Raw genomic sequence first — 57,671 nt, 5'->3', positions numbered from 1 at the left:
GTAGCGTCTGCCTGGCCGAGGGCGGGCGTTATGTGGGTTCCATGGCTGCACGCTATGGTGCAAAAGAAATGGTTTATCGCGCGCCGGCTGACGCTTTGCTGGCTTTGCGCATAGGTGAGTGCGATGCCGCGGTACACGATGAAACCATGCTCAAATCTTTGCTCAAGTTGCCCGAATGGAAGAAATTTTCGGCTCAGCTCGTGCAAAAGGACAAAGAACCGCTGGTGTTCCTGGCCGATGCCGGCGACGAGCAAATGGTGAGTGCGCTCAGGCAACTGACCAAAGAATGGAAGTCCAGTCGCCATCTGGCCGCGTTAACCAAGTCGCGGGCCAACGATATTGCCTTCGAGGTTTACCTCGACCAGACGGTTGCAGACTGCCACTGACAGCTATTCGGATTCGGCAGCACCCTCGACAGCCGGGTCGCAGGTGCGGGTATCTTGAAAGCTGGCCTGGGTAACGTGGCTGCCGGCGGGTACATCGTTGATCAGCCAGACGTTGCCGCCTATGGTGCAGCCACGTCCGAGAGTGACCCGACCCAATATGGTGGCACCGGCGTAAATCACCACATCGTCCTCGACGATAGGGTGACGCGGCAGGCCTTTTTCGATTTTGCCGTTGGCGTCAGTGGGGAAGCGTTTGGCGCCCAGCGTGACGGCCTGATAGATACGCACGCCTTTGCCTATGATGGCGGTTTCGCCTATAACGACGCCCGTACCATGGTCAATAAAGAAGCAGGGGCCAATTTGGGCGCCGGGATGAATATCAATACCGGTTGCAGAATGGGCCAGCTCTGATGACATGCGTGCCAGTAAAGGGAGGTCTTGTTTGTAGAACTGATGGGCAATGCGGTGGTGGATCATGGCCAGCACACCCGGATAGCACAACAAGACTTCATCGACGCTGCGTGCGGCCGGATCACCCTGATAGGCGGCCAGGACGTCGGAGTCGAGCAAGCGGCGCATTTCGGGCAGAGACGAAGCAAAGGCCTGTACCAACTCGACGGCGCGGGCTTCGATCACGTCCTGACTGCAATTTTTGTGCCGTACCTGATAGCGTAGTTCCAGCCTGACTTGGCCCAGCAGCGCATGCAGCGCCGAATCGAGTGTATGGCCTATGTAGAAGTCTTCGCTTTCCTGGCGCAAGTCGAGTGGCCCAAGGCGCATGGGAAATAGAACGCCTTTCAGGTCGTCAAGGATACGACTGATCGCCTGGGGGGAGGGGAACTCACGGCCACCGGGCTCGCGCGAGCGATGCTGGGATTGGCGCCAATCTTGTCGGACGGCATTTAATGAAGTGACGATGGGATTGATGTCGAAAACAGCCATAAAACAATTTCTCCGGCCTGGATCGGCGTTTCGGGCCGCGCGCGGGTATGAGCCGTGTACGTAAAACGTTAAGATCGCAGTATGCGTAAGGGGGGCAAACAAATATGATACCAATCTATTCGCCAAAATCAGAGTCCGAGGCCGCAGTCATTGTTTCATTAATGCAGGCCTACGAAATTCCATATCTGATGCAAGGTGGCGCTTTCAGCACCATGTATCCGGGGCCGGTAGCCAACAGCCTGAACGAGCAGATTCTGCTGGTCGATGAGGCACATGCCGAGATGGCCCGGCAATTGTTGCAACCATTCCTGACTGTCTAGGCGCGATAACCGGGTCAGGCCAGCCAGGCTTGCGGATGAGTGTCATCGGTGCTGTCCATTACTGGGTCAGGCAGGCTAAAGACCGAGAAAAATGTTTGGAGCGCCGAGCGCTCGCCAGAATAACGGGCAATGCCCGCCGCCACGGCCGCATCAATATCGGACTTGCCATAGGTCAGACCGAGCATGCCTTGGGGGCTGGTTGATAGAATGGCGGCAGGTTGCGCAGCGTGGCCGCGACTGACGTGCAGCCGGCCATCCTCCACGTTGACGCTGAATATATCTTCCTCGAAGTGCAGTTCGACAGTGAGCTTCACGCCGTTGGCGGCACTGGGGTCGAACATGGCCTTGAACGACAGCACGAGTGCATCGACCCCTAGCGGAGCGCCACGTAAAAATAGCGGAGATTGCACTCCCCAGTACACCAGTTGCAGCATGATGGGTTCCAGCGCCTTGCCCCAGTCGGTCAGTTCGTATACCCAGGCACTGATTGGGGGTGGCAGCTTGCGGCGGCGTAATACTCCGGTTGCCTCCAGATCGTTCAGGCGTTGGGTCAGGACGTTGGGGCTGATCGTGGGCAGGCCACTACGCAAGCCGGTGAACCGTTTGGGGCCCAGCAATAACTCACGCACAATCAGCAAGGCCCAGCGGTCACCCACCAAATCGAGCGCATGCGCGGCAGCGCAGCCATCGTCATAAGTTCTTTTTGTTGTTTGCATTGCTTTCTGCTTTGGGGCTGTCTGCTGTGCAGCCTCTGTTTTTCGTCTTCATGAGCACGAGTTTACACTGTTAATCCTGATTACATTTTATTTAGTTGTTTTTTAGGACTAAATAGTGATAAATTGCCAGTCTCGCCTGTGCAGATGAAACCGTTGTTTCGCAAACCCAGGCATTAAATTATTCGGGAGACCAACTATGGATGCAGCAGGAAGCAATACGGGGCAGGCTGAGGTCAAGGAGGCCATGGCAAGTTGGCTGAAGGCTGTACACATGCGGGACGCCGATGCCATCATCGAGCACTACACGGCCGATGTGGTGGCCTATGACGCTGTGCTACGACTGCAGTTCGAGGGTAAGCAGGCTTATAGGGATCACTGGAAGGCCTGCTTTGACATGTGCGGCGGGCCCATGGTGTTTGAACCAGGAAAAATGGATATGCAGGTTTCCGGTGATCTGGCCAGCGTACATGGCCTGATACGCTGCGGCGGCAGCGATGAAAGCGGCGAAGTCCACTCGTCGTGGATGCGCATGACCAGCAGCTACCGCAAGATAGACGGAAACTGGCTGATTGCCCACGAGCATTTTTCCGCACCCTTCGATATGCTGAGCTGGAAAGCCTTGTTTGACCTGGATCCCGATAATCCGGACAAAATCAAGGCCATTCCTTCAGGCATGAGTTCGATAACCCCGCATCTGGTATGCGCCAACGCGGCCGAGGCCATCGATTTCTATAAGCGCGCCTTCGGCGCCATAGAAATGTCCAGACTGGAAGGCCCTGACGGCAAGATTGCCCACGCCTACTTGCACATAGGCAATTCCGCTATTTTCCTGTTCGATGAAAATCCTCAATGGGGCGCTCAGGGTCCCTTGGCGCTCAAGGGCACGCCCGTCAGTCTGCACCTGTATGTAGAAAATGCCGACGAGGCAGCAAAAAAGGCAGTGGCTGCGGGTGCAAAGCAGATCATGGAAGTCCAGGACATGTTCTGGGGCGATCGCTATGGCCTGCTGGAAGATCCCTATGGCCATCGTTGGTCGGTCGCGACGCATATCCAAGATCTAAGCCCCGAACAGATCAAGAAGGCATCCGAAACCATGTTTGCCCAAGGGGGCTGCGGGAGTGAAGCTCAGCAGGGTGCCTGAACCCCATCGTTCAGCCTACCAATAAGCAAAAAGGCCTGGCGCAATCTCTTGCGCCAGGCCTTTTGATATTTAATGCCGGCTTGGTTCAGAACCCGGCGCCTGCTCTGTCTTGATATTTATTGTGCTGCTTTTACAGAACTCACAGCGGGGCTGGCAAGCCTTTCGTCAGATCCGTCGTCCTTGAAACGCTGATACAGCGTTGCAATGAGCGGACCTGAGATGTTGTGCCACACGCTGAAAATAGCGCTGGGCACGGCAGCCAACGGCGAGAAATGAGCAGAGGCCAGAGCAGCGCCCAAGCCAGAGTTCTGCATGCCGACTTCAATCGAGAGCGACTTGCGTTGGGCCACAGACAGGCCTGTCAGTTTACCCAGCCAGTAGCCCAACAACAGGCCCAGGCTGTTATGCAGAATCACGACGGCGAAGATCACCAGGCCGGTCGTCGCAATTTTTTCCTGGCTGACGGCAACGACGGCGGCAACGATGGCCACAATGGACACCACCGACACCAGGGGCAGCAAGGCAACGCAAGCCTTGACCTTTTCACGCAACAGCGATTGCGCCACGATGCCCAGGATGATGGGCAGGATCACGACCTGCACGATAGACCAGAACATGGCTGCCGCGCTGACTTCCAGCCATTGGCTGGCCAGCAGGTAGATGAGTGCTGGCGTCACCACTGGAGCCAGTAATGTGGTTACCGAGGTGATGGCGACTGAAAGCGCTACATCGCCGCGGGCCAGGAAGGCCATGACGTTGGATGCGGTCCCGCCGGGGCAGCAACCCACCAGTATCACGCCGACTGCGATTTCTGGTGGAAGCTGCAGGGCTGTGCTGAGCACCCAGGCCAGGGCCGGCATGATAATGAACTGGCCTAGTACGCCTATGGCGACGGTGCCTGGGCGCTTGAAGACCTCGGCAAAGTCGTTTTTGGACAAGGTCAGACCCATGCCGAACATAATAATACCCAGCAGCGGGACGATATACCGAGCAATCCAGGTGAATTGCTCGGGGGCAAAGAAGGCGAGTATGGCAAAAAGCAATACCCAGATGGCAAATGTTTTGCCAACAAAAGCGCTCAGGCGGGCGATAGCCTGCATGGTTGGTATCCTTAATGGGTTTAGGCAGCCGTGCTGAATACCCTGCGGCAAGCGCGGGGCATCACAAGCTGAGGCAGCCTGACTGTATGAATGGATGACACCGCTGTCGGGGTTTGCGGGCTGAGCGCGGGGTGGGGCGTGCCGGCAGATGCCGCGCAGATCATGCGCTGGGCAGAAAAAAAGAAGGCCGGCGGGGTGCGCCGGCGTATCGCGGTAAACCCTTATTGTACTCCTCTTTTTATGCTGCTAGCCGAGCATGTTTTTGTTTTTTGCTGCAATGGGATCAATAGGTCTCGTAGGTGATAATACGAGGCTGCTCCTTCTTGGGTTTTCCATGAGTTTTTCCTCGAACCAGCTCAAAGCCTACGGTTGCCTGGCGCTGTCCATGTCGCTGGTGGGTGCGTATGTGGCCTTGACCAAGCCGCTGGCACTGGTGCTGCCCGTCTTTCTGCTGGGCTGGATGCGTTTTGGCATAGGTGCAGTGGCCATGCTGCGCTGGACTCGGAAACCCGCCACAGAACCCGTCCTGTCGGTTCAGACCCGCTGGCTGATTTTTCTTGAGTCTTTTCTGGGTAATTTCTTGTTTACCTTGTGCATGATCGTCGGTGTCAGTATGACCAGTGCGGTATCGGCTGGCGTGATCATGTCATGCATTCCTGCCACGGTAGCGGTATTGAGCCGGGTGTTTCTGAAAGAGGCCATCAGTGTCCGGGTATGGGCGGCCATTGCCTGTGGAGTGTTGGGGATAGGCCTTTTGTCTTTGACGCAGGCGTCAGCTGCCAGCGCCGTGAATATACCGGACGGACAACATGGCAGGCAGTGGCTGGGTAATTTACTGATTTTTGGCGCTGTGCTGTGTGAAGGCTCTTATGCCGTTATTGGCAAGAAACTGACGGCCGTGCTCAGCCCCAAGCGCATCAGTGCAGTCATCAATTTATGGGGTTTTGTGCTGATGACGCCTATGGGGCTATATACAGCGCTGCAATTCGACTTCACAAGCGTCGAACTGAATATGTGGGTGCTTTTGTTGTTTTATGGGCTTGCCGCCAGTGTATGGACGGTCTGGCTATGGATGGTAGGGCTGAAGTCGGTGCCTGCTTCGCAGGCGGGTGTCTTTACCGTGATGCTTCCGATCAGTGCGGCGTTGGTGGGCGTGATGGTCTTGGGTGAGCACCTGGGTGGGGTGCAGTTGCTGGCGTTTGCTATAGCGCTGGCGGGGTTGTTGTTGGCTACTTTGCCGTCTCGTAGCTGATGTGCAGGACTTCCTGCGGCTGACGCGCAAGAAATTTTAGTCTTGCGGCGCGCAGGCGTATTCCACGATCAGCTGGGCAGAGGTTATGCCGTTCCATACATTCAGGTCCAGCCTGTAGGCAATGTCGGCATGTTCGGGCAGCATGTCGGCATGGTTGAACCAGATGGCGTCAAAGCGCTGGTGGCCGCGCTCCAGGCTCAGTTTCAGGTGTTTTTCCTTGAGCAGCCGTTGTTGACGCACGTGAAAGATGTCACGAAAGATGGGTGCTGGGAAGCCAGCGCCCCAGACTTGCTGCTGCAGCAAGCTGGCAACTTCGGCATTGGCGTAGCCTGTTTCCAGTGAGCCGTCGGTTTCTATGACGGGGTCGAAGCTGGCCTTGCCGCTCATTTCCCTTACTGCATCATCGAATGCCTTGATGAACATTTCATACGCGTCTTCGCGTAGCGTGAGGCCGGCAGCCATGGCATGGCCGCCAAATTTGAGGATGACGCCGGGGTGGCGTTTTGACACCAGATCGAGTACGTCGCGCAGGTGGACATCGGGAATGGATCGGCCCGAGCCGCGCAGTTCGCCGTCATCAGAGCGCGCAAAAGCCAGGGTGGGGCGCCAATAGGTTTCTTTCAATCGTGATGCCACAAGGCCGACCACGCCCTGATGCCACTCCGGGTGATACACGCAAACGCTTGCGGCGATCGATGGCTGGGACGTCTGGATGGCGGCCAGCGCCTCTTCGCGCATGGTCGCCTCAATACCGCGCCTTTCCTGATTCATGGTTTCGAGCTGGCGGGCCAAATCGAGTGCTATTCCTTCATCGTCGGTAGTCAGGCAATTGATGCCCAGGCTCATGTCGGCCAGGCGTCCGGCGGCGTTGATGCGCGGACCCAGGGCAAAACCCAGGTCGAAGCAGCTGGCTTGGCGCGGCTCGCGTCCAGCCACTGCAAAGAGGGCGCGTACGCCAGCCTGCATGCGGCCAGTGCGCATTTTTTGCAGGCCCTGGGTCACCAGCAGCCGGTTGTTGGCATCCAGCTTGACCACGTCGGCGACTGTGCCCAAGGCCACCAGATCGGCCAGGTTGTCGAGGCGCGGTCCGCCGTCGGCCGCGTACACGCCGCGCTGCCTGAGTTCGGCGCGCAAGGCCAGCATGAGATAGAAAATCACGCCCACACCCGCCAGATTTTTGGAAGGGAAGCCACAGCCTGGCTGGTTGGGGTTCACGATGGCCAGTGCCCGCGGCAAGGTATCGCCGGGCAGGTGGTGATCAGTAATGACGACGTCCATGCCAGCCTGTAAGGCCGCTTCCACGCCGTCCACGCTGGCAATGCCGTTGTCGACGGTGATCAGCATGTCGGGTTTGCCTGTGGTGTGCTGTACGGCCAGCTCCACCACAGCTGGCGAGAGTCCGTAGCCGGTTTCGAAGCGGTTGGGCACCAGGAAGTCCACAATGGCACCCATGCTGCGCAAGGCGCGCAGTCCCACGGCGCAGGCGGTTGCGCCGTCGCAGTCGTAGTCGGCCACGATCAAGAGTTTCTTGCGTGCCTGTATGGCGTCGGCCAGTACCTGGGCGGCGTGCTGCACATGGGTCAATTGCCCCGGAGGAATCAGCGCACCCCAGGCCAGGCGGGTTTCGTTGGGATCCGATACGCCGCGTGCCGCCCATAGCCGCGAAAGCAAGGGGTGTATGCCAGCGTCTTGCAAGACTTGGCTGGCCTCAAAGTTATTGGGACGCGTGCTTAGTTTTGGGGTGACCACCAGTGGCTCCATGTGTTGCGGCTGCCAGGCAGCCATTGGGCCCATCGGCCCAGTGTTGTTGCGGGTGTCAGTTCGACGACGCGATCGGCGCCGGTCAGGATCAGTTCGGGCATTTTGCCGCCCGCCAGGGGGGCGAATACACGCGCCTCCAGTTGGGCCAGCGCCGCCAGCCAGCCACCCCAGTCATGTTTGATGCTGTATTCCTGCAGATCCTGGTACACCTGGGTGCCTTGCCCTGCGGGAGTATGGACAAGCTGGTTGGCGCGCGCACCCCCGAACAGCCAAAGACTATTGATGGGGACCAGGCCTTGCCGGTAGCGCGCCTGGTTTACCGGGTGCTCATACCACAGCATTTGCACCTCGTTGACCAAGCGGCGCCAGGGGCGGGATGCCATGTCTTGCGGCCACCAATCATTGACCGAGGTAATGCTGACCAGCGCGGGGCTGGCGCAAACTGGCGCGTAGTCGGCAGGCGGCCTGATCCGCCAATGCTGAGTATTTGATGGGCTCAAGTGAAAGCCGACTTCGGCAAACAGTTCTTGTACGGAATTGAACAAGGCTACACTGTCTTCTGCCGAGATAGCCAGCTCGGCGGCGGGCAGCAATGCTGCGCCGTCGCGCGATGGTGATACATGGACCAGTTCAACCAGCCAGACGGGCTGGTCTTGTTCTGCAACATCTTGAGCCCATAAGGGCCCCAGGCCTGTGGCAAAATTCTGTTCGTCTTCGGCCTGAAAGCCGCGGGCCAGCAATTGCCACAGTTCGTAGGGCGTGCAGCCACTGTGGGCCGGGTCGGCGGGAATCAGCCGCGCGCGGGCCTGTCGCAGCCAGCCCAGCAATGTGGGGGCGCTGGCTTGCAGGTGTTCGGTGAGTTCGCGCGCTTCACGAGGATCGGGCAGCGCGCCAGGTAGTACGATACGCATTCCTGAATTGTAGTGTTTATGGGAAACGGTGGCTTTAACGATGTCTTATGAATTATGGATAGGGGCCCGTTACGCAGGCTTGGTGCGAGCCAGGCGTCGTGGCGGACGTGGCGACCGCTTTGTGTCGTTCATTGCCGCAAGCTCAATGGCCGGCATTGCATTGGGGGTGGCGGCGCTGATCGTGGTCCTGTCCGTCATGAATGGCTTTCAGACTCAGGTCAGGGATCGCATGCTGTCTGTGTTGCCTCATATCGAGCTTTATGTGCCGCGCATGGCGCCTGAACAGGTGTTGTCCCAATGGCGCACGATTGCCGATAACGCAAGACAAAATCCCGAAGTTCAGGGCACGGCGCCTTTTGTGGCGGCCCAGGGCATGATTGTCCGGGGCGAAGCGCTGAGCGGCGTCCAGATACGCGGTATTTCCCCCGATCTTGAAAGCGGCGTGTCCGACCTGGCCGGGCAAATGATTTCCGGCAAGCTCGATACGCTGACGGCCGGCAGCTATTCCGTTGTGCTGGGCAACCAGTTGGCCAATAGCCTTGGGGTAGGCGTGGGTGATACGGTGCTGGTGCTGGCGCCGCAGGGGTCGATTTCCCCGGCGGGCTTCACGCCTCGCATGCGTCAATTCACGGTCAGCGGGCTGTTCTCTTCTGGTTATTACGAATACGACGCTTCGCTCGCCTTCATCAATTACGAGGACGCCGCCAAGGTATTTCGTGATAGCGGTGCCAGTGGCGTGCGCTTGCGTATCGCCGACATGCAGCAGGCTCCGCAGGTGGCGCAAGCTCTGCGTGATGTGTTGCCCTCGTATGTGCATGCGCAAGACTGGACCCAGAACAACCGCACCTGGTTTGCCGCAGTCCAGACCGAAAAACGCATGATGTTCCTGATATTGGCCCTGATTGTGGCAGTGGCCGCGTTCAACTTGCTGTCTTCATTGGTGATGGCGGTAAAAGACAAGCGTTCCGATATTGCGATATTGCGCACGCTGGGGGCAGGTCCCGGTGAAATCGCACGAATTTTTTTGGTGCAAGGCTCGCTGATAGGCATAGTCGGCACTCTACTGGGCGTAGGCTTTGGCACCTTGCTTGCCTACAATATCGACGTCATTGTTCCCTTTATCGAACGCTTGCTGGGTGTCCAGTTTTTGCCGCAGCAAATTTATTTCATCAGCGAACTGCCGTCCAATCCGCAAATGAACGACATCGTCGTCGTGGCCATCACCTCATTGGTGCTGTCTTTGCTGGCCACTCTTTATCCCAGCTGGCGTGCGTCCAGCCTGCAACCAGCACAGGTGTTGCGTCATGACTGATACGGCTTTGTCTCATGCGCTCAGCGCCCGAAATCTGGTGAAAACCTACCAGGAGGGCGGACGGGAAGTGCAGGTGTTGCGCGACGTCAGCCTTCATGTCGATGCGGGTGAAATGGTAGCCATTGTCGGGGCATCGGGTTCCGGTAAAAGCACTTTGCTGCACACGCTGGGCCTGCTCGATGAAGCCACTTCGGGAACGGTTTACATCAATGGCGAATCCTCGGCAGGCTTGAGCGAGGCGCAGCGCAGCAAGTTGCGCAATCGCAGCCTGGGTTTTGTTTATCAGTTCCATCACTTGCTGCCTGAGTTTTCTGCACTTGATAATGTGGCCATGCCATTGATCGTACGTCGTGAAAAACGTGCGGCGGCGCGCGAGCAGGCACAGGTCGTACTGGAGCAGGTAGGCCTGGCAGAGCGTGTCGACCATTACCCAGGACAGCTGTCCGGCGGTGAGCGTCAGCGGGTCGCGCTGGCGCGCGCGCTGGTGACGCGGCCAACTTGTGTACTAGCCGACGAACCCACCGGCAATCTGGATCGCTATACGGCCGAAAGCATGTTCGAGCTGCTGGTTCAGGTCAACCGTGAATTCGGCACTGCCTTTGTCATCGTGACCCACGATCCGGCGTTGGCAGCGCTGGCGCATCGACAGCTGTCCATGGATAAAGGCCGTTTGGTCGATACCGAGACGCCACCCATCACCACGGCTTGATTCCACGAACAAGGGAGCCTCATGCTGATAGACACGCACTGCCATCTGGATGCGGCCGAGTTTGCTGCGGACCGTGCGGCTGTCATCGAACGAGCAGGGGAGCAAGGGGTGGGGGCCATCGTCATACCCGCCGTGTCGCGGGCCAACCTCGATACCGTGCGTGACTTGGCCCACTCTTTTCGTGGTGGATGCTATGCATTGGGCATACATCCCATCTGCGTGCCTGATGCACAAGACTCCGATCTTGATGTGCTGGAGTCATGCATTGTGGCTTCGCTCGATGACTCCCGCTTTGTGGCCATAGGCGAGATAGGGCTGGATTTTTTTCTGCCCCGGCTAAAAGAGCCGGAGATGCGTGCGAAGCAGGAAATGTTCTACAGAGCCCAGCTAGAGCTGGCTCAACGCTACGGCCTGCCGGTCATACTGCATGTCAGGCGTTCGCAGGATATATTGCTCAAGCACTTGCGGGCATGCAAGCCCATAGGCGGCATTGGCCATGCATTCAATGGGAGCTTCCAGCAAGCCCAGCAGTTTATCGAGCATGGTTTTGCTTTGGGCTTTGGTGGTGCCATGACCTTTCCCAGAGCCTTGCAGATCCGGCGCCTGGCGGCGCAGTTGCCCCTGGAAGCGCTGGTACTGGAAACCGATGCACCCGATATTCCACCGGCCTGGCTGGGTGAACCCGGCAAATCCACTGCCAGGAATGAACCCGCGGAAGTGGCGGGCATTGCCACCCATATGGCCCAGTTGCGGGGCCTGACCCGTATGGACATGATTCAGGCTACGGCGGCCAATGCCAGACGCGTAATGCCGCGCCTGAGCGCGGCATTGAAGAGCTGATATGAATCGCTTGGAGACAGGCCTCGCGACGCGTCGCGAGGCCTGTGCTTTAGTTGATCTTGAAGCCGGTTTTCTTGACTACGTCAGACCAGCGTTTTTGCTCGCTGGTCAGCAGATCAGCCAAGGCTTTGCGGTCGGAACCCACAATCACAAAACCGTTGCCTTCCAGCGTCTTGCGCACGCTGTCGGCCTGCAAGGCGGCAACGATTTTTTGGTTGAGGGTATTGAGTGCATCTTCTGGTGTGCCTTTGGGAGCAAAAAAGGCGAACCACGCACCGAAGTCGACGTCAGGCATATTCTGTTCCTTGAAGGTAGGAATATCACCCAGCATTTTGGTGCGTTCCGCGCCGGTAATGGCCAGGGCACGCATTTTCCCGCCCTTCAGTTGCGGTGCGGCCATGGCGGTCGTCACAAAAGCACCTTGTACCTGCCCGCTGATGATGGCTGACACGGCATCGCCAGTGGAGCGGTAATGGACGGGTTCGATTTTGAAACCACCGGCTTCGGCCAGCATTTCGGCCCCGAAGTGGCCCGGCGTGCCGGCACCGAAGGTGGCAATGTTGAAGCGGTCAGTGCTGGTTTTGGCTGCGGCAACAAACTCTTTCAGCGTCTTGTAGGGCGAATTGGCTGGAATGACCAGTACAAAGTTCGCGCGCACAGCCTCTGTGATCGGGTCGAATTCTTTTATGGGCTTATATGCCAGTGTGGCGGTTGTTTCAGGCGCGATGCTTATTGAGCCGACTTCGCCCATCAGGATGTTATAGCCATTGGCGGGGCTGTGTGCCGCGGAGTACGCGGCAATCTGTCCACCCGCACCCGCCTTGTTCTCTACCACTACCGACTGGCCGATTTCCTTGGCCAATTGATCGCCTACGGTGCGCGCAACAATATCGGGTCCTGTGCCGGCAGGGAAACCCACTATCAGCCGTATGGGCTGTTCTGGGTAAGCGGCCGACGCCGTGGCCGACAAGAAAGCCAGGCAGGCCGCCGAGAGTAATTTGCCCAGGGAGGATGGTTTCATGGTGAGTCTCCTGTTGTGTTTGTTTTAGTGCTGGTTAACTAGCGAATAAGATAGAAATTCAGTTCCACACGGTCGGGATAGCGTGCGCCGGTGCCCAGGAAGAGATGTGTATTAAGCCAGTCAAGCCGTGGCGAGGCTGTCTCGAAGCGAGGGTAGCTGCGGAAGTAGATGCGATCCGGATCCACCGGTTTGCCGTGAGCCAGAGACGCAATGTCTTCGGCCGAACCTGTACGTATGCCTGTGTTTTCCACGTAAACCGTTTCGCCCTGATCAGTTTCGATGACGTAGCGGGCGTGAATATCGGTAAATGTGTGCGTTCGTATGACCTGGAAGTCGGCGCCGCCAGGCAGAATGCGCCCTGACAGTTTACCGGTGACTGTGCCGCCGGTGATGGGAATGACGCGACGCTTGCCGCCGGGCGTGTGCCCAATCTCTTGCGGAGCGCCAACGTCAACAATAATCGTGGCCAGATGTTCCAGTTCGGGGGCAGTGGGTAGCGTAGTCATAAGAGTATTCCTTGCAGGCTGGATTGAGGCGGCGTTAGTGCCGGCCTTTCAGTGCGGCTGGATCGAAACCGGCCAGGCGCTTGTAGCGCATGGCGATCTCGTTCAGCTCGGCCTCGGAAACCACATCGTGTATGTGTAGGTAGCCGTCCGGTGCCCGTTCGTGCGCCAATTGCATGACTTGCTCAGGCCCGTTCAGGCGGTTGCGCAAGACGATGCCGGCGGTAAGAGGCAGACGTTCGGCTTCATATTCCTTGAGTGCCAGTTCAATATTAGCCTTGACCGGTTTGTTCATGGCCTGCAGCCGATCCGCCAGATAGCGCGCATCCAGTATGGCTTGGGCCGAGCCGTTGGATCCTATGGGATACATGGGGTGGGCAGCATCGCCCAGCAAGGTGACGCGTTCGTGACTCCAGCGAGGCAGCGGGTCTTTGTCGACCAGAGGGAACTCATAAATGGCTTCGGCGCCGCGGATGACGGCGGGAATGTCGATCCAGTCCCATTGCCACGATGCGAAGCGGTCGGCAAAGACAGATGCATCCACCACACGGTTCCAGTCGGTGTCGGGCAGATCAGGGTTGGGCACGCGCAGCTCTGCGATCCAGTTGATGCGTGAGCGTTTTTGCTGACGCAGCGGCTCGGAGATCGGATAGCAGACGAATTTCTGGTCCTGGTGGCCAGCCATGAACATGGTCTTGCCGTCCAGATAAGGCTCGCCGTCGGTGATGGCGCGCCACAGCATGCGGCCGGAAAAACGCAGGGAGTCTGTCTGGGGATAAAAATGGCGGCGCACGGCTGAATGAATGCCGTCTGCACCGATGAGCAGATCGCCCCGGACTTCAACCATTTCGCCCGTATTGCGATCACGAAACCTGGCGGTAACGCCTTCTGTGTCTTGGGTAAGTGACTCGAAAGCCAGGCCGGTATGGATGCAACCGGCGCCCAGGCGCTCGGTGGCTACCTGCGCCAGCGACAACTGCAACTCACCGCGATGTATGGACAACTGTGGTACAGGATAGCCGGCGGCCAGGCCGCGGGGCTCTTGCCAGATGGGTTGGCCGTGACGGTTGTAATAGTGCAGGGCGGAGGTGGTAATGGCTTGTGCCTTGAGTGTATCCAGGACACCCAGTTGTTCAAGCTCACTCACTGCATGTGGTAACAGGTTGATGCCTACACCTAAGGGTTTCAGACTGCGTACGCTTTCAAAAATGTCGCACTCGATACCGCGTTGCTGCAGCATCAGCCCCAGGCTCAAGCCTCCAATACCTGCGCCGACAATAATGACTTTCAAGTCTGTTCTCCTATATTGTTATGGATCATAACAATGTGACCGGGGTTACTACCTATAAGGATTTACCCGTATTATTGATGCACGTTAAGGCGCATGGCACAGAAACAGGCCGCATGCGCTAAGCTTCAGGCCTTGTCTACCCTACAGGAATCGCTGTGAGCAGAAAGCCGAGTTCGCGTCCCCAACATCGCCGGCCCGCACAGAGGGGAGAGTCCACCGGCGCCCAGGTGCCCGGCGTGGACTACGGCATGCTGGATGCCTTGGTCGGCTACACATTGCGGCGGGCACAAATCCGCATCTACCAGGACTTTCTGGATGCCCTGGATAACTGGTCGATCACGCCACCACGCTTTTCGGCCATGGTCATCATCGCCAATAACGCCGATATGAAACTGACTGAACTGGCCGCAGCCATGGGGATAGCACGCTCAGGTGCGGTCGAAGTGGTCAGCTCACTGGAAAAGCTCGGTTTCGTCAGTCGCACGGATTCCAGCGTAGATAAGCGAGCGCATGCGCTGGCCCTGTCCAACGAAGGAAGAAAGGCATTGCACGGCATTACCGAGGCCATTCAGGCCCATGATGCGCGGATCAGCGCCAGGCTGACGGTGGCTGAGCGTGCTGAACTGCGGCGGTTGCTTGGTCTGCTGGGATAAGGAATGAGCCGTTTCAGGGCCAATAGTGTTGCCAATAACGGGGTGAGGCCAGCCGTTCGCTACGTACACGCAAGCCGGCCTCGCGCGAGTGCAAGCTGATAGCGCCATGGCGATCGGTGCGCCAGAATTGCGCTCCGCTGGCTTCCCAGCGTGTCTGGATGCTTTCGGCCGGGTGACCGTAGCGGTTCCAGGCACCCGCCTGGGCGACCACATGCACCGCCTGAGTCTCGCCAACAAACCCGACACTGGAAGAGGTTTTGGAGCCATGATGCGCGGCCATGACCACATCGGCTTTTCCCAGGCCTCGATCTACCAGGAATGCTTCCTGGCGGCTACCGATGTCGGCAGTCAGCAAGGCCGTATGATGCCGGCCCCGCACGCGTAGCACGCAAGCTTGCGCATTGCGCGCCTTGCCACTCGTGGGTTTGCTAGCCTGGGTGTTGGCCGCCATAGGCCACAGGAATTCAAACGTGACACCGTCTATATGCCAGTTCATCCCGTAGACGCATGAGGACATGGCGTGCGGCAATGGCGGTAATTGATCAGGCACACCCAGCAAGCGCGCCTCGCGTTTCAGGTAGGACAGCAGGTCGAAAGAGCTGTATGTCTGGGCTACCGGCACGGCTTCGAGGACACTTCGTACGCCGCCAATATGATCGATGTCGGCATGAGAAACAATCAGCGCACCCAGTTGCCGGACGCCTTGCGAGCGCAAGAAGGGCCAGATAATGCGTGCGCCGACATCCGATGTGGCACTGCTGCGCAAGCCCGCGTCGAACAGCAGGGCGTGGTGTCGCGTTTGGATGAGGACGGCGCTGCCCTGGCCTACATCCAGCGCATGCAGATCCCAGCTGCCTTCTGGTGGCCTGGCAGGCCACCAGAGCAGGGCGGGCGTGACCAGCAGCCAGGCCAGATATCGGCCGGGAATACCGTAAGGCAGGGTAGCCCATGCCAGGCCCAGCATGGCGATAATGGTGAGCCATAAAGGCGCCGCCGCTACATACAGGCTTGATGCCTTGAACTCCGACAACCAGACGGTGGGGACCATGATGGCGTCCAGCGCGGCATGTCCGAGCCCGGCACAGGCCTGCGCTACGAATGCAAGTCCGGGTACCATGGCAGTACCCGCCAGCAGCAGCGCCAGCGGTGTGACCACCAGACTGATGATCGGGATGGCGTAGGCATTGACCAGCGGCGAGACAATGGATACCTCGTGGAAGATGACCGCCAACAGGGGCATTAGTCCCACCGTAATGGCTAATTGCAAGCGTGTGGCCGTGGCCAGAAACTTCGGTATCCGCTGTTGCCACTTAAGCTCTTTTGGCCCTGGAGCCTGACCATGCCAGCCGCCGCTGCTTACCAGCACATACACCGCGCCAAACGACAGCCAGAAGCCGCTGGCGAGCAAGGCCCAGGGATCAAGCAGGACCACCACGAAGGCGACCAATGTGAGTATCCTGAAAGGTGTAGTGGGTATACGTAATATATACATCAAGGATATGACGGCAAGCATGAAAAAGGTGCGTCGGGCCGGGACGCCCCAGCCTGCAAGCAGGCAGTACAGCCAGGCCACCAGCAAGGCGACCAGCGCTGCGGCGACCTGGGCCGGCAAGCGTTCGGCCCAGGCCTGCCCACGCCACCGCATACGGCGCCACAAGAATAAAGTAAGAAGACCACCCAGCGCTGCAATCATGGTGATGTGCGAGCCGCTGATCGATACCAGGTGGGTGATTCCGCTGCGATTGAACACCAGCCAGTCTGATGCCTCGACACTGGCCTGGTCGCCTATGGCCAGTGCCAGCAAGACCGCTCCGTAGCGTTTGTCTTGCAAATAGGGCTGCATGGCGCTACGCACCGCATGCCGGGCTCGTTGCGCCACTACGGGTAGGCTCGCCCAGGGTTGGTCGTATAGAAATTTAGGCGTGCCCCGCACACTGCCCAGAGCCCGTATGCCGTGAGCAAACGCGTATGATTCGTAGTCGAAGGCCAGTGGGTTGCGGGTGCCATGCGGCGGTTTGAGCGTCAGGGCCATACGCCATACCTGGCCAGGGACCAGTTCCGGAAAAGGTGTTGGAGAGCGGTCGGCCTGGCCATAAGGACCTGCCCATTGCCCGGCCGTCCAGGACACCTGTATGCGTGATGGAACCCCTTCGGGAATGGAAGAGATGACCTCGGCTTCGAACTGACGGTTATCGGACCCAAGCCTGGGCAGGGCGGCAATCCTGAGCACCACGCGCGACACCTTGTTCTCGTTGATGGCGTGCAGCTTGTCGTTCAGACGATGTTCGACACGTGCTACCGTCAACAGGAAACCCGCCATTGCCATCCATAGGGGTGCCAGCACCAGCCAGCGATGCTGGCGCGGCACCCGCCAGGCAACAATGGCGGTGCAGAGTATCGCCACGACGCACAAACCCAGCACAAAAGGCCTTTCGGGCATGTGCGGCAAGCCGTGCACGGCCCCGCTGGCCGCTACAAAAGCCAGCAGACTCATCCTTCCCGTCACTGAAATACGCCTCCAAATTACTTAGCGTAACGGCGGCACGAATGCAAAACATCGGGGGTGGTGCAGACTTGACCACACTGGATACTACCCATTGGATATGGGTCGCTTGGACCCGTCCATCCAGCAGTCACCATCGACGCGGGCAAGTGTCGAGGCTACTTGCGAAATCAGTCCGAATCGGCGAAGATGCTTTTATACGCCCACAAGGCGGTATGAATAAAATTTCACGAAAATTCCACAAGATATTTTCAAAGGCCATGAGACAAAACACACCACTTCGGCTGCATGTGCCCGAGCCTTCCGGGCGTCCTGGGCACGCCACAGATTTCTCTTATTTGCGTCTGGCGCCTGCCGGCGCAGTCCGCAAACCCCCCACTGATACTTCAGCCATCGACACCACCGATCTGGCGGGCAGTCTTATACGTGTGCTCGATGACGATGGCAAGGCGGTAGGGCCGTGGGCCGAGCCCATTGCCTCCGAATTGCTGCGCAAAGGCCTGCAGGCCATGATCAAGACCCGCATCTTTGACGCGCGCATGGTCATTGCGCAGCGCCAGAAAAAAATGTCGTTTTATATGCAGAGCCTGGGCGAAGAAGCCATAGGTGTAGCGCAAATGCTGGCACTGTCGAAAGGCGACATGTGCTTTCCCTCGTATCGCCAGCAAAACCTGCTGATCGCGCAAGACGTGCCTTTGTTCGACATGATGTGCCAGCTGTTCTCCAATGACTGCGATCGTCTGAAGGGCCGGCAACTGCCCGTCATGTATTCCATGCGCGAGCAGGGGTTTTTTTCCATTTCCGGCAATCTGGCCACGCAGTTTGTCCAGGCCGTCGGCTGGGCCATGGCATCGGCCATCAAGGGCGACACAAAAATTGCGTCAGCCTGGATAGGCGATGGCGCCACGGCGGCGGCCGACTTCCAGACAGCACTGACTTTTGCTCATGTGTATCGGGCGCCGGTCATACTGAACGTCATCAACAATCAATGGGCCATTTCCAGCTTTCAGGCCTTGGCAGGCGGCGAAAGCAATACGTTTGCCGAGCGCGGTGTAGGGAGCGGCATTGCTTCCCTAAGAGTTGACGGCAACGATTTCCTGGCGGTGCATGCCGTATCCAAATGGGCGGTTGAAAGGGCTCGCAGCAATCTCGGACCTACCCTGATCGAATGGGTGTCTTACCGCGCCGGCCCGCATTCCACTTCAGACGATCCATCCAAATACCGGCCTGCCGATGACTGGGCGCGTTTCCCGCTGGGCGACCCTATCGATCGCCTGAAGCAGCATCTTATCGGGGTAGGGTCCTGGTCCGAAGAAGAGCACCAGCGCACCCAGAAGGACTACGAAGCCGAAGTGCTTGCTGCCCAGAAAAAGGCGGAAAGCCACGGCACGCTGGCTACGGGCCAGACATCCAGTGTGGCAACCATGTTCGAGGATGTCTACAAAGACATGCCCTGGCATTTGCGCCTTCAGCGTCAAAAACTGGGAGTCTGATCATGGCAAATTCCTCCAGACACGGCAAAACCACCCCGATGACCATGATCCAGGCCCTCCGTTCGGCCATGGATGTCATGCTTGAGCGCGATGGCAACGTCGTCATTTTTGGGCAAGACGTTGGCTATTTCGGCGGCGTGTTCCGTTGTACCGAAGGCCTGCAGGCCAAGCACGGGCGTCATCGCGTTTTTGATGCGCCCATTTCCGAGGGCGGTATCGTGGGTGCGGCAGTCGGCATGGGTGCATATGGCTTGCGCCCTGTAGTTGAAATCCAGTTTGCTGATTATTTTTATCCCGCCACTGACCAGATCGTATCCGAGGCCGCGCGTTTGCGGTATCGCTCAGGAGGCGAATTCATTGCGCCCCTGACCATACGCATGCCTTGTGGCGGCGGCATCTATGGCGGGCAAACCCACAGCCAGAGCCCGGAAGCCATGTTTACTCATGTCAGCGGCTTGCGCACGGTCATGCCTTCTAATCCCTACGATGCCAAAGGCTTGTTGATCTCCGCCATCGAAAGCGATGACCCGGTCATATTTCTCGAGCCCAAGCGCTTGTATAACGGCCCCTTCGACGGTCATCACGACCAGCCAGTGGTGCCCTGGTCCAAGCATCCCTTGGGCAAGGTGCCCGAGGGCTATTACACGGTGCCGCTAGAGTCCGCCTCGGTAGTTCGCACCGGTGCAGATCTTACTGTCATTACTTACGGAACCATGGTGTATGTGGCTGAAGTGGCTGCAAGCGAATCGGGCATCGATGCAGAGGTCATCGATTTGCGTAGCCTCTGGCCGCTCGACCTTGACACCATCACGGCCTCGGTCAAGAAAACCGGACGCTGCGTGATTCTGCACGAAGCCACCCAAACCAGCGGCTTTGGTGCCGAACTGGCCACTCTGGTGCAAGAGCACTGCTTCTATCATCTGGAGGCTCCCATCGAGCGCATAGCCGGCTGGGATACGCCTTACCCGCATGCGCACGAATGGGCATATTTCCCCAGTCCCAAGCGGGTTGCCGATGCCTATCGGCGCGTCATGAATCCGGATGCGGCCCATGTGGCCGGCCAGCAGGGGGAGTAATCATGGGTATACATCTCATTAAAATGCCGGATATCGGCGAGGGCATTGCAGAGGTCGAGCTGGTTGAATGGCATGTTCAGCCTGGCGACACGGTGGTCGAAGATCAAGTGCTGGCCGATGTAATGACCGACAAGGCTACGGTGCAGGTGCCATCGCCTGTCAATGGCACGGTTGAGTCGCTGGGCGGCAAGGTAGGCGAGGTCATGGCGGTGGGTTCGGCGCTCATTCGTCTGCAGGTCGAAGGTGCCGGCAATATGGCGGCGGCCAGTGCCAAACCCGCCAGACAGCCTGAGGCTGCACCGGCCGTCGCGACGCATAGCGATCAGGCGCAGGCTGTGGCTGCGGTTCAACCAGCCCATGCCGCCGAAGCAAAGCCGCATGCGCCTACTGATAAGCCCGGTGCTGCTCCCCGCGCTTCGGCAAGCTCAGGCACCACAGTTGTACCGGCTGCAGCCCGTGTCCAGGGAGAAAAGCCGCTGGCATCACCTGCGGTGCGTAAGCGCGCCTGGGACCTGGGCATCGAACTGCAATACGTGCCCGCTACCGGATCCGGCGGGCAAATTACGCATCATGACCTGGACGGCTATCTGGCACGCGGCGCCAAGGGCACTACAGCCGGCAGCCATATTGCGGCCTATGCACCACGAGAAGACGAGCAGCAGGTTGCGGTCATCGGCCTGCGACGCAAGATTGCCGAGAAAATGCAGGAATCCAAGCGTCGTATTCCGCATTTCACCTATGTCGAGGAAGTCGATGTAACCGAACTCGAAGCCTTGCGCCAGCGCCTGAACGCGCAGTGGGGCGCCGAGCGCGGCAAGCTGACCATCTTGCCCTTGCTGGCGCGTGCCATGGTGCTGGCACTACGCGATTTTCCGCAAATCAATGCCCGCTACGATGACGAAGCGGGTGTGGTCACCCGTTATGGCGCAGTTCATCTGGGTATCGCAGCGCAAACTGAGTCGGGCCTGATGGTACCTGTTTTGCGGCATGCCGAAACGCTGGACCTGTGGGCTTGCTCGGCCGAAATCGCCAGGCTGGCCGAGGCAGCCCGTACAGGCCGGGCGGTGCGCGACGAACTATCGGGGTCCACTATTACCCTGACCAGTCTTGGCGCTCTGGGCGGCGTGGTTTCAACGCCCGTCATCAATCATCCCGAAGTGGCGATTGTGGGTGTCAACCGTATGGTCGAGCGTCCAGTCATCCTGGGCGGGGCGGTGGTGGCGCGCAAGATGATGAATCTTTCATCGTCTTTCGATCATCGCGTGGTCGACGGCATGCATGCCGCCGAGTTTATACAAAAAATACGCGGATATCTCGAATGTCCGGCCATGTTGTTCGTGGAGTAAGACATCAGCATGCAAACAACGACTTTATTAATTATTGGCGGCGGTCCGGGCGGTTATGTGGCGGCCATACGCGCAGCGCAACTGGGTGTGCAAACCACCCTGATAGAAGCCGGCAATGTGGGTGGAACTTGCCTGAATATAGGCTGCATACCGTCCAAGGCCCTCATTCACGCCGCCGAAGAGTTCCACAAGCTCACACACTACACAGATGAGTCCGCCCTGGGGCTAAGCGTGCAGGCGCCTGGCCTGAACGTACAAAAAACAGTGGCCTGGAAGGATGGCATTGTTACCAGACTGACGAGTGGGGTTGGCGCCTTGCTAAAGAAAAACGGTGTACAGGTCGTGAAGGGCTGGGCCCGCATCATCGACGGTAAAACAGTCGAGGTCGAGCCGGCGGGCAAAAATGGCAAGCCGCAGCGCTATAGCTGCGAGCATTTATTGCTGGCCACAGGCTCAGAGCCAGTCGAGCTGCCTTTCATGCCCTTTGGTGGGCCTGTCATCTCTTCCACTGAGGCTTTGTCGCCCACCCAACTGCCCGGCAAGCTGGCCGTGGTTGGTGCAGGCTATATCGGTCTTGAGCTGGGCATGGCCTACGCCAAGCTGGGCGTCGATGTCTGCATCGTCGAAGCGCAGGACCGTATTTTGCCGGCCTACGATGCCGAGCTCGTTAAGCCAGTGCAGGCAGCCCTGAAGAAACTGGGTGTTGCCGTGCACTTGTCGCACCGTGTTCAGGGCCTGACTGAAGCGGGCGATGGCTTGCGCATTGTCTCCGGGCAGGACGACGAAACCGTCATGCCGGTCGACCAAGTTCTGGTGGCCGTCGGGCGTCGCCCGCGCGTCAGCGGCTATGGTCTGGAGTCGCTGCTCCTCGACATGAATGGCGCAGCACTGCGTATAGACGATCAGTGCCGTACGTCCATGCGCAATGTCTGGGCCATAGGCGATGTGGCGGGCGAGCCTATGCTGGCGCACCGGGCCATGGCGCAGGGCGAAATGGTGGCCGAAATCATATCTGGCCGGCAACGTCGCTTCAGTCCAGCGTCGATACCGGCCGTGTGCTTTACCGACCCCGAGATAGTCGTGGCCGGCCTCGCTCCCGATGAAGCAGAGCGTCAGGGCCTGGACGTAATCAGTGCTGTCTTTCCGTTTGCGGCCAATGGGCGCGCCATGACCATAGAATCGACCGACGGTTTCGTCAGGGTGGTGGCGCGGCGCGATAATCATTTGATTGTGGGCTGGCAGGCGGTGGGGCGCGGGGTGTCCGAACTTAGTACGGCGTTTTCTCAGTCGCTGGAAATGAATGCAAGACTCGAGGACGTGGCCGGCACCATTCATGCTCACCCTTCGCTGGGCGAAGCGGTACAAGAGGCTGCCTTGCGTGCGCTGGGTCACGCCCTGCATATTTGATTCCTGCCATGAAGCACAGACGTTACAATTAACGGTTCTGGAGACCAACCACGCCATACAAGCGCACACACTCATGACCGAAGCAATACTACCTTACGGCAGCCCTCAGCCGCGGCTCGATTTCGTTACTTGCGCCAGTCCCGGAGGCACACATCGCATGGCCTACTGGGAGTGGGGTGATCCTGATAACGACAAGGTCTTGCTATGCATGCATGGTCTGACCCGAACCGGGCGTGATTTCGATACTTTCGCTGCACGCCTGGCCGCCGACTATCGGGTGGTGTGCCCTGATGTCGTGGGGCGCGGCAAGTCTGACTGGCTGATCAATCCGGCCTTTTATGTGGTGCCCCAATATGCTGCCGATATGCTGACGCTGATCGCGCGCCTGAATCCCAGGCACCTGGACTGGGTCGGCACTTCCATGGGAGGCCTGATCGGGCTGGCCCTGGCCGGGACGCTGGCCATGTCCGCGCAACTGCGCCCCCCGCGCGCAAACGCAGGTTTGCCCGACAGCCAGGTCTTGCGCCTGGGTAAAGCCATACTGAACGATATCGGGCCCAGCATCAGTCTGTCGGGCCTGGAACGCATTGCCGGTTATGTTGGCCAAGCCATGCAGTTCGACAGCTTCGGCCAGGCCGTCGATTACGTGCGCAGTGTATCGGCTGGTTTCGGCCAGCACGATCAGCAAGGCTGGGAAGCGCTTACCCGGCATGTGTTTTGCGAACATGATGGGCAATGGGTCAGACACTACGATCTTCGTATCGCAGAACCTTTTGCTGGGCAATCCGAAGAAGCTGTCAAAGCCTCCGAGGCGCTATTGTGGGGCGCTTACGAAAGCATTGCCACGCCTATCCTGGTGGTACGCGGTGAGCTCTCCGATCTTTTGACGGCCGAAACCGCCCAGAAAATGCTGGCTCGCAACACACACGCCAAACTGTATGCCGTGCGTAATGTGGGGCATGCGCCCACATTGCGTACCGACGATCAAATTGATCCACTACGAGATTTTCTGCTGGTCTGAACCTCAGAAAATGTATGCGCATAGCGTACACTGCTTGTAAACTTGGTTAAACTTTGGAATATGTATTACTTACATGCCCACAGGTATTAATGTGGGCATAAAACAGACTGGAGCACGCGTATTAACGTCGATTTGCACTGCCACTCAACGATCTCCGACGGTGTCCTGACACCCACCGAGGTGGCTGAGCGCGCCCATGCCAATGGCGTACAGCTATGGGCCCTGACTGACCACGACGAGTTATCAGGCCTTGCGCAGGCGAGTGCCGCGGCAAATGACCTGGGTATGAAGTTTATTCCTGGCGTCGAGATTTCAGTGACCTGGGCTCAGCATACGGTGCATATCGTTGGTCTGGGTGTCGATGAGAACAACGATTTACTGAATGCCGGACTGACCGACATTCGATCTGGCCGTACTGTGCGTGCGCGCGAAATGGCCGACCGTTTCGAGCAAATTGGCATTCCCGATGCGTACGAGGGTGCCTTGCCCTATGCCGCCAATCCGTCCCTCATTAGCCGCACCCATTTTGCCCGCTTCCTGATCGAGCGCGGCTACTGCGACAACATGCAAATGGTGTTCGACAAATACCTGGGTGATGGCAAGCCTGTCAGTGTGCCCATGCATTGGTCCACACTCGAGCAGGCAGTCAGCTGGATTCTGGCTGCAGGCGGGCAGGCTGTGGTGGCCCACCCCGGACGCTATACCTATACCCCAGTGCAATTCGACGCCTTCTTCAGCCAGTTCAAGGATCTTGGCGGCGCCGCCATCGAAGTCGTCACTGGTAGCCATACCCCCGACGAATACGCCATATATGCCAAGGTTGCGCGTCAGTACGGGTTTTTGGCCTCTTGCGGCTCTGACTTCCACAGCCCCAAAGAGGGCAAGCTTGATTTGGGCACCGTGCCCGCGCTGCCTTCGGGTCTTACGCCCATCTGGCACGATTGGGCCTAGGGTATAAATCCCGCGCAGCCATGTATTCATGGCAAGTACTTGAGCGGGTAAGTTGATATGATCAATCCCTATGAATAAAGCATTTGTCAAAGAGTCGGACAACGACGACGAAGACGACGGTCTGGGCCCCGAGGCTGTCGCCTTGCCGGCCGGCACCAAAAATTACATCACTACTGAAGGTTATCGGCGCCTGCGTGCCGAGCTGGCGCACTTGATGAACGAAGAGCGTCCTGAGGTCGTGCAAGTAGTCTCCTGGGCCGCGTCCAACGGCGACCGCTCCGAAAACGGCGATTACCTGTACGGAAAGAAGCGCCTCCGAGAAATCGACCGGCGCATGCGTTTTTTAACCAAACGCCTGGAAGTGGCCGAAGTGGTCAACCCGGCTACACAACCCAACAAGGACCAAGTGTTTTTTGGTGCCACCGTCGAGTATTGCGACAAGGCCGGCGAAACCTTCCGGGTCACTATCGTGGGCGTCGATGAAGCCGAGCCGCTGCAGGGCAGGATCAGCTGGATATCGCCTGTGGCGCGGGCGCTGCTGAAAGCCCACGAGGGCGACACCGTAACCTTGCGGACCCCGGGTGGGGTCGATGAGCTGGATATTCTTGAAATCAGTTACCCCACTGACTAGAGGGCTCACCGAGCCATTCCATCGCACCCCATGCGCTTACGTGACGCTCGAGTTATTCAGGGTGTCCTAAACGGGTAAAATGCCTTATTCCCCATTCTTTCTTGCGTAGCATCGTGACTCCTATCCAGTATTTCCTCGGCTCCCCGGTCTTGTCATCTTTTCGCCGCGAGCGTCTGCTGCAGCGCTTTGCCGATCTGGGCCTGCCTGTGGCCGGCATCAGTGGCCGGTTCGAGCATTACGTCTGGACCGAAACGCCTCTTGACGAGCAGGCGCAGGCCAAGCTGGTTCAGTTGCTCGATTATGGCGTGGTCGCCACTGCCGAAGAAGACAGCAAGAACGCTCTGGTGCTGCGTGTCGTGCCGCGCCTGGGCACCGTGTCGCCATGGGCCAGCAAAGCAACTGACATTGCTCATAACTGCGGCCTGACCGCGGTGCGGCGTATCGAACGCGGCATACGCTACACCATTACGCCGTCGCGCGGACTGCTGGGCAGCAAAAAACTCGACGCCAACGAACTGGCCAGCATCGCCGATTGCCTGCACGATCGTATGACTGAAACCGTGGTCGATGGCGCATTCGACGGCACTGCCTTGTTCACTTCGCTCCCAGGCAAGCCTATACAGACTATTGATGTGCTGGGCAGCGGCCAGCATGCGCTGGGTCAGGCCAACAGCAGTCTGGGCCTGGCTTTGTCCGATGATGAAATCGAATATCTGGAAGCGGCTTTCAAGCAACTGGGCCGCAATCCCACCGATGTTGAGCTGATGATGTTCGCGCAGGCTAATAGCGAGCACTGCCGTCACAAAATCTTCAATGCGCAATGGGTTATCGATGGTCAGGAGCAGCCCAACACGCTCTTTGGCATGATACGCGCGACCCACGCTGCGCAGCCCGAGGGTACCGTGGTGGCTTATTCCGATAACGCCGCCATCATGGCTGGCGGGCAAGCTACCTTGTTCCATGCGGGGCAGGCAGACGCCAACCCCGTCTACAAGCACCATCCGGCTACCGTGCACACCCTGATGAAGGTGGAAACGCATAACCATCCCACGGCGATTGCACCATTCCCGGGCGCCTCGACGGGTGCGGGGGGCGAGATTCGCGACGAAGGCGCTACCGGACGCGGCTCCAAACCCAAGGCCGGCCTGACGGGCTTCACGGTGTCCAACTTGCAGTTCAAAAATGCCATCGAGCCCTGGGAAACCGATGTGCACGGCTTGCCCGACCGCATCGCCAGTCCGCTCGACATCATGCTGGAAGGCCCCATAGGCGGGGCCGCCTTCAATAATGAATTCGGCCGACCTAATCTGCTGGGCTATTTCCGTACATTCGAACAGACATCGGGCGATACACGCTGGGGCTATCACAAGCCCATCATGATCGCCGGTGGCCTGGGCGCCATTGACGCGCGTCTTACCCATAAAGATCCGATCCCTCCCGGTGCGTTGCTGATACAGCTGGGCGGACCGGGCATGCGCATAGGGATGGGTGGCGGTGCGGCCTCCAGCATGAGCGTGGGCACTAACAGCGCCGAACTGGACTTTGATTCCGTACAGCGCGGCAATCCTGAAATCGAGCGGCGGGCCCAGGAGGTCATCGACCGATGCTGGCAGCAGGGCGAACATAACCCCATTATTGCCATCCACGACGTGGGTGCGGGCGGCTTGTCCAACGCTTTCCCTGAACTTGTCAACGATGCGGGGCGGGGCGCTTTGTTCGAACTCGAGCAAGTCCACCTCGAAGAGTCCGGCTTGTCGGCCGCCGAGATCTGGAGCAATGAGTCGCAGGAACGCTATGTTCTGGCCATTTCACCCGGCGATTTGCCGCGTTTCGACTTGATTGCCAAGCGCGAACGCTGTCCTTATGCTGTGGTCGGCGTGGCCACCGAAGAACGCCAATTGCGCGTGACTTTCGGTGAAGGGCTGCCCGCTTATGATGCTGCCGCAGCGTCATCGCCATTCGGTGCTGCGGCACCTACCAGCGAGCCGCGGCCTGTCGATGTGCCCATCGACGTCATCCTGGGCAAGCCCCCGCGCATGACGCGCGATGTCGAGCGCATAAGCGCGACACATACCGAACTCGATCTGACCGGCATTGCGCTGGACGACGCCATCGACCGCGTATTGCGGCATCCTACGGTGGCCAGCAAGAATTTCCTGATCACCATAGGCGACCGCTCGGTAGGCGGGCTGACCAGCCGGGATCAAATGGTTGGCCCCTGGCAGATTCCCGTGGCCGATTGCGCCGTTACCCTGGCAGACTACGAAAGCGTGCGTGGTGAAGCCATGGCCATGGGCGAGCGTACCCCCATTGCCGTCATCGATGCGCCAGCTTCGGGCCGTATGGCCGTCGCCGAGGCTCTGACCAATCTGGTCGCTGCCGATGTGAAGTCCCTTAAAGACATCAAGCTGTCGGCCAACTGGATGGCGGCTTGCGGCGTGCCGGGCCAGGATGCCGCACTGTACGATACCGTGTCGGCCACCAGTGAATGGTGCCAGCAACTGGGCTTGTCCATCCCTGTGGGCAAAGACTCGCTGTCCATGCGCACGGCCTGGGATCTTCAGGACGAACCTCGCCAGGTCATTGCGCCGGTGTCCTTGATTGTGACCGCCTTTGCGCCCGTGACCGATGTGCGCGCCACCCTGACACCGCAGTTGCGCACCGATGTCGGTGATACCGTACTGATACTGCTGGACCTGGGTATGGGTCGGCAGCGGCTGGGTGGCTCGGTACTGGCCCATGCCTATAATCAGACGGGGCAGCATGTGCCCGACATGGACGACGCTGCGGCCCTGGGCGCCTTCTTCAAGACCGTACGTCAGCTGGCCGATCAAGGTTCCATCCTGGCGTACCACGACCGTTCCGATGGCGGCTTGCTGGCCACCGTATGCGAAATGGCTTTTGCCGGTCACGTTGGCGTATCGATCAACCTCGATATGCTCACCATTGATCCCGTGGCGGCAGATTGGGGCGACTATAAAATCCGCCCTGAGCAAGTGTCGGTGCAGCGCGATGAACTCACCCTGAAGGCCTTGTTCGCTGAAGAAATCGGCGCTGTGATCCAGGTGCCTGCGGCGCAGCGCGACAGCATCATGCAGCAGTTGCGCACGGCTGGCCTATCGGCACATGCCCATGTCATTGGCAGTCTGAATACACTGGACGAAATCCAGTTTTATCGCGATGGTCACTGCATTTATCAGAAACCACGTGCCGATCTGGGCCAGCAGTGGGCCGAAGTGACCCGCCGCATCATGGCCCTGCGCGACAATCCCGCTTGCGCACAAGCCGAGTTCGATCTGTGGCAGGACAAAAACGATCAGGGCCTGGCGGCGCAGGTCGATTTTGATCCACAGGAAGATATTGCAGCGCCTTTCATTGCGACGGGCAAGCGGCCCAAAGTGGCCATTCTGCGCGAGCAAGGCTGCAACAGCCAGGTCGAAATGGCCTGGGCTTTCGATAAGGCCGGCTTCGAGGCCCTGGACGTGCACATGACGGATTTGCTTGCAGGGCGTGCCAGGCTCGACGACGTGCAAGGCATGGTGGCCGTAGGCGGGTTCAGCTATGGCGACGTGCTGGGTGCCGGTGAAGGCTGGGCTCGCACCATACGCTTCAACGAGCAATTATCGGATCAGTTTGCCGCTTACTTTGCCCGCCCAGACATTTTTGCCCTGGGTGTGTGCAATGGTTGCCAAATGATGGCGGCGTTGGCCGGCATGATTCCCGGTGCTGAACACTGGCCGCGCTTTACCCGCAACCAGTCCGAAAAGTACGAAGCCCGCCTGTCGCTGGTAAGCATTCCTGATTCGCCCTCGATATTCCTGCAGGGTATGGCGGGTACACGTGTGCCGGTCGCTGTCGCACACGGTGAAGGCTATGCCGATTTCTCTACCCAAGGCAATCAGAGTCTGGTGAATTCCGCCTTGCACTATACCGGCCCCAATGGGCAGTATGCCGAACAGTATCCGCACAACCCTAATGGCAGCCCCAATGGCCTGGCCGGAGTCACCACTGCCGATGGCCGCTTCACCATCATGATGCCGCATCCCGAACGGGTTACGCGCAACGTCATGATGTCGTGGTCGCCCGAACGTTGGGGCAATAACGATAGTGGCGGGCGTGACGCGCCGCACGGCGGCTTCAGCCCCTGGCTGCGTATATTCCGCAATGCAAGGGTGTGGTTAGGCTAAAAAGGCCGGGAAGCGCTGAATGATGGCCGTGTCGTCCGCGTTGATGGCCTTGAATTCAGCGCTTCACTAAGTACAGACCCTAGGTTTAGGCGTATAATCTTGCTTTGCACGGAGCCTAGTTTATGCGTCTCATCAAAAAAGCGCTTACCTTCGACGATGTATTGTTGGTACCGGCGTATTCTGACATCCTGCCCCGCGACACCTCTCTGTCCACCCGTTTCACGCGCGACATCACCCTGAATATCCCGCTGGTTTCAGCAGCCATGGATACCGTGACCGAAGCGCGCCTGGCCATTGCCATGGCTCAGGAAGGCGGTATAGGCATCATTCATAAAAACCTGACTGCTGACGAGCAGGCCCGTGAAGCGGCTCGCGTCAAACGGCATGAGTTCGGCATTGTGATCGATCCGGTCACCGTCACGCCCACCATGAAGGTGCGCGATGCCATCGATCTGCAGCGTCAGCATGGTTTTTCCGGTTTGCCCGTCATTGAGGGCGGCAAGCTGGTCGGTATTGTCACCAATCGCGACTTGCGCTTCGAAGATCGTCTGGATGTCCCGCTGCGCGACATCATGACGCCCCAAGAGCGTCTTATCACCATGGACGAAGGCGCTACGCTGGATGAAGCTCAGGCGCTGATGCACAAGCATCGTCTCGAGCGCGTGCTGATCGTCAACAAAAATTTCCAGTTGCGCGGTCTGGCCACCGTCAAAGACATTGTCAAGAATACCGAACATCCCAATGCCTCGAAAGACAGCCAGGGGCAACTACGTGTTGGCGCCGCAGTCGGTGTGGGCGAAGGCACCGAAGAGCGCGTTGAAAAACTGGCTGCCGCCGGCGTTGATGTCATTGTTGTCGACACCGCTCATGGGCACACTGCCGGTGTGATCGAACGCGTACGCTGGGTCAAGAAAAACTACCCCAAAATCCAGGTCATCGGGGGCAATATTGCTACGGCCGCCGCTGCCAAGGCTTTGGTAGAAGCAGGTGCCGATTGCGTCAAGGTCGGCATAGGCCCTGGCTCAATTTGCACCACCCGCATCGTGGCGGGCGTAGGCGTACCGCAAATTACAGCTATCTCTGATGTGGCCAAGGCCCTCGAGGGCACGGGTGTACCGCTTATCGCCGACGGCGGCATCCGCTATTCAGGCGACGTCTCCAAAGCATTGGCAGCAGGCGCATCCGCATGCATGATGGGTGGCATGTTTGCCGGCACCGAAGAAGCACCCGGCGAAGTCGTGCTGTTCCAGGGACGCTCATACAAGTCTTATCGTGGCATGGGCAGCCTGGGTGCCATGGCCGACGGCTCGGCCGATCGCTACTTCCAGGATCCCGCCAACAATGTCGACAAGCTTGTTCCCGAAGGCATCGAAGGCCGAGTCCCTTACAAGGGCAGCGTCATCGCCATTATTTATCAGCTGGTCGGTGGTATACGCGCATCCATGGGTTACTGTGGGTGTGCCACCATCGAAGATATGCGCACCAAGGCCGAGTTCGTTGAAATCACCTCGGCGGGCGTACGTGAATCGCACGTGCACGACGTGCAAATCACCAAAGAAGCCCCGAACTATCGGGCTGATTAAAACGGTGTTCAGGGCAGCTCTGACTCAGGGCTGCCCAAGCGCAGCAGCGCTTCGCAAACCAAATCAGGATCGGACACCATGGCTGCATGGCAACTGGCCAGTGTGGTCCAGTGCCAGTCAGCCTGGCTCTTTGCCCAATCGCTGCTTGCTGCAACGGCCTGAAAAACAGGCTGATTGCAATGCAGATAGGTACAGGGCAAGCCATTGCCCTGCGGCTGCCGTAGCTGCAAAGCCGTTTTGTAAGCCGCCAAGGGGTGGGGCGTCAGGCGCGATGCTACAAACTCAATGTCTTCAGGAGACGTCAGGCCCAGGCTCTTGGGTTTGGGTGCCGGCAATGCAGGTGTTGCAGTACCTGCCTGCGAGGCCGCGGCTTCCAGTTTTTCCACAACCGGGGCGGGCAGGGTATCGAAAGTGCTGATACCGCTATCCAGGATGAAGGCGTCAAAATAAATCAGCCGTGCCAATCTTTCGGGGATTGCGTCGGCTACGCCGCTAATGACCAGCCCCGCGAAGCTGTGGCCAACCAGCACGACATTGCGCAGGTCTTCCCAGACCAATACATTGACGATGTCATCGACAAAGGTTTGCAGGGTAGTGCTGTCGCTCAGCAAGTGGCTGCGTTCACCCAGGCCCGTGAGGGTGGGGGTGTAGACGGTATGCCCGGCGTCGCGCAGAGGACCAGCCACACGGGACCAGCACCAGCCTCCGTGCCAGGCACCATGAACCAGTACGAAGGTAAGTTTGCTGTTCGGCGAGATTGTCACTGCTTTCTTCCTTTGAGTCATGTGGATATTTTCGAGGTTGATGTATCTGATTCCTGTGTGGAGCGGACATTATGATCGGGCATTAGCAGCCAGATGCTGCTTAGCACCAGACCTACCGTGGCCAGGACCAGGGCAAAATTCAGATCGGCATTGAACCATGCATGGCTCAGGCTGAAGAACATGGGGCCGATAAGCTGGCCGGCGGCGAAGGCTGCGGTAATCGAGGCTATCAGTTTCTTTGCGTGGCGGCCGCCGACGGCCTGGGCTTCTTGCATGCCTAACATGGTAATGACCATGAATGTGCCGCCGACGCAGATGGCTGCGAGGATGATGGCGCCCATGCCTGACCAGATGACCGGTAGCAGTACGCCGGCCGCCATGATGATCTGGCATGCCGCCCAGAGTTTGCGACGCTCCCAGGCCGCAAACAAACGGCTGGCCAGCAGCGTGGACACGGCTGCAGCAACCCCGAACAATGGCCAGGCCAGCCCGAAAACGGCGGGATCGGCTATCAGCATACGAGCCTGAGCGGGCAAGAAAGTGGCTGGCAAGATATAGCCGAAGCCGAATAGCCCATAGCACAACACCAGTTTCCAGTAGGCCGCGCCAGATATACCTTCGTGATGATTGTCAGATGTAGGCGCTGGCGTTGTCGTTGGCGCCAGCCATAACGGCCGGGCTGCGATCATGCCCAGGAGGCTCAGTACCGCCAGCACCAGCCAGGCATGTGCTGAACGGACCGAAGCCAGGTCCAGCGCCATGCACAAAAGGCCGGCCAGGATGACGCCGCTGCCCACCCCGGCGAACACCTGGCCGGCACGTTGCGATTCACCTAACACGGCCAATCGGGACAAGCATAAAGATGCCGCACCGACCAGTACACAAGCGCTTGCCACTCCTGCCATAAACCGCCAGACCAGCCAGCTTGGCCACGTATCGGTCAGGCCCATCAAGGCCGTAGTGACCACCACTAGCAGCAAGCCGCCCCGCAACAGGGTTGCAGGTGCATAAGTGAGCATGCCCGCCGCTAAAGCCCCGACCAAATAACCCAGGTAATTGGCGCTGGCCAGCCACCCGCCTTGCGTCAGCGCCAGCCCTGCATCGTTTTGCATCATGGGCAACAAAGGCGTGAAGGCGAAACGGCCTATGCCCATGGCTATAGCCAGGGCAACAAGACCGGAAAATGATAATGAAGCGGCAGACTGCTTGTACTGCATCGGGCTCCCCTTTGGCCTGAGACTGTAGCCATATTACTGCTGTTACACCAGCGAAAACGGCGCCAATACGTTACATTAACGTCTTGATTTCTTTTTCTTCCACAAGCCATGCATCAGCGTATCTTAATTCTCGACTACGGTTCACAAGTTACTCAACTTATTGCAAGGCGCGTGCGTGAAGCCGGCGTATATTGCGAAATACATCCGGGCGATGTCGACGATGCGTTTATCCAGAGTCAGCAGGGTTTGAAAGGCATCATCCTGTCGGGTAGCCACGCTTCCGCTTATGCAGAAGAATCGCTCAAAGTCCCGGCCCAGGTGTTCCAGGCCGGCGTACCGGTCCTGGGCATTTGCTATGGCATGCAGTCCATGGCTGCGCAACTGGGCGGCAAAGCAGAGTGGTCCGACCACCGTGAGTTCGGTTATGCCGAAGTACGTGCTCACGGCCACACCCGCCTGCTCGATGGCTTGCAAGACTTCATCACCGCCGAAGGCCATGGCATGCTGAAAGTCTGGATGAGCCATGGCGACAAAGTGACTGCCTTGCCTCCCGGGTTCAAACTGATGGCATCCACGCCTTCGTGCCCGATTGCCGGCATGGCTGACGAAGACCGAGGCTTTTACGCACTGCAATTCCATCCTGAGGTCACGCATACCACCCAGGGCGAAGCCATATTGGCTCGTTTCGTTACCGAAATCTGCGGATGCGATCGCGACTGGAATATGCCCGACTACATTGAAGAGGCGGTTGCAGATATACGTGCACAAGTCGGCAACGACGAAGTCATACTGGGCCTGTCGGGTGGTGTTGATTCCTCTGTAGCGGCGGCACTCATTCATAAAGCCATTGGTGACCAGCTCACCTGCGTATTTGTCGATCATGGCTTGCTACGCCTGAACGAAGCCGAGCAAGTCATGTCGACTTTTGCCGATCATTTCGGCATCAAGGTCATACATGTGGATGCGACCGATGCTTTCATGGGCAAGCTGGCTGGTGTGTCCGACCCTGAAGCCAAGCGCAAAATCATAGGCAGGGAATTCGTCGAGGTTTTCCAGACCGAATCCGGCAAATTGCGCAGTGCCCGGTGGCTGGCCCAAGGCACTATCTACCCTGATGTCATCGAATCAGCAGCATCTAAAACCGGTAAGGCCGTGGCCATCAAGTCGCATCACAATGTTGGTGGCTTGCCCGACGACATGAACTTGAAGCTCCTCGAGCCACTCCGGGAGTTATTCAAAGACGAAGTCCGCAAGCTTGGTGTTGCACTGGGGTTGCCGCCAGCCATGGTGTACAGGCACCCATTTCCGGGCCCAGGCCTGGGCGTGCGTATTCTGGGCGAAGTAAAGAAAGAATATGCCGATCTCTTGCGTCGTGCCGACGCCATCTTTATTGAAGAACTACACAAAACCATAGACCATACCAGTGGCAAAAGCTGGTATGACCTGACCTCGCAGGCCTTTGCCGTCTTCCTGCCCGTCAAATCGGTGGGAGTCATGGGCGACGGACGCACCTATGACTATGTTGTGGCACTGCGTGCGGTGCAAACGTCCGACTTCATGACCGCTGATTGGGCCGAATTGCCTTATGCCTTGCTCAAGAAAGTGTCCTCACGCATTATCAACGAAGTGCGCGGTATCAATCGGGTTACGTACGACGTGTCGAGCAAGCCGCCTGCGACGATAGAGTGGGAATGAGTTGCAGCAGTGGGGCGCTCTGATGCCTTGTCTTTACCCCCGAATGGGATATTGGAACCACCAGCGAGTAAGCCGATGAACACCAGCGAAAAGATCTATTCCGGCAAGACCAAGGATCTGTACACCCTGCCGAATGACAACCTTCTCCTCGTCTTCAAGGATGACGTCACCGGCGAGGATGGCGTCATCGACCCGGGTGCGAATACCGTAATCGGTCAGGTCGAAGGTAAGGGCCGAAAGTCTCTCGCCATGACCGACCATTTTTTCAAGTGTCTCCACGCCGCCGGCATCCCTACCCACTTGGTGCGTCTTGACCTCGAGCAGGCCAGCATGGAAGTCCGTCGCGCTGAGCCCCTGGGCAAGGATATCAGCGGCAAGGGTGGCCTCGAGTTCATCTGCCGCACCCGCCCCTGGGGCAGTTTCCAGCGCCGTTACCAGAACTACATTGGCGACACCACGAGTACGCTCGACTACCTCGTCGAGATCACCATCAAGGACGACGAGCGTGGTGATCCTCTCATCAACGACGACACGATTGTTGCCCTCGGCCTCCTTACCCGGCAGCACCTCGAGCAGGCCAAAGACCTCACTCGCCGGGTGTGTCGCATCGTTGAGTCAGACTTGAGTGGCAAGGGGCTCAGTCTGATCGACATGAAGATCGAAATCGGCTTCGTTGACGAAGAGGTCGTGGTCATCGATGAGGTCTCGGCGGATGCGATGCGAGTCATGAACGGCGAGGGCAGGGTGCTGGATCACGGGACGCTGTACGAAAAGCTGGTCCACTACTGATCGTTGATCGGAAGCGGAGCTGTCCAACACTACGGCTTTGAGTCTCTCATGGGTTTGAGCGCCACCGCCCATTTGTGAAGTTCGGCCAGCATGGTTTCAGCAGAATCGTCGATGAGTGCGTTCGAGGTGAAAACCTTGGCTTCGTCCAGCAGCGTTGCAACCATCGGTATGGCAACACCCTCGACCATGGGCATCATCTTCAAGGTAGTGACCAGCTGTTTTTCGACCTGGACCGCACGCATGCCGCCAGAAATGCCGCCGTAGCTGACGAAACCGCAAGGCTTGTAGTTCCATTCGCTATAGACGTAATTCAGTGCATTCACGAATGACGGAGGAGGGCAGTAGTTATATTCCGGCGTGACGAACACATACGCATCGGCGTCGGAAACACTGGCGCTCCATTGTTTCGTATGCTCATGTTGGTATTTTTGCAACCGGGGGTGCTGAGGCTCATTGTAGACAGGCAGATTGAAATCGGCCAGGTCGACCAAAGTCGTGTCGAACCCTTCGTGTTTGGCTGCAAATTCGGTAAACCACTTGGCCACTGAAGGCCCGACCCGGCCCGGACGAGTACTGCAAATGACAACTTGAAGCTTAAGGGACATATATATTTTCCAAGGGTTTGAGTGTGAAAACCGGTTTGGTCATTTCCATTGTGTTGGAGGCCTGCTTATCTTAGCAACTATTTTGAGGGTCAAGCCACCGAAACACTCTCGGTGGCGGCCGTCGCAGGTGTTGGTACAAAAAACCTATCCTTCAATTCCTGCAAGCCAATTCGCTCCAGCATTTCTGTCAATCGTTGTGCAGGTTTTCTTCGGGGCAGGTCCTTGAACTGGGCAATGATCAGTTCGTTCTTCATTGAGTGCTCCCACCCGACCAGTTCCGTTACAGTGACCTGATATCCATGTGCTTCCAGTTGCAAGCAACGCAGCACATTCGTAAGTTGGCTGCCGAACTCCCGGGTATGCAGCGGATGCCGCCAGATTTCTGCAAGGGGGTCAGTCAGCGCCTTGCCCTTATTCTTGCGCAGTACCGAGGCGACTTCCGCCTGACAGCAAGGGACCACCACAATATGCCTGGCTTGTTTCTTCAGAGCAAAGCGGATGGCGTCGTCGGTAGCGGTATTGCATGCGTGCAGGGCGGTGACGACATCGACGGTAGCGGGCAGTTTGTCAGAGGTGATTGAATCCGCCACGGACAAATTCAGGAATGACATGCCGCTAAATCCCAACCGTGCAGCCAGTGCCTCGGAAGTGTTGACCAGCGCTTCCCGTGTCTCGATTCCGTAGATGTGTGAGGCGTCCTTCAAGTCTTTGAAGAACAGGTCGTACAGGATGAATCCCAGGTACGACTTGCCCGCGCCATGGTCTACAAGGGTGACGGTGCCGCGTTCTTCCTTGACGTCTTTCAGTAACGGTTCGATGAACTGGAACAAGTGGTAGACCTGCTTCAACTTGCGGCGGCTGTCCTGGTTCATTTTGCCGTCGCGGGTCAGGATGTGCAGGGCCTTTAGCAGTTCGATCGACTGGCCGTCGCGAATTTCATGGGTATTGGACATAGGAATGGCAGCTTGCCCCACGTGTGGCGGAGCGCATAGGGCGGAGAAAGCGTCAGTTTAACGAAAACGGATTCAATCGTGTGACAGGAACGTTGCGCTTTGATGCTGGTCCGGGCTTATCATTGGCTGACGTTGCAACGTCGAGCGCGATTAATTTGATGATAAAACCCGATCAGCAAGCTCATTGAAATCGCGCACGACGAAATCCCAGTCTTCGCTGGGCTCGAGATCGGTGGTCTGGTGTACGCCATGCTCGGATTTCCGAGCCACGAAGGCAGTGGCCAGGCCGCATTGACGCGCCGCATGCAGGTCGTTGTTGTGCGCCGCCACCATGCATACCTCTTGGGGCTCAAAGCCGAGAATTTCGACCATGCGAGTGTATGCGGGAGGCGAGGGCTTGTAGGCTTGCGTTACTTCGGCGCCCAAGATGGCATCCCAGGGTATACCTGCACGCTTGGCCATGTTCACCATCAATGCAATATTGCCGTTCGAGGCGGGTGCAATGATGTGATTACGCTTCAGTTGTGTGAGCCCTGTCACGACATCGGGCCAGGGGTCCAGCCGGTGCCAGGCTGAATTGAGTTGTGCCAGGGCATCGTCATCCAGTTTGTCTGGGTTCACATCATATTTTCGCAATACGATTTCAAGGTTCTCGCGATGCAGAATATCCAGGCGGGTGAAGGGTCGCTTGCCGCTGCGGCATGCCTCCATTGCTGGTTGATACAAATTGCGCCAAGCGTCTGCGAAATCGTAAGGATCAATTCCTGCAAGCTGATGCCGGGAAAAGAATTCCGACGCTTCCCGGGCCACTCCAGTGCGCCAATCTACGACAGTACCAAATACATCGAAACAAAACGCTTTCATCTTCTTGCTCCGCAAGTGGGCTGGATAATAAATGGATCATACCCGCTGCGCCGCAGTGGTGGGTTTCGCCTCTCGTGCCGATTGAAGATTGGGCTGATTGCCAATCATTGTGGCAAAATCAAATTGCAGTCGTCTCGTCAGGCGACCGACATCAAGGAGGTTTCATGCTTATCCGTACTGTATCGATATTTGCAACGACGTTGGCCCTGTCCGCATGCTCGTCCGTTGATCTGGGCGAACCGGCACAAGACACAAAACCGGGTGCTTGCAACGCTGACCAAGCCTCACATGTCGTTGGAAAGCATATTTCGCCGGAGCAGGAGCAAGAGGCTTTACGTAGCAGTGGTGCCTCCACGCTTCGGGTCATCAAGCCGGGGCAGGCCATTACTCGCGACTATCGTGTAGACCGCTTGAATTTGCAACTGAACGATTACGATACGGTCGTAAGAGCTTATTGCGGTTAATTTCTATCGAGTGCGGGGCGGTAAATATGCCCACCCAGAATATTGCAAGTCGTCAACAATGGTAAAGACTTTGTTTGCCGTCCGAAAAACGTCATCAGCCGGCCGTATACTCCAAGCTCTTAGGCCACACTCTACGGAGAAATACGATGGGATTTTTTAATAAGATTTTAGAGAAACTCGGTATTGGCAGTGCCGAGGCTGCTGAAGCACCTGAAGCAACTGCACCTGCCCAGGCTGATGCCGCTGGCACTGCGGCAGCGCCCACGGCAGCTCCTGCGTCGATAGCTGTAACCGATGTGGTGGCACAGCTAGAGCAAAAGGCCGCTTCCAACCCACAAAAACTGAACTGGCGCACTTCGATCGTCGATTTGCTCAAGTTGCTGGACTTGGACAGCAGTCTGACTGCACGCAAGGAGTTGGCTACCGAATTGGGTTGCCCGGCAGATTTGATGGGCGATTCTGCCCAGATGAATATGTGGCTGCATAAGGCGGTTTTGGCCCGTATTGCACAGAATGGCGGGAATATCCCCCAAGATCTGCTGAACTGAGCAGAACCCGCAGCATCATGATGTAAAAAACCCAGCCACCAGGCTGGGTTTTTTGATTGAAGACTAAGCTTTTTTAACCCGCTGTGACACCTGCTTTTTTCAGCACTTCGGTCCAGCGATCAACTTCGGCGTTCAGGTGTTGGCCTAGCGCTTCTGGTTTCAAGCGATCGTCTTTGGGAATCATCACACCCATACCTTCGAAGCGCTTGATGAGAGCAGGTTCCGACAGCGCGGTTCTTATGCTTTTGTTCAGACGGTCGATGGCCTCGGGGGGCGTACCCTTGGGAGCATAGATGCCGTGCCAGACCGCCAGCTCAAAGTTGTCCACACCCTGTTCTTTAAAGGTCGGGACGTCGGGCATGATGCTCAGGCGTTCCGCCGTTGCCAAAGCGTAAGGCTTGAGCGCACCCGATTTGATGTACGGCCCGGTGGAAACCGGCTGGTCGCATATCAGATCGACGTTTCCGGCAATAAGATCTTGCAAGGCAGGGCCTGTGCCACGATACGGCACCAGGGTGACATCCATTTTGGTAGTTTGCGTAAATAATAGTGCGCACAGATAAGATGTTGCGCCTACACCGGCATTCGAAAAGTTGGTCTTGCCTGGATTCTTCTTGGCGTAGTCAATCAGCTCTGCTACGGTTGATGGCTTGAAGTCTTTGTTGCGCACCAGGATCATAGGCACATCGCCGGCCAATGCCACAGGCTCCAGGTCTTGGCGTGGATCAAAGCTCAAATCCTTGTAGAGTGCCATCGAGGTGGCAAGACCCATGTTGTGAAACAAAATGGTGTGGCCGTCATTCGGCGACCGTACCACTTTGCTGGAGCCTATGGTGCCGCCGGCGCCGCCCGCATTTTCCACTACGACTTGCTTGCCAAGGTCGCGGCTCATGGCTTCGGCCAACAGGCGGGCAAGCACATCAGTAGAGCCGCCGGCAGAGTAGGGAACCACCATAACAACGGGCTTGTCGGGAAAGGCCATGGCGATACTGGAAGCCAGTGCAAATACGGCACCGGCAGTGATTTTGATTAATTTGTTCATTTTGTCTCCTGCACTTCCTGTTTGTGTGGGTTTAGTCGGGTTGAACGTAGCGGTACATCTCGGTGTGGTCAGCCTGTGGCCCAAGGGCATCCGATGCTTCCTGGGTCAAGGCAGCGACGTGCTTGCCCAGCGCCAGGTCTATCTTCAGTGCTTCGGCCAGCGTTGCGGCGATGCCCACATCCTTGGCTTGTAAGGCCAGCGAAAACCCAGAGTTGAAAGCCCCGTTCAGCATGTACTGCTTGGCTTTATTTTCGGTGGTGTTGTTGCGTCCGGTAGATGCCTGGATGACGTCGACAATGACCGTAGGGTCCAGACCAAAGGCTTTTCCAACATGGATGGCTTCTGCTGTGGCAATGAGAGCAGCGGCCGAAACATAGTTGTTCAGTGCTTTCAAGGCATGGCCGGCGGCGACAGGCCCGACCTGTGTGATGTTTTTACCCATAGCCTGCAATACAGGCAGACAGGTATTTACATCAGCTTCTTGGCCGCCCACCATGATGGCCAGGCTGCCGTCGATGGCTTTCTTGACTCCGCCAGACACCGGGGCGTCGATCAGCTTCGCGCCGGTGGCTTCAACCCTGGCAGCCAACTCGCGCGTACGCACGGGGTCGCCAGAACTCATTTCAATAACTGTCGTGCCTGCGCGAAGATGTGGCATTAAGGGGCTGAGGACGGCCTCCACAATGGCGGAGTTGGGCAGTATGGTAATAATGAATTCATTATCGGCAATCTGCTCGGGTGTCGTAGCTGGGACGGCACCATCATGCTGGCTCAGGAATTGATCAAGAGCATCAGATTTGGCATCTTGAACGACAAGACTGTGTCCGGCCTGGTGCAATAGATGAGCCATGGGGGCTCCCATCATGCCCAGTCCGATAAAGGCGATTTTGCTCATGGTGGGCTGCCTTTTCAGATATTCATTTCTTTGAATACTTCACTGGCTACGCGGAATGAGTCGATGGCGGCAGGTACGCCGCAGTAGATGCCGGCCTGCAGGAATACTTCCTTGATTTCTTCTTTGGTCAGACCATTATTGATGGCACCGCGAACGTGCAACTTCAGTTCATGCGGGCGATTCAGGGCGGTGATCATGGCCAGGTTCAGAAAGGAGCGCGTTTTGCGATCAAGGCCCGGACGGTTCCAGACATCGCCCCAGCAGTATTGGGTAACCAACTCCTGCATATCGATATTGAAGTCGGTGGCGTTCTTGATGGAGGCATCGACGTACTCGGTGCCAAGAACAGCTCGACGGGTTTCCAGGCCTTTGGCGAAGAGTTCGGGGTTTTTGGGGGCGTATTCGCGTGTCATGGTCGGGCTCCTGTGAGAATAGGGTTAAGAAGTTTGTGCTTCGTATTATAAAATATTAATGTCAGACAATCATATTGAGTATTAACCCTAAAGAAAAATGAACATATCGTTTTCCGGCATTGCTTCGTATCGTTTATTGTCAGACAATGATCAGCACTACATACAAGAATCGGAGAAATTCATGGCGGCTGTCATGCCTGTATCGCGAAACCAGACATTGCTTAAAGAGCGCGCCGCAGACTCAATGCGCGAGGCCATTCTGAGCGGTGTGTTCGCGCCTGGCCAGAAACTCGTCGAGCGGGAACTATGCGAGCAGCTGGACGTAAGCCGGTCCTGTGTGCGCGAAGCTTTGCAGCATTTGCAAAGCGAAGGTCTGATCAAAATCATTCCGCATAAAGGGCCTGAAGTAGCTGTTATCTCGAAAGATGAGGTGGTGCAGCTTTATGCGGTCAGGAAGAAACTGGAAGGACTGGTTGGCGCCAGCTTTTGTACGAATGCCAGTCCACAAGAGAAGCAAGAGCTAAAAAGCAAGGTCAAAGATCTGGCTCAGTATCTTGATGAGCCCAGCCATCCCGATTTGCTGCGCATGAAGAATGAGTTCTATGCCATTTTGCTGAAGGGGGCGGGCAACGAGTTTGCCAGTGCCATGCTGCGCCAACTGAATAATCGTGTGAGCATATTGCGTCGTATTTCGATGGCGCAGGCCGGCCGCCTTGGCCAAACCATAGACGAACTTGAGGCGATCGTGCAAGCCATCGACGCGGGCAATCCCGATGCGGTCGAGAAACTGTGTGAGCAGCATGTCGAGAATTCCGCGCGCAATCTTTTGCTGACCTTATAGCCAGCAGATTGCCGTTGCGGATTCCGGTTTCATGCCTGAGCTCAGGGGGCTGTGGCTATTTGCAGTGCGCGCTCCAGCGATACGCGACTCATTTCTCCGTGTCCGTATTCAGGAAAGATCTGATAGCTGGCATCAATGCCAGCCTGGCGTAGACCTTCAGCAATCTCTCTGCCTGCATCCCGCACGTAGGCCGACAGCTCGTTTTTTTGACTGGAGCGCGACGGTTTGCGTTTTGTTTTGGCAGATGCGCGTGGCTTGGTACCGATCAGAATGGCGACACGCTTGCCGACCGCACGTTCTGTGTCAAAGCTGCGCCATTCGTCCATTAGTGCGCCGTTGTACCACCAGGCGGACGGGTCCCCTACGATGTATCGGGCAAATGCATTGGGTTGCGTGAAAAGCGTGTGTAATGCGAAAAGGCCGCCATAGGAATGGCCCCACAGATATTCGCGTCTAGAATCGATATTGGCGCGCGCACGTACAAGTGGCTTGATATGAGTGGCGATGAATTGCAGGAAGATGTCGGCGCCGCCTCCGACGCGCCCGCGTACGGTGGGCGCTTGAACTTGCTTGCCGTTTTCAAAGATGGGTGGTGTGTAGTCATATGAACGGGCATTGACATCAAGGCGTCCGGGCGTATCGTAGCCTATGGCGACGAGTACTGGTGGATTCTCACCGGACAGTATGGTCAGATCTTGCTCGGTCAGCATGGCCATGGCCGAATTGCCATCCAGCATGTAAAGCACCGGATAACCGGCATTGGGTTCGCGCTTATGCGGAATCGCTATGTCGATGCGGTAGTTTCTTTGTCCATCTTCCGACACCATATGGTGCTGTTCGAATTGGTACAGGGCAGAAGGGTGATCGGCCACCGTTTCCAGCCTGACGTGTGGGCCGGCTGGGGCGGTTTCCTGAACCTGTGCATGAGCGGTACCTATCAGGCAGCACAGACCTAGCAATAAGAACTTGATGCGCATGATGAAGTTATTGGTCCAGCGTGGCGCCGCCATCGACCCGCAAATCATGCATGGTGATGTGGCTAGCCCGGTCGGACAACAGGAACAGCACGGCATCAGCGATTTCGTCGGGTGTGGCAATTTTCTGTAGCGGTATGCCCAGGCGATAGTGCTCTGCCGAGCCATTGATGACGGTCTGGGCGGAGCTGCCGGTTTTCCACATCGCCTGTTGCATCGGCGTATCAGTAGAACCGGGCGAAACTATATTGACGCGTATGCCCGACTGTGCAAGTTCCAGTCCCAGGCAGCGGCTGAGTTGTGTCACAGCGGCCTTAGAGGCGGCATAGGCCCCCATGGCCAGGCGCGGCGTGCTTGCGGCATTAGAGCTGATGTTGACGATGGCGCCTCGGCCGCGAGCCTGCATTTGTTTGGACACAATATTGCATAGATTGAATACCCCATTGGTATTGCATGAAAAGGTACGGGTCCATTGTTCCGGCGTCAATTCACTGATGGTACCCATTTGCAGTATGCCTGCGGCGCACACCAGCTTGTCTGCCGGGCCGAATTCGTTGCTTCCCTTGCTGACCGCTTGGGCGACCGCGTCGAAGTCCGAGACATCCACCTGCGCAGCATACAGTTGTTGCACATGGTGGGTTTGCAACGCCTGCAGCGGGGCAATATCCAGATCCAGAGCGATGACCCTGGCACCCTGGTCCAGCAGCTTTTGTGTGATGGCCCGACCTATACCCCGGCCGGCACCGCTGATCACTACGCATTGCCCGGAGAACTCATTCATATTGTTGATGTTCATAATGGATTTTTTGTAAGCTCAGGCGGAAAGCCAGCGCAGCAATTGGCTGCTGCTGGTTGCCACACCGCAAAGCTGCGATACATACTGAATGGCCATGATGTGTTCGCGGGCGGAAAAGTCGGCGGTGGCATCGCTGACGAAAAATGGCTGGATGTCGTTCATGAAGGCATCCAGAGCAGTCGTCATGCAACCTATATGAGAGTAAATACCGCAAATAATCAGCTGGTCGCGGCCCTGATTCTGCATCATCTTTTTCAGGTCGGAGCGGTAAAAGGCGCTATAACGCCATTTGGTCAGTACGACATCTTGCGGCGCAGGAGCCAGCTCGTCGATGATGGCTTGCTGTGCTGCATTGCTGGGGTCGCTCAGCCCCGGCCCCCAGAAATCACTTAATAAGGCTCTGTCCTGGGGTGGTTGTACCGAAGGCTGAGCCGTATAGATCACGGGTATTCCCAATGCATGGCATTGCGCGCGCAATGCGCTTATGTGTTTGACCAGTGTGGGAATAGGTTCCGCATTAACGTCATATTTTTGCAGAAAATAACGCTGCATATCATGAATAAGCAGCACCGCCCGGTTTGCCTGTGCCTGCCAGTTGACATGGTTCCTGGGCTCTGTGCTGGGCATGGGGTACGCGGCGATGGCGGGTATGCTCACGGCTTGATTCCTTTCCAATACATGGTTGACTAGCCATGGAATCATGGCTAGTCATAACGTCTTATTTCAGAGTGATTTTGGTGACTTGGTCGCGTGTTTCATCGTCTTTGCCGCGAGCCTTGTTGATGGAGAATATGTGACCTTTACCGTCGGTGCTCAAATGATTGGGCAAGCTACCGGCTTTGAGGTTGGCCAGCAGCTTGCCGTCCAGGTTGATGACGGCGATGGAGCCCGCGCCACGGCTGATCACATAGGCCAGCTTGTCTTTTGCATCCCACACCACACTCAAGGGACTGGCGCCAACGCTTACGGAATGCAGGACTTCACCTTTTTCAAGATCAAGGATTTGTATATTGTCGCTGCCTTGCGAGGCTACGAACAAAACATTGGCCTCGGGTGCGACCGCAACGCCAATCGAGCCTTCGGCACCCGGCAAGGCATAGACCTGTTCCACTTGCTGCTTGGCAAGGTCGATCATTGCGGCCTGGTTACTGGGCAGGCTGACGGTGTACAGTTTGCTGTTCCTGGCATCAAGAGACAGGCCCATAGGCTTGAACTCTTCCCCGCGAATGCCTGACTTGATGGCGATAGCGTCCAGCGGTTCGAGTTTCTGGGTATCGAATACTGCGATTTCACCGGCACCGAAAGCCGACACATAGGCACGATGATGCGCACTATCGATAGCGACATCACGGGCGTGTGGGGCGGCACCGGGTTCAAACTGCTTGACCAGGGACAAGTCGGATTGCTTGTACACGGCGACGGTATTGTCGCGGGTATTGGTGACCCATACTGTGCCCGCTGCATCATCGACCGCCACTCCAAAGATGGCCATGACCCGATTCTTGCCATTGACCATGCTGGTAGCAGCTGTAGCGCTGGCTTCAATTTTCAGTGTGTCTGGGTCGACCTTCATCAGCACTGATTCAGTAGCGGGGGGACGGCCTGCAGAGGAGGTGACATACAGCATGTTGCTGGCTGCACTGTAGGCGCTTTGATACATACCGGGTCGCAGGCGTTCCGAAACGATGGTGAACTTGTCCGCGCCGCTGAATTTAATATCAGGCGACACCTTAAGCTCGAAGACTTCGGCTGCGGAAGGCTTGGCAACTTGTACAACGATAGGATGGCGGCCGATGGCCGCATCGGCGGGGATGGCAATGCTGGTACTGAACTTGCCGTCCTGGCCAGCCGTCAGTACTTGATCTTTGGCTACGTTTTGACCGCTGCGCAGCAGTTGTATTTCCTGGCCTGCCTTGAATCCGGAGCCGTTAATCACTGCATTGCCGCCCGGCGTGACGACGCCGGGGCTGAAGACCCTGCCCTTGAAGTCGGGGTCGGGTTGATCGAATACGGTGTTGGACGCATACGCGCTGCCGGCGCACAGCGCCATGACAAGTACGGCCGCTGTCTGTTTCAACACGGCGGGTCTGTTGAAACGAATGCCAATAAGAGAGGTTTGCATTTATATTCCTTGTCGAAGCAGGTTGGTCAGCTTAAAAGGGTTTGGGACATACGGTTTATGGGAGAGCCGGCTGGCGGCTTGGTGTACAGACGCGCTTGGACGTAACGGCATGCATCAGCCGTAGTCTCCTCTGGCCGTCAGTGAGTCGGCTCTCACCAGTGCCAGATCGAGTGTGGGCAACAACTGTGTGGTTGCCTGTTCGCCGGTCAAGTGGGCGTGCAGCGAGGCTGTGTCGTGCACTGTTATGTTGGCCGCCCAGGGCCGCCACATATCCGGATGCAGGTCTTCGTCCTGATGATCCAGGGCGGCGCGATAGTAGAGCAGCGGGCCATTGTAAAAACGATGTTCGTGCTGACGCACCAGAGCATTGCTATGCTCGACCGAAGAAATAATGCCGTCGAGCTGAACGTCGGTAAGCTCACCCAGGGCATGCCCGCTGCCGCGCAGGAATTCAATCACTCCCTTGCGATTGAGTTTGCCTGCGCCCAGCGCATCGGGGTCGTAGCCGGCAATATGCATGATGGCCTTGTAGGCGGCGTCATGGGCCGGCTCGGGGCGTGCACGCCACACTTCGCTGGGATAAGCGTCAAGCATGCAGACTACGCCGACCGGTCGATGGCGCTCGGCCAGTACGCAGGCAACTTCGTGCGCAATAATCCCGCCCACCGACCAGCCCAGCAAGTGATAAGGTCCTTCGCTTTGCATGGTTTCGATTTGATCGGCATAGCGGTTTGCCAGCTCGTGGAGGGAATTGATGTTGGTACTGTCGTAACCGAGCCAGGGCGATTGCACGCCATGGACGGCACGCGTGGTAGACAGCTGCCGGGCCAGCAAGCCGTAGCACCAGCTCAGGCCACCTGCTGGATGTATGCAGAACAGAGCAGGCCGACCCTGGCCAGTATCAGGCTGTAAGATGAAATGCCGACCAAATCCATCGCCCAGGGCGGGGCGCTCCATGGTGTCCGAGCGGTCCAGATAAGCGGCCAGGCGGGATACGGTGGGATGTTCGAAGATGGCGCCCAGCGTCAATGCTTCCGAGAACTGTTTACGCAGCAGGTTGGCCAGCCGGGCTGCCAGCAAGGAGTGTCCGCCGAGCGAAAAGAAGTCGTCATCGGCTGCCGGCTCGGCATTCAGTTCGAGTACCTTCTTAAACAATCGGGCAAGTGTTTGCTCTGTGGCGGTCTGCGCCATGCGGCCAGTTCCAGCTGTAAAGGCAGGGGCGGGCAGGGCTTTGCGATCCAGCTTTCCGTTGGCATTCACGGGCAGGACGTCAAGCTCAATGATGGCGGAAGGCACCATGGCATCGGGCAGATGTTCGCGAGCGTATGTCAGCACGCTGTCCGGATCCATGGTGTGGCCTGCCCGCGCTGCCATATAGGCGACCAGACGGGTTTGCCCGGGTTGGTCTTCACGCGCCATGACCACCAGTTCGCGGCAGGCCGGGTAACGGCTGAGCACGGTTTCGACTTCCCCCAGCTCAATGCGCTGGCCGCGTATCTTGATTTGATGATCCAGGCGACCCAAGTACACCACCGCGCCATCGTTGCGCCAGCGGGCCAGATCGCCGGTGTCGTACATGCGAGCGCCGGGCTGTGTGCAAAATGGATCAGGGACAAAACGCTCGGCTGTCAGGTCGGGCCGGCCAAGATAGCCGTCGGCGAGCTGGCGCCCGCCCAGGTAAAGCGTACCCGCCACCCCAGGCGGGACAGGCCGCAGGTAGCGATCCAGGACATAAAGCTGCGTATTCCATACCGGCAGCCCAATGGGCAGCGGATCGGACGTATCGTCGCGATGTGCGCGCCAATAACTGACATCAACCGCTGCTTCGGTGGGGCCGTACAGATTATGTAATTCGGATTTGATGCGCGTATGGAAGCGGTCGCGCAGGCCGGCGCTCAGCGCCTCGCCGCTGCAGTACACATGCTCCAGCTCCAGCCCCGCGCTGCCGGGCTCATTTAAAAAAGCGGCCAGCATGGACGGCACAAAGTGGGCGACGTTGATGCGCGCCTTCCTGATGAACTGGGCCAGGGCGTGAGGATCGCGGTGCAAGCCGGGTAGGGCGATGACCAGCGGGGCGCCGCAGAGCATGGGCAGGAAGAGCTCCCATACCGACACATCGAAGGTATAAGGCGTTTTTTGCAGGAAGCAGTGCCCAGGCCCCAGCGCATAATGATTTTTCATCCACAGCAGGCGGTTGACGATGGCACGATGGCTAACGACCACCCCCTTGGGCTCGCCGGTAGAACCCGACGTGTAGAGCACGTACGCGGGGTCTTGCGGTGCCGGCTCCGGCCAGGCGGGAATGGTATCTGCTGTCGCGAACAAGGCTTCTACATTCAGGGCATTGGAGGAGGCGGCGAGCCTGGACCATGTACTGTTATCGCCAATGACGGCCGCGGGCTGCGCGGAATTCAGTATGCGTGCAATGCGCTCGTCGGGTTGTTCGATGTCGAGCGGCAGATAGGCTGCGCCCGCCTTCATGATGGCATGCAGACTCATGACCATGAAGTCACTGCGTGGCAGGGCGACGGCTACGATGTCGCCCGCCTTCACACCAGCCTGTCGTAAACCCGTCGCAGCGCGCCGGACCAGTGTCTCGAATTCGCGATAGGTGATGGAGTGATGGTCAAAGCGTAAGGCCTCGCGTTCAGGGTGGGCCGCGCAGCTTGCAGTGGTCAGGGCGCTGAGCGTGGTGTCAGGCGCGTCGTGTTCCGTCTGGTTCACCGCATATAGCCAATGCCGCGCTTCAGCCGGCCCCAGTGTTTCTACCGCCAACAGTGATTCGGCCCGCAAAGCCCTGTCTATGAACCCGACCAGCCGTTCCAGGTGGATGTCCAGGTCTGTCTGCTGATATAGCTTGGGATTGGCTTCAAGCTCGAGACGCAGTTCCGAGCCATCGGCGTGCGCCCTGAAATTGAAATTGAGGTCTTCAACCGGGCCGGCGCATAACACCTCTTGCCGGGCCTGCAGACGGGATTGCCCATAGGGCGCGTCAAAGGGCAAGATATTTACCAAAGGCCCGTGCAGACGGCGTTGCCCGCCCAGCAGGTTCAGGTCGCGGCGCAGCTGTTCGCTGCGATATCGGCCATGCTTGCGGGCCAGGCGCAATTGTTTGGCGACATTTCTGAAAAATGTGTCCAGAGGCTCGCACTGGTCAATATTCAGCTTTAGCGGAGCCACATTCATGATGGTTGCTACGCTACGTGCGCTGGCATTGCCCATACGCCCCATCCAGGGGACCCCTATGACGGTAGTGTCCTGGCCAGTATGTCGCTGCACATAGGCGGCAACCAGAGCGGTCAGCAGATCGGGCCAGCTACATTGGGCTTCGTCTTGCCGACGCTGCAAGCGGGCCACCAGCTCGTTGTCAAGTATGCAGCGGGCTTGCAGTATGCTGTGCGCGGTCAGGGCGGTGCCGGCGCCCAGGCTGGCGACTTCGTCCAGCTGTTGCAGACTGTCTTGCCAGAAGCCGGAATCTTCCACGCGTCGGGTTCCGGCCCGGTAAGCCAGGTCTTCCTTGACGACAGCTTCAAAGGGAGTGAGCGGCGTGCCTTGATTGCCCTGTTCGATCAATGCCTGGTATAGCTGAATGACGCGCTTTTCAATGAGCGACATTCCGTAGCCGTCGGCGGCCAGATGATGTATTCGTTGATACCAAAAATAATGATGATCGCCAGCTATAAACAGGACGTGGCGTGCCAGGGCATCGACAAGCGGATCTATGGGCGTGTGCAGGTCGCGCAGCATTTGCGCCCTGGCCATTTTCGTTGAGGCAGGCTCGGCGCTCAGGTCCACCACCTCCAGGGATGGCGTGGATGCGGCATCGAAATATTGCAAAGGACCCGATTCATGATCCATGAATCTCAAGGACAAGGCATTGGCTTCACGCAGAGTTTGACCCACAGCCTGCATGAACTCCGGAAGCTCCAGCGAGCCTTTGATTTCGGTGCAGTGCCCGGTATTGAAGATGGGGTTTTGAGGATCCAGACGCTGGGCGTACCAAAGCCCTTCCTGTGCTTCAGTCAGCGGTGTGGCGTGTCCCCGATCCTGCATGAAGTGAGGGTCGTCAGAAGACAGGATAATAAGATCGTTAACTTTCATGAAACGGGAATACGGATACGACGTCTACCACGTTAACTGAGTCAGCCTTGCTGGGCTGACTCGGCCAGCGACCACCAGTGTCCCAGCGTTGCATTCAGCGCCATTTCAGAAAAATCAATGTTTACACCAACGTCGCGCCATTGTGATGCAAGTGTCATGGTGCGCATGGAGTCCAGGCCCAGATCCATGAGGTTGTCATCATTGCCAATCTCGGAAGGATCTTCATGCAGGACGCGGGCAATGTCGGCTCGCATGGATTCAAGCGTCAGGGGAGTATTCATGAGTTTTGTTGTGTGGTGTCGAGTTGGGCGCGCAACTGCGCGCGCAGGGTCTTGCGGCTGATTTTGCCGACAGCGGTTTCGCTGAAAGTGTCTACAAAAATGATTTGATCAGGCACTTTGAAATCGGCTATGCCGCGTTCGCGCATCCATTTTTTCAGTTCGACGGCGCGCGGTTTTTCATTCCGGGGAATAATGAAGGCGCAGCTGCGCTCTCCGAGATAGGTGTCGGGTACAGATACCACGGCTGCGTCGAAAACGGCGGGGTTCGCAAGCAGGTGGTTTTCGATTTCTTCGGCAGAAATTTTTTCGCCTGCGCGGTTGATATGATCGCCCGCGCGGCCCTGTACGACCAGATAGCCGTCGGGAGTCAGTTTGACGATGTCACCGGTACGGTAGTAGCCGTCTTCAGTAAAGGAGCGTTGATTGGCGGCTGGATTGTTGTAGTAACCGCGTATGGTGTATGGGCCGCGTGTCAGCAGATGCCCGGCTTGACCGTCGGCGACGGCTTGTCCGTCGTCGTCGACGATAAGCAGCTCGTCGTCCGGGCTGATAGGCCGGCCCTGGGTTTCGATAATGGTTTCAGCGTCATCGCCCAGTCGTGTGTAGTTGACCAGGCCCTCCGCCATGCCGAAAACCTGTTGCAGCGTCACGCCCAGTGTTGGCCTGACCCGCTGGGCCACTTCGGGGATGAGCTTGGCGCCACCGACTTGTATGACACGCAGGCTGGATAAGTTGGGCTTGCTGCGTTCGGCGGCGTCGAGCCATAACATAAGCAAGGGGGGCACCAGACTGCACTGCGTTACTTTTTCTCGTTTAATCAGCTCGAAGCAGGCTTCGGGGCTGGGCGATAGGCTAAGCACCACACGTCCGCCCGCGTACAAGGTGCCTAGAAAGCCCGGAGAGCTCATGGGAAAGTTATGGGCCATGGGCAGGGCGCACAGCAAGACGCTATCGCCGTCCAGTTCGCAGATGCGTGCGCTTTCGCGCAGCGTGTAAATATAGTCGTCGTGAGTGCGGGGAATGAGCTTGGACAGCCCTGTACTGCCACCTGAAATTTGTAGAAATGCAATGTCTTGGGCAGAAGATGCGGTGGCGAGAACGTCTGTATTGGCGCCAGCCGCTTCAATGTCCTGCAGACTGGTATAGCGATCTGTGGCATCGCCAATGACGATCACATGCTCGACATCAGGGCAGCGCTCTTGCAAGGTGGTGGCCAGGCCAAGATAGTTGAAACCACCGTGTTCTGCCGCGCACAGATAGCCTGTGGCACCGCCCGATTTGGCGAAATGCTCGATTTCGGTGATGCGATGTGCGGGCAAGGCGTAAAGAGGAATGATACCGGCCCTGAACAACCCAAAAACAACGGTAATGAATTCTGGAATATTGGGCAGGTGCACAACAATGCGGTCACCCGCCTGGAAGCCTTGTGCCAGCAGGCCCGCGGCAATGGCCGACGCATGCTCATCCAGTTGCGCATAAGTCAGGTTTTTCGACCCGCCAACGACCGCGATGCGATCGGGGTGCTGCTCGGCCCGGCTACGCAATAGGGCACCAAAAGTTTCACCCTGCCAATGCCCGGCCTGACGATAGCGTTGTACGTATTCGTCGGGCCATCCATGCTGAGGGATAGTGAGATTGGTCATGAGAATGAGTGTTATTTAGCCAGTGCGCTATCTTAGCATTTTGTGGGCTGAATGTAGGCTGAAACAGAGCATGATCGCGTTCAGAGGCTCAAGTACGTCTGCCGCGTGGCCGATTTCGTGCAAGGCAAGATGCGTGAATACATGCAAGGGCTATTTCTGTACACTGATGAAGTGTTTTAGTGCATTTTGCGCAGCACTATGCAGCATGGGGCCATGTGCCAGGCCGGCCAGAATCTGAAGGCTGTTGTCCGGGTGGCCGGATGCCAACAGCGCCGAATGGAAGCGTTGGGCAAATGGTATGGTCGATACCCCCGGTTCGCGTGCTGCACCGGGAATGGCGGGTAGAGGGCGCCAGCGCTCGTCGCTGCCTATATAAAGATGCACAGGCGTGCTATTGCCTATGTCTAGCAGTGAGCCGGGGTGTCGGGCTTGCAGCAGAGCCAGCATATGCGGCCAATACCACCATAAGGATGGGCTGGCGGCATAAATGCGCTTGAATAAAGCAGGCGCTACCAGCCATCCGTAAAGGCTGAACAGGCCCGCATACGAATGACCGAAAAGCGTCACGGGGTCATCAGCGCCGTCCGGTGTATTCAGCCTGGGCAATACTTGCTGACGCAGAAAATCAAGCAGGTGATTCGCGCCTCCGCAGGGCCACTCGGCTTTCCTGGGATCGCTATCCAGCCCACGCGGGCCAGCAGGAGTATAGTCGTAGGCCCGCCAGGGCGCCAGGATGCTGCGTTCCGCAACACGATAGCCCAGACTGGCTATTTGTACTGTGTCCAGCGCTACCGAACTCAATGCTTCATCCAGGGTATCGTTCAGCCAATGCCCATCCAGAAATAGCAGTGTACCCAGACGTGCATTGGGCCGAATGCCGGCCGGCCGCCAGACACGCAAGCAGTACTCGCGGCCAGCATTATTGGTCAATAGGTGTTCTGTGGTGGAAAACGCCGGCATCAGTGACTGGCTCCGATCCTTACTTGTTCAGATTCACCATATAAGTACCCTGTAAGGGTACGGTCAAAAAGCGCTGGTTGATTTCATCCAGTGTTTTCTGGGCAGAGATGCCGGCAAAGCGTTCCGGATGTATCCAACCCGCAAGCGCCTCGATGAAGATGACATGCAGGGGCGAATCGTTGAAGGCATGCCATATGCCGTGGGCATTGCCGTGACGTATGGCGGGCAGGGCGCCCAGGCGGTTGTTGTCTATGACGCGCTCGAGGCTTAGTCGTGCTTCTTCTTCAGTAGCGCCTGCACCTATAGTCAGACCAGTGCGTGTGCGTTTTCCAGAGCCGGTGCCGGTTGCCACGTAGACGTCGGGATTGCGGGAGTTGATATATTCAAAGCTGAGCCTGCCGGTGACGGTCTTGAGCACGTCGCTGCCAATATTGTGGCCGCCCGCATATTCAACCATTTCGCTGAATGTACCTGTGCCGGGCGAGTTGCAGCAGTCGGTGCTGCCGGCATGCGCATGGACGAATACGGCTGGTCTTTCATCGGGAGGCAGGTCGGCCAGGCGTTCGGCCACGGCCGCCATATGCGATTCGTACAGCTTGATGAAGGCTTCGCTGCGTACTTCCTGACCGAGGGCTTTACCCAGTGCGCGCAGGCTGGGCACCGTGTTTTCCATCGGTTGTACAAAAAAATCGATGATCAGAACCGGTATGCCGGCCGCCTCGAACTGCCGGATGATCAGCGAATCGTTCGGATCCTGGCCTTTGCCTATGCCCGCGAAACTGGCTGTGAGCAGGAGCAGGTCTGGTTGCAATGCAAGTGCCTTTTCAACCGAGAAAGTATCGGCGGTATGGCGGCCTACGATGGGTATGTTTGCGATGGCAGGAAAGCGTTCCAGATAGCTTTGATATTCGTTGGAGAATGAGCTGCGGAATTCGTCCGACCATCCGGCCAGAATACTGACGGGATCGGGATGCAGCAAGGCCAGAACCTGCAAATGGCGGGCCTGCGTCAGGATAATGCGTTTGGCCGGTTGCTGCAGCGTCACGTTGCGGCCCGCTGCGTCGGTCACCGTGATGGGCTGGGCGCCAGCCATTGCGCTGCTCAGCATCAGGCAGATCAAAACGCATGCGCGTGCGAAACGTAATACCATTGTTTTACCTTACCGGGGCTTGAAGCCCATCAATCAGAACTTGCAACATACCCCGGGAGCAGGGTTCTATGCGGGTTTCGACACCGTAGCCGTCAGCCAATGCGGCAGGGGTAATCACCGTAGCCGGCGTACCTTCGCCCAACAGTGTTCCTCCTTTGATCATCACGGCATAGTCACTATGGCGTAATGCCACATTCAGGTCGTGCAGCACAATCAGCGTAATCAGGCCGTGTTCGTGTGTTTCCTGTCGCAATAAATCCATGACATGAAATTGATAGTTCAAGTCCAGTGCTGACAAGGGCTCGTCGAGCAGCAGCAGGCGTGGTCGACGAATCAGCGCCTGGGCCAGACCGACAAGTTGCTTCTGTCCACCTGATAGCTGATCCAGGTAATGCATGGACAGGTGCTCTATGCCCAGGCGCTGGAGCAGCATCATGACTTGGTCAAGATGTACTTGGCCCGCATCGGCTGAAAGAGCCGACGCCCGGGCTGCAACCAGTACGGATTCGAGCACGCGCAGGTGTACTGACGCCGGCAGGGATTGCGGCAGATAGACCACGTGCTGGGCTCGCTGCTCGAAAGAGATCTTGTTCAGATTCTGGCCATTCAGACGAACGGATCCATGCTTGAGCGGCAGCAGGCCCGCCAACGCCTTGAGCAGAGTAGATTTTCCGCTGCCATTGGGACCCAGCAGGGACACAAGCTGGCCTTGCTGCAGCGGCTGGAGCGTAAGATCGGGAATGATTGCCTGCTTGCGATAGGCAACTTGCAACTGGTTGACTTCCAGCATGGCCATCAATTGCTTTGGCGGCGTAACACCACCGACAGGAAGAAGGGAACACCGACCAGCGAAGTGACGATGCCCACGGGAACAATACTGCCGCTGGCAATATTCTTGGAGGCAATCGAAGCCAGCGACAAAACCATGGCACCGATCAGAGCGCTACCGGGCAGGTAGAAGCGATGATCTTCGCCAAACAGGCGGCGAGCAATGTGCGGTGCAATCAGGCCAATAAAGCTGATGGTACCGACAAACGAGACGGCCAATGCGGCAAGCAGGCTGATGCGCAGCAATGATGTCAGCCTCAAGCGCTGGACGTTGATGCCGAAACTGAAGGCGCGATCTTCGCCCAGGCGCAGGGCGGTCAATTTCCATGCGTCGCGCATGGCCAACGGCCATATCAGGGCCACGGCCAGTGCCATGACACCCACCTTGGGCCAGGTAGCCCGCGACAGACTGCCCATGGTCCAGAACACCAGGCTTTGCAAGTCTTCTGCACTCGCCACGAATTGCATGAGTGAGACCAGCGCATTGAATGAAAACACCAGCGCGATGCCAAACAGCACCAGGCCAGAACTACTCATGGCGCCCCAGCGGGCAGCCGCATCAAGCAGCAGGGCGGACACCAGCGCAAATACAAAAGCGTTGCCTGAAATCATCCAGGCGTGCGGCAAGCCTGGAATCGATAAGTTAAGGACGATAGCCAACGAGGCACCGAATGCCGCGGCAGAAGAAATGCCCAGGGTGAACGGGCTGGCCAGGGGGTTGTTCAGTATGGTCTGCATTTCGGCGCCGGCCAGGCCCAGGGCCATGCCCACCACAACAGCCATCATGGCGTAAGGCAGCCGGAATTGCCAGACAATAACGCGAACAGTGGGTTCCGCTGCAGAAGGTTGTAGCAAGGTCTGAAATAAATCAGACCAGGTAAGAGCCGAAGGCCCCAGCGTGAAATCGGCCAGCATCGAAAAAACAATAATGCATACCAATGCGGCGATCAGCAGCCAGCGCATCTTGAGCAGCTGCCGATATTGCGTTTCGGCCAGGCCCGTTGTTTGAGCAGAAAGCATTAAATGCCAAATGAGAATAATTTACAAAAAACGAAAGTATAGAGTATTCGGGCATTAGGGCGTGCTGATACTGCTCAACGAGATTGCCTGGCGGGCTTTAATCGAGCCAGCGGTCTTCTGCGTCTTCGAGCACCTCTCGGTCATCGAGAAGATCCCACGCAAAATTCATGAGACGCACATAGTCGGCATCGTCTACAGGCAGCATGAAACCCAGCTGGTTTTCGGGCGTGAGAGGGTTTTCGACGAACACGGCTGCCAGACGCGGATCGGCTTTACTGTAGTGCAGGGCTTCATACGTCTCGGTAATCATTACGTCGCCTTTACCTTCGGCAATCAGGGCCGGAATTTCAGCGTTTTTTTCATGTGTACTGACTTTGGCTTTTTTCAGGTTTTCGAGCACAAAGGCTTCGTTGGTACCACCGGGGTTCTTGATTACGCGGACGGACGCCTGATTCAGGTCGTCAACCGATTTGTATTTGGATGCCTGGTCTTTGCGAACCAGGGCTACCTTGCCAAAGGGGGCATAGCCGGGGAGCATATCGACCACCTTGATGCGGGCGACGTTGCGGGTGATGCCTCCAACCGCCACATCGAATTTGTCGGCCTGTAGGTCTTTCAGAAGATTGGGCCATGATGTTTGTACATAGTCGACCTTGACCCCCAATACCTTGGCCATGGCTTCAATGACGTCGATGTCGTGACCTTCATAGCCTTTGTCTGTCTTGATGGCGAAAGGCCGATAGTCGCCAGGCGTACCGACCCTGATGGTCTGGCTGTCCATGATGCGGTCCAGGCGTGGCCCGGCCTGTGCTGCGGTGCCCAATGTCATGGCCATGGCTACGCCAGCAACAAGACGAAAAAGAGGTTTCATGGTTCTTCCTTTTAGTATGAGTATGAAGACAGGGGTAAGAGAGCACGATGCAATCCAGTGCGGCTTGCTGTGGAACTATACCGAATCCTAGGTCATAGGCCTATGTGCCGGTTTGTGCAGAGGCTGCATAAAATTTAGCGAACTGGCAGAAAGTTGAAAAAAAACAGCCCTTGTACGTAGTTGATGCCGACGCGCCGCAGGTTTTCGTCCAGTAGATTGGCTACCAGATCAAGTCGGCCTATCAAAGCGCCGAATTCGCGTTCGAAGCTCAAGTTGGTGACTGCTGCGCTCATTTCATTGGCCCTGAGCAGTGGCGCGCCAGAAGGGCCTTTTCGGGTTGCCAGCAGCCAGGCAGCAGCTTCGATGTTGCGGGCGGCGTTATAGACATGTTCAGCGGTGAGTATGTCCGAAATGTAGAAGCGTGTTTTACCGTCGTGCGCACTGATGATCATGCTGGCCATGCCGGTTATGAAAGCGCCGACACGATCGCCCCGATAGGCGGGATCCAGCGCCACGGCAAGGATTTCAATGTCGCGCAGTCCGGCCAGTTCTGGTGGGGCGAGGCCGAGTTCGATCATGCTGCGCCCGCGCTCGATGGCGGCCTCTATGGTGGGTTTGCCGGTTTTTCGCCATTCAGCGGGGTTGCGACGATACAGCTTCTCGAGCAGGCGCTCAAGACTGTCCAGGTTATCCCGCATGGCAATGGTGACAGTACGATTGAAATCGGTTTGTGCGAGCTGGTCGAAGGAGATTTCTTCGGTATCTTGCCCGGAAGAGTC

The 57,671-nt window shown here is 57.5% G+C and carries 52 protein-coding genes (2 of these 52 only partly in view); 22 read left to right on the top strand and 30 right to left on the bottom strand.

Annotated features, from left to right (window positions below; genetic code table 11):
• Positions 1–386, top strand: the 3' portion of a protein-coding gene (locus ERD84_RS11425) for a type 2 periplasmic-binding domain-containing protein (RefSeq protein WP_130039729.1). It extends 463 nt beyond the left edge of the window; the window shows 386 of its 849 coding nt (coding positions 464–849); its start codon lies off the left edge, out of view; it ends in the stop codon at positions 384–386.
• Between the two features lie 3 nt (positions 387–389).
• Here the strand turns inward: ERD84_RS11425 and epsC are convergent, their stop codons facing one another.
• Positions 390–1,328, bottom strand: coding sequence for a serine O-acetyltransferase EpsC (gene epsC / locus ERD84_RS11420; protein ID WP_130039728.1), 939 nt, complete (start codon positions 1,326–1,328; stop codon positions 390–392).
• Between the two features lie 104 nt (positions 1,329–1,432).
• Here epsC and ERD84_RS11415 point away from each other — a divergent pair, with 104 nt between their 5' ends.
• A complete protein-coding gene (locus ERD84_RS11415) occupies positions 1,433–1,648 on the top strand; it encodes a hypothetical protein (protein ID WP_130039727.1) in 216 nt (71 codons plus the stop codon).
• Positions 1,649–1,662: 14 nt separating this feature from the next.
• Here the strand turns inward: ERD84_RS11415 and ERD84_RS11410 are convergent, their stop codons facing one another.
• Positions 1,663–2,364 (bottom strand): winged helix-turn-helix transcriptional regulator, encoded by a 702-nt coding sequence (locus ERD84_RS11410; RefSeq protein ID WP_130039726.1) that lies wholly within the window; start codon positions 2,362–2,364, stop codon positions 1,663–1,665.
• A 196-nt stretch (positions 2,365–2,560) separates the two neighbouring features.
• Between ERD84_RS11410 and ERD84_RS16145 the strand changes: the two genes are divergently transcribed.
• Positions 2,561–3,505: a VOC family protein gene (locus ERD84_RS16145; RefSeq protein ID WP_130039725.1), complete on the top strand. Its 945-nt coding sequence runs from the start codon at positions 2,561–2,563 to the stop codon at positions 3,503–3,505.
• Positions 3,506–3,621: 116 nt separating this feature from the next.
• Here the strand turns inward: ERD84_RS16145 and ERD84_RS11400 are convergent, their stop codons facing one another.
• A complete protein-coding gene (locus tag ERD84_RS11400) occupies positions 3,622–4,605 on the bottom strand; it encodes a bile acid:sodium symporter family protein (protein ID WP_130039724.1) in 984 nt (327 codons plus the stop codon).
• Positions 4,606–4,939: 334 nt separating this feature from the next.
• On the opposite strand from ERD84_RS11400, the gene ERD84_RS11395 reads away from it, so the two are divergent.
• Positions 4,940–5,857 carry a DMT family transporter gene (locus ERD84_RS11395; RefSeq protein WP_130039723.1) on the top strand — a complete coding sequence of 306 codons (918 nt, stop codon included), beginning with the start codon at positions 4,940–4,942 and terminating at the stop codon, positions 5,855–5,857.
• Positions 5,858–5,893: 36 nt separating this feature from the next.
• On the opposite strand, the gene recJ is transcribed toward ERD84_RS11395, so the two are convergent.
• Both recJ and ERD84_RS11385 read right to left on the bottom strand, forming a co-directional pair.
• Positions 5,894–7,606: a single-stranded-DNA-specific exonuclease RecJ gene (gene recJ / locus ERD84_RS11390; protein ID WP_130040044.1), complete on the bottom strand. Its 1,713-nt coding sequence runs from the start codon at positions 7,604–7,606 to the stop codon at positions 5,894–5,896.
• Complete coding sequence (locus tag ERD84_RS11385) at positions 7,588–8,529, bottom strand: hypothetical protein (RefSeq protein WP_130039722.1); 942 nt, start codon at positions 8,527–8,529, stop codon at positions 7,588–7,590. Before ERD84_RS11385 ends, recJ begins: the two co-directional genes overlap by 19 nt.
• 40 nt (positions 8,530–8,569) lie before the next feature.
• Between ERD84_RS11385 and ERD84_RS11380 the strand changes: the two genes are divergently transcribed.
• Genes ERD84_RS11380 through ERD84_RS11370 form a run of 3 tightly spaced genes read left to right on the top strand, consistent with a single transcriptional unit; the run spans position 8,570 to position 11,390 of the window.
• Positions 8,570–9,841 (top strand): lipoprotein-releasing ABC transporter permease subunit, encoded by a 1,272-nt coding sequence (locus ERD84_RS11380; RefSeq protein ID WP_130039721.1) that lies wholly within the window; start codon positions 8,570–8,572, stop codon positions 9,839–9,841.
• Positions 9,834–10,550: a lipoprotein-releasing ABC transporter ATP-binding protein LolD gene (gene lolD / locus ERD84_RS11375; protein WP_130039720.1), complete on the top strand. Its 717-nt coding sequence runs from the start codon at positions 9,834–9,836 to the stop codon at positions 10,548–10,550. The genes ERD84_RS11380 and lolD overlap by 8 nt, the downstream gene beginning before the upstream one ends.
• 21 nt (positions 10,551–10,571) lie before the next feature.
• Positions 10,572–11,390: a TatD family hydrolase gene (locus tag ERD84_RS11370; protein WP_130039719.1), complete on the top strand. Its 819-nt coding sequence runs from the start codon at positions 10,572–10,574 to the stop codon at positions 11,388–11,390.
• Between the two features lie 49 nt (positions 11,391–11,439).
• On the opposite strand, the gene ERD84_RS11365 is transcribed toward ERD84_RS11370, so the two are convergent.
• Genes ERD84_RS11365 through ERD84_RS11355 form a run of 3 tightly spaced genes read right to left on the bottom strand, consistent with a single transcriptional unit; the run spans position 11,440 to position 14,205 of the window.
• The gene (locus ERD84_RS11365; RefSeq protein WP_130039718.1) at positions 11,440–12,411 is read right to left on the bottom strand and encodes a Bug family tripartite tricarboxylate transporter substrate binding protein; all 972 of its coding nucleotides are present in this window, start codon (positions 12,409–12,411) and stop codon (positions 11,440–11,442) included.
• Between the two features lie 38 nt (positions 12,412–12,449).
• Entirely contained in the window at positions 12,450–12,917 is a 468-nt protein-coding gene (locus ERD84_RS11360; RefSeq protein ID WP_130039717.1) for a DUF3237 domain-containing protein, read from the bottom strand.
• Between the two features lie 34 nt (positions 12,918–12,951).
• Positions 12,952–14,205, bottom strand: a complete 1,254-nt coding sequence (locus ERD84_RS11355; protein WP_130039716.1) for a flavin-dependent oxidoreductase — start codon at positions 14,203–14,205, stop codon at positions 12,952–12,954.
• Positions 14,206–14,360: 155 nt separating this feature from the next.
• Here ERD84_RS11355 and ERD84_RS11350 point away from each other — a divergent pair, with 155 nt between their 5' ends.
• Positions 14,361–14,858, top strand: a complete 498-nt coding sequence (locus ERD84_RS11350) for a MarR family winged helix-turn-helix transcriptional regulator (RefSeq protein WP_245150674.1) — start codon at positions 14,361–14,363, stop codon at positions 14,856–14,858.
• A 13-nt stretch (positions 14,859–14,871) separates the two neighbouring features.
• Here the strand turns inward: ERD84_RS11350 and ERD84_RS11345 are convergent, their stop codons facing one another.
• Positions 14,872–17,364, bottom strand: coding sequence for a DNA internalization-related competence protein ComEC/Rec2 (locus ERD84_RS11345; protein WP_130039715.1), 2,493 nt, complete (start codon positions 17,362–17,364; stop codon positions 14,872–14,874).
• A gap of 257 nt (positions 17,365–17,621) precedes the next feature.
• Here ERD84_RS11345 and ERD84_RS11340 point away from each other — a divergent pair, with 257 nt between their 5' ends.
• The 9 genes from ERD84_RS11340 to guaB all read left to right on the top strand — a co-directional run bounded on the left by ERD84_RS11340 (position 17,622) and on the right by guaB (position 31,056).
• Positions 17,622–18,854: a 3-methyl-2-oxobutanoate dehydrogenase (2-methylpropanoyl-transferring) subunit alpha gene (locus ERD84_RS11340; protein WP_130039714.1), complete on the top strand. Its 1,233-nt coding sequence runs from the start codon at positions 17,622–17,624 to the stop codon at positions 18,852–18,854.
• A gap of 2 nt (positions 18,855–18,856) precedes the next feature.
• Positions 18,857–19,930, top strand: coding sequence for an alpha-ketoacid dehydrogenase subunit beta (locus ERD84_RS11335; RefSeq protein ID WP_130039713.1), 1,074 nt, complete (start codon positions 18,857–18,859; stop codon positions 19,928–19,930).
• A 2-nt stretch (positions 19,931–19,932) separates the two neighbouring features.
• Positions 19,933–21,276: a dihydrolipoamide acetyltransferase family protein gene (locus tag ERD84_RS11330; protein ID WP_130039712.1), complete on the top strand. Its 1,344-nt coding sequence runs from the start codon at positions 19,933–19,935 to the stop codon at positions 21,274–21,276.
• A gap of 9 nt (positions 21,277–21,285) precedes the next feature.
• The gene (lpdA, locus tag ERD84_RS11325) at positions 21,286–22,683 is read left to right on the top strand and encodes a dihydrolipoyl dehydrogenase (RefSeq protein WP_130039711.1); all 1,398 of its coding nucleotides are present in this window, start codon (positions 21,286–21,288) and stop codon (positions 22,681–22,683) included.
• A 157-nt stretch (positions 22,684–22,840) separates the two neighbouring features.
• Positions 22,841–23,704 (top strand): alpha/beta fold hydrolase, encoded by an 864-nt coding sequence (locus tag ERD84_RS11320; RefSeq protein ID WP_130040042.1) that lies wholly within the window; start codon positions 22,841–22,843, stop codon positions 23,702–23,704.
• Between the two features lie 132 nt (positions 23,705–23,836).
• Positions 23,837–24,655: a 3',5'-nucleoside bisphosphate phosphatase gene (locus ERD84_RS11315; protein ID WP_218947948.1), complete on the top strand. Its 819-nt coding sequence runs from the start codon at positions 23,837–23,839 to the stop codon at positions 24,653–24,655.
• 70 nt (positions 24,656–24,725) lie between these two features.
• On the top strand, positions 24,726–25,286 hold the full coding sequence (gene greB, locus ERD84_RS11310; protein ID WP_130039709.1) for a transcription elongation factor GreB: 561 nt from the start codon (positions 24,726–24,728) through the stop codon (positions 25,284–25,286).
• Between the two features lie 113 nt (positions 25,287–25,399).
• Complete coding sequence (gene purL, locus ERD84_RS11305) at positions 25,400–29,473, top strand: phosphoribosylformylglycinamidine synthase (RefSeq protein WP_130039708.1); 4,074 nt, start codon at positions 25,400–25,402, stop codon at positions 29,471–29,473.
• A 122-nt stretch (positions 29,474–29,595) separates the two neighbouring features.
• Positions 29,596–31,056 carry an IMP dehydrogenase gene (gene guaB, locus ERD84_RS11300; RefSeq protein ID WP_130039707.1) on the top strand — a complete coding sequence of 487 codons (1,461 nt, stop codon included), beginning with the start codon at positions 29,596–29,598 and terminating at the stop codon, positions 31,054–31,056.
• An 8-nt stretch (positions 31,057–31,064) separates the two neighbouring features.
• Here the strand turns inward: guaB and ERD84_RS11295 are convergent, their stop codons facing one another.
• Positions 31,065–31,820 carry an alpha/beta fold hydrolase gene (locus ERD84_RS11295; protein WP_209019826.1) on the bottom strand — a complete coding sequence of 252 codons (756 nt, stop codon included), beginning with the start codon at positions 31,818–31,820 and terminating at the stop codon, positions 31,065–31,067.
• A 17-nt stretch (positions 31,821–31,837) separates the two neighbouring features.
• Complete coding sequence (locus tag ERD84_RS11290; protein WP_130039705.1) at positions 31,838–33,037, bottom strand: YbfB/YjiJ family MFS transporter; 1,200 nt, start codon at positions 33,035–33,037, stop codon at positions 31,838–31,840.
• Between the two features lie 108 nt (positions 33,038–33,145).
• Between ERD84_RS11290 and guaA the strand changes: the two genes are divergently transcribed.
• Together guaA and ERD84_RS11280 are read left to right on the top strand one after the other, a co-directional pair.
• Complete coding sequence (guaA, locus tag ERD84_RS11285) at positions 33,146–34,732, top strand: glutamine-hydrolyzing GMP synthase (RefSeq protein ID WP_130039704.1); 1,587 nt, start codon at positions 33,146–33,148, stop codon at positions 34,730–34,732.
• A 75-nt stretch (positions 34,733–34,807) separates the two neighbouring features.
• Positions 34,808–35,521 (top strand): phosphoribosylaminoimidazolesuccinocarboxamide synthase, encoded by a 714-nt coding sequence (locus ERD84_RS11280; RefSeq protein WP_130039703.1) that lies wholly within the window; start codon positions 34,808–34,810, stop codon positions 35,519–35,521.
• Between the two features lie 29 nt (positions 35,522–35,550).
• Here ERD84_RS11280 and ERD84_RS11275 read toward each other — a convergent pair whose 3' ends face one another.
• The 3 genes from ERD84_RS11275 to ERD84_RS11265 all read right to left on the bottom strand — a co-directional run bounded on the left by ERD84_RS11275 (position 35,551) and on the right by ERD84_RS11265 (position 37,943).
• On the bottom strand, positions 35,551–36,126 hold the full coding sequence (locus tag ERD84_RS11275; protein ID WP_130039702.1) for an NADPH-dependent FMN reductase: 576 nt from the start codon (positions 36,124–36,126) through the stop codon (positions 35,551–35,553).
• An 89-nt stretch (positions 36,127–36,215) separates the two neighbouring features.
• Positions 36,216–37,079, bottom strand: a complete 864-nt coding sequence (locus ERD84_RS11270) for a class I SAM-dependent methyltransferase (protein WP_130039701.1) — start codon at positions 37,077–37,079, stop codon at positions 36,216–36,218.
• 150 nt (positions 37,080–37,229) lie between these two features.
• Complete coding sequence (locus ERD84_RS11265; protein WP_130039700.1) at positions 37,230–37,943, bottom strand: haloacid dehalogenase type II; 714 nt, start codon at positions 37,941–37,943, stop codon at positions 37,230–37,232.
• 164 nt (positions 37,944–38,107) lie between these two features.
• On the opposite strand from ERD84_RS11265, the gene ERD84_RS11260 reads away from it, so the two are divergent.
• Together ERD84_RS11260 and ERD84_RS11255 are read left to right on the top strand one after the other, a co-directional pair.
• Positions 38,108–38,407, top strand: coding sequence for an I78 family peptidase inhibitor (locus tag ERD84_RS11260; protein WP_130039699.1), 300 nt, complete (start codon positions 38,108–38,110; stop codon positions 38,405–38,407).
• A 146-nt stretch (positions 38,408–38,553) separates the two neighbouring features.
• The gene (locus ERD84_RS11255) at positions 38,554–38,955 is read left to right on the top strand and encodes a DUF3597 domain-containing protein (protein WP_130039698.1); all 402 of its coding nucleotides are present in this window, start codon (positions 38,554–38,556) and stop codon (positions 38,953–38,955) included.
• A gap of 73 nt (positions 38,956–39,028) precedes the next feature.
• On the opposite strand, the gene ERD84_RS11250 is transcribed toward ERD84_RS11255, so the two are convergent.
• Genes ERD84_RS11250 through ERD84_RS11240 form a run of 3 tightly spaced genes read right to left on the bottom strand, consistent with a single transcriptional unit; the run spans position 39,029 to position 41,305 of the window.
• On the bottom strand, positions 39,029–39,997 hold the full coding sequence (locus ERD84_RS11250; protein WP_130039697.1) for a tripartite tricarboxylate transporter substrate binding protein BugD: 969 nt from the start codon (positions 39,995–39,997) through the stop codon (positions 39,029–39,031).
• Between the two features lie 31 nt (positions 39,998–40,028).
• Positions 40,029–40,892, bottom strand: a complete 864-nt coding sequence (locus ERD84_RS11245; RefSeq protein ID WP_130039696.1) for an NAD(P)-dependent oxidoreductase — start codon at positions 40,890–40,892, stop codon at positions 40,029–40,031.
• Positions 40,893–40,906: 14 nt separating this feature from the next.
• Positions 40,907–41,305: a carboxymuconolactone decarboxylase family protein gene (locus tag ERD84_RS11240; protein WP_130039695.1), complete on the bottom strand. Its 399-nt coding sequence runs from the start codon at positions 41,303–41,305 to the stop codon at positions 40,907–40,909.
• Between the two features lie 97 nt (positions 41,306–41,402).
• Between ERD84_RS11240 and ERD84_RS11235 the strand changes: the two genes are divergently transcribed.
• Complete coding sequence (locus tag ERD84_RS11235; protein WP_245150673.1) at positions 41,403–42,146, top strand: GntR family transcriptional regulator; 744 nt, start codon at positions 41,403–41,405, stop codon at positions 42,144–42,146.
• A gap of 41 nt (positions 42,147–42,187) precedes the next feature.
• Here ERD84_RS11235 and ERD84_RS11230 read toward each other — a convergent pair whose 3' ends face one another.
• The 13 genes from ERD84_RS11230 to ERD84_RS11170 form a co-directional block, all read right to left on the bottom strand.
• On the bottom strand, positions 42,188–43,156 hold the full coding sequence (locus ERD84_RS11230) for an alpha/beta hydrolase (protein ID WP_245150672.1): 969 nt from the start codon (positions 43,154–43,156) through the stop codon (positions 42,188–42,190).
• The gene (gene dhbA, locus ERD84_RS11225; protein WP_130039694.1) at positions 43,131–43,916 is read right to left on the bottom strand and encodes a 2,3-dihydro-2,3-dihydroxybenzoate dehydrogenase; all 786 of its coding nucleotides are present in this window, start codon (positions 43,914–43,916) and stop codon (positions 43,131–43,133) included. The genes ERD84_RS11230 and dhbA overlap by 26 nt, the downstream gene beginning before the upstream one ends.
• Before the next feature lie 18 nt (positions 43,917–43,934).
• Entirely contained in the window at positions 43,935–44,573 is a 639-nt protein-coding gene (locus tag ERD84_RS11220) for an isochorismatase family protein (RefSeq protein WP_130039693.1), read from the bottom strand.
• Between the two features lie 61 nt (positions 44,574–44,634).
• Complete coding sequence (locus tag ERD84_RS11215; RefSeq protein ID WP_130039692.1) at positions 44,635–46,038, bottom strand: YncE family protein; 1,404 nt, start codon at positions 46,036–46,038, stop codon at positions 44,635–44,637.
• 114 nt (positions 46,039–46,152) lie between these two features.
• Positions 46,153–50,139, bottom strand: a complete 3,987-nt coding sequence (locus tag ERD84_RS11210; RefSeq protein ID WP_130039691.1) for a non-ribosomal peptide synthetase — start codon at positions 50,137–50,139, stop codon at positions 46,153–46,155.
• Between the two features lie 41 nt (positions 50,140–50,180).
• The gene (locus ERD84_RS11205; protein WP_130039690.1) at positions 50,181–50,420 is read right to left on the bottom strand and encodes a phosphopantetheine-binding protein; all 240 of its coding nucleotides are present in this window, start codon (positions 50,418–50,420) and stop codon (positions 50,181–50,183) included.
• On the bottom strand, positions 50,417–52,063 hold the full coding sequence (locus ERD84_RS11200; protein WP_130039689.1) for a (2,3-dihydroxybenzoyl)adenylate synthase: 1,647 nt from the start codon (positions 52,061–52,063) through the stop codon (positions 50,417–50,419). Before ERD84_RS11200 ends, ERD84_RS11205 begins: the two co-directional genes overlap by 4 nt.
• A 150-nt stretch (positions 52,064–52,213) precedes the next feature.
• Complete coding sequence (locus ERD84_RS11195; RefSeq protein WP_130039688.1) at positions 52,214–53,023, bottom strand: alpha/beta hydrolase; 810 nt, start codon at positions 53,021–53,023, stop codon at positions 52,214–52,216.
• A gap of 19 nt (positions 53,024–53,042) precedes the next feature.
• On the bottom strand, positions 53,043–54,173 hold the full coding sequence (locus tag ERD84_RS11190; protein ID WP_130039687.1) for an ABC transporter substrate-binding protein: 1,131 nt from the start codon (positions 54,171–54,173) through the stop codon (positions 53,043–53,045).
• 4 nt (positions 54,174–54,177) lie between these two features.
• Positions 54,178–54,963, bottom strand: coding sequence for an ABC transporter ATP-binding protein (locus ERD84_RS11185; protein WP_130039686.1), 786 nt, complete (start codon positions 54,961–54,963; stop codon positions 54,178–54,180).
• Positions 54,964–54,968: 5 nt separating this feature from the next.
• Positions 54,969–56,021: a FecCD family ABC transporter permease gene (locus ERD84_RS11180; RefSeq protein WP_130039685.1), complete on the bottom strand. Its 1,053-nt coding sequence runs from the start codon at positions 56,019–56,021 to the stop codon at positions 54,969–54,971.
• Between the two features lie 97 nt (positions 56,022–56,118).
• Positions 56,119–56,892, bottom strand: coding sequence for a transporter substrate-binding domain-containing protein (locus ERD84_RS11175; protein WP_130039684.1), 774 nt, complete (start codon positions 56,890–56,892; stop codon positions 56,119–56,121).
• Between the two features lie 134 nt (positions 56,893–57,026).
• On the bottom strand, positions 57,027–57,671 hold the 3' portion of the coding sequence (locus ERD84_RS11170; protein ID WP_371743170.1) for a hypothetical protein. The gene runs 93 nt beyond the window's last position; 645 of the gene's 738 nt are visible here — the last part of the coding sequence; its start codon lies off the right edge, out of view — the gene reads right to left on this strand; its stop codon occupies positions 57,027–57,029.

Origin of the sequence: Pollutimonas harenae, from assembly GCF_004153685.1 — a bacterium.
Taxonomy (GTDB): Bacteria; Pseudomonadota; Gammaproteobacteria; order Burkholderiales; family Burkholderiaceae_B; genus Pusillimonas_C; species Pusillimonas_C harenae.
The sequence above is the reverse complement of the archived record's forward strand: the minus strand, read 5'-3'. Positions and strand labels throughout refer to the sequence as shown.

Excerpts from the sequence above, each read along its gene's own strand:
- ERD84_RS11210 (WP_130039691.1), bottom strand. The coding sequence starts at position 50,139 with ATGAAAGTTAACGATCTTATTATCCTGTCTTCTGACGACCCTCACTTC.
- ERD84_RS11215 (WP_130039692.1), bottom strand. The coding sequence starts at position 46,038 with ATGCAAACCTCTCTTATTGGCATTCGTTTCAACAGACCCGCCGTGTTG.
- ERD84_RS11410 (WP_130039726.1), bottom strand. The coding sequence starts at position 2,364 with ATGCAAACAACAAAAAGAACTTATGACGATGGCTGCGCTGCCGCGCAT.
- epsC (WP_130039728.1), bottom strand. The coding sequence starts at position 1,328 with ATGGCTGTTTTCGACATCAATCCCATCGTCACTTCATTAAATGCCGTC.
- ERD84_RS11250 (WP_130039697.1), bottom strand. The coding sequence starts at position 39,997 with ATGAACAAATTAATCAAAATCACTGCCGGTGCCGTATTTGCACTGGCT.
- ERD84_RS11320 (WP_130040042.1), top strand. The coding sequence starts at position 22,841 with ATGGCCTACTGGGAGTGGGGTGATCCTGATAACGACAAGGTCTTGCTA.
- ERD84_RS11200 (WP_130039689.1), bottom strand. The coding sequence starts at position 52,063 with ATGACCAATCTCACTATCCCTCAGCATGGATGGCCCGACGAATACGTA.
- ERD84_RS11180 (WP_130039685.1), bottom strand. The coding sequence starts at position 56,021 with ATGCTTTCTGCTCAAACAACGGGCCTGGCCGAAACGCAATATCGGCAG.
- ERD84_RS11185 (WP_130039686.1), bottom strand. The coding sequence starts at position 54,963 with ATGCTGGAAGTCAACCAGTTGCAAGTTGCCTATCGCAAGCAGGCAATC.
- ERD84_RS11245 (WP_130039696.1), bottom strand. The coding sequence starts at position 40,892 with ATGAGCAAAATCGCCTTTATCGGACTGGGCATGATGGGAGCCCCCATG.
- ERD84_RS11415 (WP_130039727.1), top strand. The coding sequence starts at position 1,433 with ATGATACCAATCTATTCGCCAAAATCAGAGTCCGAGGCCGCAGTCATT.
- lpdA (WP_130039711.1), top strand. The coding sequence starts at position 21,286 with ATGCAAACAACGACTTTATTAATTATTGGCGGCGGTCCGGGCGGTTAT.
- ERD84_RS11340 (WP_130039714.1), top strand. The coding sequence starts at position 17,622 with ATGAGACAAAACACACCACTTCGGCTGCATGTGCCCGAGCCTTCCGGG.
- ERD84_RS11280 (WP_130039703.1), top strand. The coding sequence starts at position 34,808 with ATGAACACCAGCGAAAAGATCTATTCCGGCAAGACCAAGGATCTGTAC.
- ERD84_RS11365 (WP_130039718.1), bottom strand. The coding sequence starts at position 12,411 with ATGAAACCATCCTCCCTGGGCAAATTACTCTCGGCGGCCTGCCTGGCT.
- ERD84_RS11370 (WP_130039719.1), top strand. The coding sequence starts at position 10,572 with ATGCTGATAGACACGCACTGCCATCTGGATGCGGCCGAGTTTGCTGCG.
- ERD84_RS11175 (WP_130039684.1), bottom strand. The coding sequence starts at position 56,892 with ATGAAACCTCTTTTTCGTCTTGTTGCTGGCGTAGCCATGGCCATGACA.
- ERD84_RS11195 (WP_130039688.1), bottom strand. The coding sequence starts at position 53,023 with ATGCCGGCGTTTTCCACCACAGAACACCTATTGACCAATAATGCTGGC.
- ERD84_RS11235 (WP_245150673.1), top strand. The coding sequence starts at position 41,403 with ATGAACATATCGTTTTCCGGCATTGCTTCGTATCGTTTATTGTCAGAC.
- ERD84_RS11380 (WP_130039721.1), top strand. The coding sequence starts at position 8,570 with ATGTCTTATGAATTATGGATAGGGGCCCGTTACGCAGGCTTGGTGCGA.
- ERD84_RS11360 (WP_130039717.1), bottom strand. The coding sequence starts at position 12,917 with ATGACTACGCTACCCACTGCCCCCGAACTGGAACATCTGGCCACGATT.
- ERD84_RS11255 (WP_130039698.1), top strand. The coding sequence starts at position 38,554 with ATGGGATTTTTTAATAAGATTTTAGAGAAACTCGGTATTGGCAGTGCC.
- dhbA (WP_130039694.1), bottom strand. The coding sequence starts at position 43,916 with ATGAACATCAACAATATGAATGAGTTCTCCGGGCAATGCGTAGTGATC.
- ERD84_RS11265 (WP_130039700.1), bottom strand. The coding sequence starts at position 37,943 with ATGAAAGCGTTTTGTTTCGATGTATTTGGTACTGTCGTAGATTGGCGC.
- ERD84_RS11330 (WP_130039712.1), top strand. The coding sequence starts at position 19,933 with ATGGGTATACATCTCATTAAAATGCCGGATATCGGCGAGGGCATTGCA.
- ERD84_RS11190 (WP_130039687.1), bottom strand. The coding sequence starts at position 54,173 with ATGGTATTACGTTTCGCACGCGCATGCGTTTTGATCTGCCTGATGCTG.
- lolD (WP_130039720.1), top strand. The coding sequence starts at position 9,834 with ATGACTGATACGGCTTTGTCTCATGCGCTCAGCGCCCGAAATCTGGTG.
- ERD84_RS11290 (WP_130039705.1), bottom strand. The coding sequence starts at position 33,037 with ATGCAGTACAAGCAGTCTGCCGCTTCATTATCATTTTCCGGTCTTGTT.
- ERD84_RS16145 (WP_130039725.1), top strand. The coding sequence starts at position 2,561 with ATGGATGCAGCAGGAAGCAATACGGGGCAGGCTGAGGTCAAGGAGGCC.
- ERD84_RS11240 (WP_130039695.1), bottom strand. The coding sequence starts at position 41,305 with ATGACACGCGAATACGCCCCCAAAAACCCCGAACTCTTCGCCAAAGGC.
- ERD84_RS11275 (WP_130039702.1), bottom strand. The coding sequence starts at position 36,126 with ATGTCCCTTAAGCTTCAAGTTGTCATTTGCAGTACTCGTCCGGGCCGG.
- ERD84_RS11385 (WP_130039722.1), bottom strand. The coding sequence starts at position 8,529 with ATGCGTATCGTACTACCTGGCGCGCTGCCCGATCCTCGTGAAGCGCGC.
- ERD84_RS11260 (WP_130039699.1), top strand. The coding sequence starts at position 38,108 with ATGCTTATCCGTACTGTATCGATATTTGCAACGACGTTGGCCCTGTCC.
- ERD84_RS11400 (WP_130039724.1), bottom strand. The coding sequence starts at position 4,605 with ATGCAGGCTATCGCCCGCCTGAGCGCTTTTGTTGGCAAAACATTTGCC.
- guaA (WP_130039704.1), top strand. The coding sequence starts at position 33,146 with ATGCATCAGCGTATCTTAATTCTCGACTACGGTTCACAAGTTACTCAA.
- ERD84_RS11270 (WP_130039701.1), bottom strand. The coding sequence starts at position 37,079 with ATGTCCAATACCCATGAAATTCGCGACGGCCAGTCGATCGAACTGCTA.
- ERD84_RS11395 (WP_130039723.1), top strand. The coding sequence starts at position 4,940 with ATGAGTTTTTCCTCGAACCAGCTCAAAGCCTACGGTTGCCTGGCGCTG.
- ERD84_RS11230 (WP_245150672.1), bottom strand. The coding sequence starts at position 43,156 with ATGGCGGCGCCACGCTGGACCAATAACTTCATCATGCGCATCAAGTTC.
- guaB (WP_130039707.1), top strand. The coding sequence starts at position 29,596 with ATGCGTCTCATCAAAAAAGCGCTTACCTTCGACGATGTATTGTTGGTA.
- ERD84_RS11335 (WP_130039713.1), top strand. The coding sequence starts at position 18,857 with ATGGCAAATTCCTCCAGACACGGCAAAACCACCCCGATGACCATGATC.
- ERD84_RS11205 (WP_130039690.1), bottom strand. The coding sequence starts at position 50,420 with ATGAATACTCCCCTGACGCTTGAATCCATGCGAGCCGACATTGCCCGC.
- greB (WP_130039709.1), top strand. The coding sequence starts at position 24,726 with ATGAATAAAGCATTTGTCAAAGAGTCGGACAACGACGACGAAGACGAC.